Origin of the sequence: [Clostridium] citroniae WAL-17108 (assembly GCF_000233455.1) — a bacterium.
In the GTDB taxonomy this organism is placed as follows: domain Bacteria; phylum Bacillota; class Clostridia; order Lachnospirales; family Lachnospiraceae; genus Enterocloster; species Enterocloster citroniae.
The window spans coordinates 62,833-116,967 of sequence record NZ_JH376426.1 but is presented as its reverse complement, the minus strand read 5'-3'; the positions used below and the strand labels follow the sequence as shown (position 1 = coordinate 116,967).

Genomic DNA, 54,135 nt, shown 5'->3' with positions numbered 1-54,135 from the left:
GCCGTAACGTTTTTCGTAGTAAGGGATGAGATCCTTGTAAGTCCAGTCTTGCCGGAAGTCAGTGATCAGAGGAAGCTCATCAATTTTGAATTTTTGGTACTTGGGAGAATGAGAATCATCAAAAGCCCACTGTTTGAGAGGGATGTATCTGCAAATAAAGTTGATTAGCCAGCAGTTTTGGCGATAAAGGTATTGAATAATGTTAAGTAAATAAAGTATAATGTCCATGAGCAATGAAATCCTTTCTGGTATTTTGGAATTTTGGTCGAGGACATTATACCAAAAAAAGGGAGGTCATTGCTCTTTTTATTGCAAACTCCCATAAAATCAAGGTTTAAACAATAAAACAGGTAGTGAAACTTGACACTACCGGAGAAAGTTGGGAGGAAATGAAAATGAAGAGAAATATGTTAATGGGAGGTAAGGCACTGGCTCTGGCAGCGCTCCTGGTCTGCGGGACAGCCGCTTTTGGAACCGGTATGGCCCTGGCGGATACGGCCCAGGCTGAAACCACGGCCGGGACAGAGCCGGCAGCTCCCGCAGTGTCAGGACAGATTACTTCCTGTAAGATTACAGGAGATAAACAAAACATAGAGATTGCCTTTAACAGCAGCGGAGACGCAGCTGGTACGGACGGCAATGTCTACGTGTTTGAGATGCAGCCTTATGAGGAGGAGCTGGGAGGCAGAAGGGACTTTGCAGCATCGGCGGCAGCCCTGGGCAGCACTTCGGTGACCATACCGTTAAACCTGGGAACGGCTCAGGACCGCCTGTACAGCAAATTCCAGCTGGCCGTATATGACGGGACCCAATTTATATCCGTCAGCAAACCTCACTATATCACCAATCCTGAGATCGTGGCTAAGAATACCGCGGCATTTAAGGATCCCCTTTCCAAAAAAGGACTGAATATTGAGATTGACATGCTGGAGGACGCCTTTGATCTGGGTGTAAAGCATGTGACCACCAATATTGCGTTTTCCCAGATTATGGGAACAGGAATCACATATCAGTATGACGGAAAGACCTATCATTTTAACAAGGCTGTGGTGGATGCCTATGACAAGACCATCAGCGCGCTGTCCAATAAGGGTATGACCGTAACGGTTATTTTGTTAAATGACTGGAACCCCAATACGCCGGACTTGATCTATCCGGGGACCCAGAAAAGCTCCAATGCATTTTATTACATGTTCAATGCTGAGACGGAGAGCGGATTTGAGCAGACAAAGGCCATTGCCTCCTTCCTGGCAGACCATTACAGCGGGTCCAACTCCAGCTACGGCAAGGTGTCTAACTGGATCATCGGCAACGAGATCAACAACCAGCAGTGGAACTACATGGGTGCCACGGATCTGACCAGCTATGTAAAGGCATATCAGAAGGCGTTCCGGGTTATCTATACTGCGATCAAGAGCACCAATGCCAATGACAGGGTATATTTTTCCCTGGATTACAACTGGATGAACGAGATCGATGGAAAGCTGAAGTACGGCGGCAAGCAGATTGTGGACAGTTTTAACTCCATTGCAAACACCGAGGGACAGATGGACTGGGGTCTTGCATACCATCCTTATCCCTGTCCCATGACAGAACCGGAATTTTGGGATGATCCCCAGACCACGGGCCTGTTCACCAATGATTTTAATTCACCGGTGATCAACTTTGCCAATCTGAACGTGCTCACGGATTATTTTGTCCAGGAAACACTGCGCACGCCATCCGGTCATGTGCGCCACATTATTCTGACTGAGCAGGGCTTTACCTCCTACAGTCCCACCAGGGGCAACATACCTGAGATCCAGGCAGCCGCCTATGCATACTCCTATTATCTGGTGGACAGCAATCCCTATATTGACGCCTACACAGTAAGCCGCCAGGTGGATGCTCCGTCCGAGGCAAAGGACGGGCTGAAGTTCGGACTCTGGGAGTGTGATATGAACCAGCCCAATCTGATCGTGGCAACCAAACGCAAGAAGATCTGGCAGGTATTCCGGGATATTGATAAGAAGAACTCCACCCTGGAAGCCACGGAGTTTGCAAAATCCATTATCGGCATCAGCAAGTGGTCCGATGTGATTCCCAACTTTAAGTGGAGAAACCTGGAGAATTGAGTGGTTGACAAATAAAGGTCTGCGTGTAAAATATTTAGTAGAACGCTGGTGCCGCCAGGCGGCACAGGAGCGGTGGCCCTGGGGGGACACCGCTTTTTTGCAAGGAGTACCGGGTGACAGAGGCCGGTACCTGGAAAGGAATAACTATGGGTTTAATTGTACAGAAATTCGGAGGCACTTCTGTGGCTGACGCAGAAAGGCTCCGCAATGTGGCGAGGATCATCACTGACACTTACAAGGCCGGGAACCAGGTGGTCGCCGTGCTCTCCGCACAGGGGGATACCACCGATGACCTGATTGAAAAAGCAAAGGAGATCAATCCCAATGCATCCAACCGGGAGATGGACATGCTGTTGTCCACAGGGGAGCAGATATCCGTATCCCTGTGCGCCATGGCCATTGAGGCCCTGGGCTGCCCGGTCATTTCCCTTACCGGATGGCAGGCCGGAATGATGACCAATACGGTCTCCATGAATGCCCGGATCAAAAAGGTGGACACGGAGCGCATCGAGGCGGAGCTGAACCAGCGCAGGATCGTTATCGTGACCGGGTTTCAGGGCGTGAACAGGAACGAGGACATTACCACCCTGGGGCGGGGCGGATCCGACACCTCCGCGGTGGCCCTGGCAGCATCCCTGGACGCTGACCTGTGCCAGATCTATACGGATGTGGACGGCGTGTACACCGCTGATCCCAGGACGGTAAAGGGCGCAAGGAAGCTGGAGGAAGTTACCTACAACGAGATGCTGGAGCTGGCTACCCTGGGAGCACAGGTATTACATAACAGATCCGTGGAAATGGCAAAGAAATACAATATAAAGCTGGAGGTCCTGTCAAGCTTCACAGGCCATCCGGGTACAAAAATCAAGGGGGTAGCAAAACGCATGGAAAAATCATATATCAGCAGCGTTGCCAAGGACAAGGATATTTCAAGGATTGCACTGATCGGGGTGCCCAATGAGATCGGAACCTCCTTTAAGGTATTTTCGCTGCTGGCACAGCACCATATCAATGTGGATATCATCCTTCAGGGCATCGGCCATGAGGAGGGAAAGGATATTTGCTTTACCGTGGCCGGGCCGGACCTGGAGCGGGCGGCAGCCCTTCTTAAGGAGCACAGAGAGGAGATCCGCTACGGCCGTCTGGAGACCAACTCAGAGATCGCCAAGGTTTCCGTGGTGGGAGCGGGTATGATCAACAATCCCGGTGTTGCAGCCAAATTATTTGAAGCGCTCTATGACGCCAACATCAATATCAATATGATCTCCACCAGTGAGATCAAGATATCCGTTCTGGTGGACAAAAAGGATGCGGAGAAAGCAGTGCAGGTCATTCACGACAAGTTTTTTTCAATGACATAAATACCCCTGTTTGCAGGCGGTGATCACTATGTAACAAAAATGGAGTTGCAGCCTTTCCTTTTCTTTTGGAAATGCTACAACTCCTTTCTGTTACCCTGATCCGGGATTTCGTTAATATTTTCACTTTTTTATGCCGAAAGAACTTGATATTTGACAAATTTATTATTATAATTGTATGTGGCAATATTTCTGCTTTTTTTGACGTCAGGGCTAAATTCAGGTTCTGATGTTTAGGTATTGTTAAACTTATGAATGATGGAGGACTGGAAAATGAGTAATTCAGCACAAACTTCAGCAAGCAGCCGCATTGCAGCCCTGCTTGATGAGAACAGTTTTGTTGAAGTCGGCGCGTACATCACTGCCAGAAGTACGGACTTTAACATGACTGAGCAGGAGACCCCGGCTGATGGTGTGGTTACCGGTTATGGTACCATCGGTGGATGCCTGGTGTATGTATACAGCCAGGATGCGTCTGTATTAGGCGGATCCATGGGTGAAATGCATGCAAAGAAAATCTGCAACATCTATTCCATGGCAATAAAGATGGGAGCACCTGTCATTGGCCTGGTAGACTGTGCAGGGCTTCGTCTCCAGGAGGCAACTGATGCACTGGACGGCTTTGGAAAGCTGTATTTAAGCCAGACAATGGCTTCCGGCGTGATTCCACAGATAACAGCGATCTTTGGAACCTGCGGCGGGGGTATGGCGGTATCAGCAGGCATCACAGACTTCACTTTCATGGAAGAGAAGTCCGGAAAGCTGTTTGTTAATGCACCGAACGCAATTGACGGCAATTACATTGAAAAATGTGACACCTCCTCGGCTGACTTCCAGGCTAAAGAGTCTGGACTGGTTGATTTTGCAGGTGATGAGGCATCTATCATGGCTCAGATCCGCAGCCTGGTATCTATTTTACCGTCCAACAATGAGGATGATATGTCTTACGGCGAGTGTCAGGATGACTTAAACCGCATGTGCGGGAATCTGGAAGCTTGTACCGGGGATACAGGTCTGGCCCTGACCATGATTTCTGATAATAATTTTTTCATGGAAGTGAAGAAAGCATATGAACCTTCCATGGTTACCGGCTTCATCCGGCTGAATGGGACAACCGTTGGCTGTGTCGCCAACCGTACCGAAGTTTATGACAACGGAGAGAAGAAGGAAGAGTTTGAGGCTGTATTGTCCGGCAAGGGCTGTGACAAGGCAACTGATTTTATTAATTTCTGCGATGCGTTCAATATCCCTGTGCTCACCCTGGTGAACGTAAAGGGCTACAAGGCAAAGATCTGCAGCGAGAGAAGAATGGCAAAGGCAGCGGCACGCCTTACCTATGCATACGCCAATGCAAGCGTGCCCAAGGTAACTGTTGTTGTTAAGGATGCATTTGGCAGCGCATACCTGTCCATGGGCAGCAAGTCCATTGGGGCGGATGTGGTTTACGCATGGCCGGGCGCAGTCATTGGAATGATGAATCCTTCCGAGGCTGTTAAGATCATGTATGCAAAGGAGATCGCTGCATCAGATCAGGCGGCAGCCCTGATCGCAGAGAAGACAGCAGAGTACACATCCCTGCAGTCCAGCGCTGTTTCCGCAGCTAAGAGAGGATATGTAGACGATATTATCAAGGCAGAGGAGACCCGTCAGCGGGTGATCGCAGCCTTTGAAATGCTGTTCACAAAGAGAGAGGACCGTCCGTCTAAGAAGCATGGCACGGTTTAAAGAGAGGTGACAGGTATATGAGACGATTAATGAAACGAGTGGCAGCAGCGGTTCTCATGGCTGCCTGCCTGGTGAGCCTGTCAGCCTGTACTGCAAAACAGGAAGATGCTGCGGCAAAGGTTCCCGAGATCAGTACGGAGGGAACTCTTGTAGATGACGCCATGGCCCAGTCCCTGAAGCTTTCAGCGGCCCAGACCCTGGGAACATCCATGGAGCAGATGATCATCCAGAAGGCATTGACCGAGGCCCAGGGGGATCAGGAAAGCGCAAACCTGTACAATACCCAGATCGAGATCAGACATGAGCTGGGAGATGTTAAGGGAATTGACCTGGACAGCGCAAGCGTAGTGCTTTTGGCAGACGGCAGTTATACGGTGATGATTCCTGTTACCTTTACAGAGGGTTCCATGCAGTACGTGCTGAACCTGAATATGGCCACACAGGAACTTAAGACAGAGTTCACCGACCTGGGGAACGATGATGACGCCAAGGATGTAGGCAGTTTGATGGAATCGGCAACGGTTTATTCCGCGATCGGTATCGGAACCGTGTTCGCGGTACTTATCTTCATCAGCCTTTTGATCGCCTGCTTTAAGTTCATCCATCAGTGGGAGACAGGAAAGAATACAAAGAAAGACACTCCGGCACCAGTACCGGCGGTACCGGTTAATACAGCGGCACCGGCAGTAAGTGCGGATCTGTCTGATGACGCAGAACTTGTGGCAGTTATAACAGCGGCCATTGCCGCTTATGAGGGAACTTCTTCTAACGGACTGGTGGTTCGTTCCATCCGCCGGGTACAGGGTTCCAGGCGGAGATAAGGAACAGGGATTCCGTAATTATTCTTAATTTCAGGAGGAATTATATAATGAAGACATATACAATTACAGTAAATGGAAAAGCATATGCAGTAACCGTTGAAGAGGGCGCAGCAGCCGGTGCTGCACCAGTGGCCGCAACACCGGTGGCAGCTCCTGCACCGGCCGCAGCCCCTGCAGCAGCTCCTGCACCAGCGGCAGCTCCCGCAGGCGCAGCAGGCTCCGTACAGGTGGCAGCTCCCATGCCCGGCAAGGTAGTTGCAGTAAAGAGCGCTGTTGGACAGGCTGTTAAGAAGGGTGATGTTATTCTGGTTCTGGAAGCCATGAAGATGGAAAACGATATTGTGGCTCCTCAGGATGGAACCATTGCCAGCATTAATGTATCCACTGGCGATTCCGTTGAATCCGGCGCGGTTTTGGCTACTCTGAACTAATAGAAAAGATGGACCCGTAGCAATATGGGATTCATTATGGAGGGAACATTATGGATTTTGGCAATTTGATAAACAACCTGCTGAACCAGATGGCGTTTTTCCATCTGGGAGTGGGGAATTATGTGATGATCTTAGTAGCCCTGGTGTTCTTATACCTTGCGATCAGAAAAGGATTTGAACCCCTGCTGCTGATTCCGATTGCTTTCGGTATGCTGCTGGTTAATATTTATCCGGAGATCATGTACTCTCCGGAGGAGACCTCCAATGGCACCGGAGGACTTCTGTGGTACTTCTTCCAGCTGGATGAGTGGAGCATCTTGCCTTCCCTTATCTTCCTGGGCGTGGGAGCCATGACAGACTTTGGTCCGCTGATCGCAAACCCCATCAGCTTCTTGATGGGTGCTGCCGCACAGCTGGGTATTTATTCCGCCTATTTCCTGGCTATCCTGTTGGGATTCTCAGGCAAGGAATCAGCTGCCATCTCCATCATTGGAGGCGCGGACGGACCTACTTCCCTGTTCCTGTGCAGTAAGCTGGGACAGACCCAGATCATGGGGCCCATTGCAGTGGCAGCATATTCCTATATGGCGCTGGTACCCATTATCCAGCCGCCGTTTATGAAGCTGCTTACAACTGAGAAAGAGCGCAAGATCAAGATGGAACAGCTTCGTCCGGTTTCCAGACTGGAGAAGATCTTATTCCCCATCATTGTAACCATTGTGGTGTGTCTGATCCTGCCATCCACAGCTCCTCTTGTAGGCATGCTGATGCTGGGCAACCTGTTCCGTGAGAGCGGCGTTGTGAAGCAGCTGGCTGATACGGCAAGCAATGCGCTGATGTACATTGTTGTTATCCTGCTGGGAACTTCCGTAGGCGCAACCACAAGTGCTGAGGCATTTTTGAATGTTACAACCATTAAGATCGTAGCCCTGGGCCTTACCGCATTTATCTTCGGCACCATTGGCGGCGTGCTCTTAGGAAAGCTTCTGTGCAAGCTGACCGGAGGCAAGATCAACCCGCTGATCGGATCCGCAGGCGTGTCCGCGGTTCCCATGGCAGCACGTGTATCCCAGAAGGTGGGAGCTGAGGCTGATCCTACCAACTTCCTGCTGATGCACGCTATGGGACCCAACGTTGCAGGCGTTATCGGTACAGCAGTTGCGGCCGGTACGTTCATGGCAATATTTGGTGTATAGTGGCAACACATTTTGACAATGACAGCCGCTGCGCGAGGCAGGTGTGAAACCTGTCGGAGCGGCGGTGGTCTGTATCGCACGTAAGCGCCTTAAGGACAGGCGCTAATGCTCATAACGAGGAGGAATTATTACTATGGCAGAGATAGAGAAGAGGCCAGTAAAGATTGTGGAGACCGTCCTTCGTGACGCTCATCAGTCTTTGCTTGCAACCAGAATGTCTACTGAGCAGATGCTGCCCATTATTGATAAGATGGACAAGGTAGGCTACCACGCAGTTGAGTGCTGGGGCGGTGCGACATTTGACTCCTGCCTTCGTTTCCTGAAGGAAGATCCATGGGATAGACTTAGGAAACTGAGGGACGGATTTAAGAACACCAAACTGCAGATGCTGTTCCGTGGACAGAACATCCTGGGATACAATCACTATGCAGATGATGTAGTGGAATATTTTGTACAGAAGTCCATTTCCAATGGTATTGATATCATCCGTATTTTCGACTGTCTGAATGATATCCGTAACCTGGAGACAGCCGTCAAGGCAACCAATAAAGAAAAGGGACATGCACAGATCGCCCTGTGCTACACGCTGGGTGATGCATATACACTGGATTACTGGAAGGACATTGCCAAACGAATTGAGGATATGGGAGCTGACTCCCTGTGTATCAAGGATATGGCAGGTCTGCTGACACCATACGCAGCAGCAGAGTTGGTACAGGCGCTGAAGGAAGGGACAAAGCTTCCTATCGACCTGCACACCCACTACACCTCCGGCGTTGCATCCATGACCTACTTAAAGGCAGTGGAAGCAGGCTGTGAGATCATTGACTGCGCTATGTCGCCTCTGGCACTGGGAACCAGCCAGCCGGCTACCGAGGTAATGGTGGAGACCTTCCGCGGAACTCCATATGACACAGGATATGACCAGGCACTGCTGGCTGAGATCGCAGATCATTTCCAGCCCATACGTGACGAGGCGCTTAAGAGCGGCCTTCTCAATCCAAAGGTATTGGGCGTTAACATCAAGACCCTTCAGTATCAGGTTCCGGGCGGCATGCTTTCCAACCTGGTAAAGCAGCTTAAGGACGCAGGGCAGGAAGACAAATACCGCGAAGTTCTGGAGGAGATCCCCAGAGTGCGTAAGGACTTTGGCGAGCCGCCTTTGGTTACACCATCATCCCAGATCGTTGGTACACAGGCTGTTATGAACGTGATCATGGGTGAGCGCTACAAGATGGTTCCGAAGGAATCCAAGAAGATCATGTTAGGTGAGTTCGGCCAGACGGTTAAGCCGTTTAACGCCGAGGTTCAGAAGAAGATCATCGGTGACGAGACCCCTATCACCTGCAGACCTGCAGACCTGATCCCGCCGCAGCTGCCTCAGTTTGAGAAAGAATGCGCGCAGTGGAAACAGCAGGATGAGGACGTGCTCAGCTATGCACTGTTCCCGGCTGTTGCAAAGGACTTCTTCGAGTACAGAGCAGCCCAGCAGACAAAGGTGGACAGCTCCATGGCCGACAAGGAGAGCAAGGCATATCCCGTATAATATAAGCAGATATGGCTTATGGCGTGATTGATTTATAAGTGATAATAAAAAGGCATTGTCCAAACCATGCGGTCGTGGACAATGCCTTTTTTTGGCTGTATGATGCGATGGGAAGGGGGGAGAAAAATAAAACTTGCTAAAATACTAAAACCTTCGTAAGATATACCTATAAAGTTAATCATATATTGTGCTGCTGCATCATTCAGTGCTTTTATAGACTCAGCAATAGTTAGTGAAATTAAGAAGGCGGTTAAGAGGTTACATGATGAAAAAAATAAGAGATGTTGCAATTATTGGAATGGGGGCCATGGGTTCAGGATATGCCTGGCAGATCACAAAATATAATAAAGAAGCCAAGGTGTTTGGAATTGTCCGGGATTCCCAGAGATACCGAGAACAGCCTATAATGGTAAATGACCAGAAGCTTCCGGTTGAGTGCTATTCATTTGAAGAGCTTCTGAACCACCCTATGGATCTTATTATTGTGGCGGTAAAATCCTATAACCTGCCGGATGTGATAAATCATATGGCATCTATGGTGGGAGATGAAACCATTATAATATCACTGTTAAATGGACTGACCAGCGAAGAGAAACTGATTCAGGCATTTGGCGAGAACCATGTTTTGTATGCCACAGTTACGGGAGCAGATGCCAATCGTAAAGGCAGCCAAGTGAATTTTAATAAATGCGGCTGCCTGCACTTTGGCGAGAAAAAAAATGAAGTTCATTCAGAACGGGTGACAAGGCTGTCTGGCTTTCTGGATGACAGTGGTATTGTATATCACATACCAGCTGATATGGAATATAAGTTGTGGGAGAAATTCCTTATTAACGTGGGGTGCAATCAGACCAGCACTGCCTATCAGATGAATTATGGACAGATGAGGAACAGTCAGGAAGTACTGGATATCATGAGAAGTGCCCAGCGGGAAGTCGTATCATTGGCTAATTATTATGGGGTAGGCCTGAATGAACAAAATATAGTTGCATGGGAAAATGAATTGCAGAACCTGACTGCCCAGGGAAGGTCATCCATGCTTCAGGACTACTGGCAGGGACGCCCATTGGAAATGGACATACTGGGGGATACTGTACTGGATCTGGGCAGGAAAGCGGGAATAGCAACCCCGGTTAATGAGATGCTGTGCAGTAAGCTTTATCAGATGATACAGGAAAGGAATGTTGTGAACCGTGGGTTCGCAGCCACACCGGATAAGATTGCTACTCAACTGAGACTGGATATTCTGCGTCAGAAGATACGAAAAGGTGATAAGATGGCTGAAAATCAGTTGGCACAGCGTTTTTCAGCGAGCAGGAGTTCAGTGAGGACTGCATTGCAGATCCTTTCAAATGAAGGGTTGATTATTACACATAGCAACGGACGGCGTGAGGCAGTTGAGTTTACGGAGAAGCAGGTAATTGAACTGTACAATTTCCGCTGTCTTTTAGAGGAGGAGGCATTGAGACTGATGCTGAGCCAGAAAAACTCTATGTTTCCTCTGATCGCAAAAGTATTGGAGAAGATTGAAAAGACCTGTATGTCTAATGACAGCAGTATTGACTGGTATGATTTGGATGTCCAATTTCATAGAGCTCAAGTCAGATCTTCCGGTAATATGTTTGTAATCAATGCATGGGAGAGCAATGCCCAGTTGATTTATACACTAATGAGCTTTAACACGTCAGCAGGCTACGGGGAAGAGTATGCGGCCACCTTTTTTGAAAAGCACAGGAGGCTGTATGAGTTGTGGCTGTCTGATGATAAAGATAGTTACCGAGAATTGGAAAAGCATATTATGGATGCAGAGATTATTTCAAAATCCGTGCTGAACAGCGTACGGATTAAGGAATAGGATAAGCAGTGTTCAGAAATGGCAAATCTGGGCACTGTTTTTTTGCGGTATGAAACTAAGATTAGGTAGTATGGGTCCATGGGGTAAAATCTTGTTATGAAATGTCGACATTTATATATAAAGAGTTGACATATAAATTTAAATGTGATACATTTGAGTTGAGCAAATATTTATATAATCTTTACATGAAAAGGAGAAAGGTATATGAAAAAATTAGTGGCAATGGGGTTGGCATTAACAATTGCATTTGGGTTGACGGCATGCTCTGGCGGAAACTCTTCTCAGACAAAGACAGATGGTTCAGCTTCAAAGACAGAGACGACTGCGGAACCGTCAAAGGATGGCGGAAACACACAAGCGGCTGTGACGGAGGATGCAGGAACCGTGGAAGCCAAAGAGCTTAAGGTGTCCCATGTATTTGCAGAGACCCATCCGGTCCATAAGGCATACCTGCAGGCGTCAGATGAGCTGTTTGAGAAAACAGGAGGGCGCTACAAACTGACAATCTATCCCAATGGTACATATGGAAATTATACGGATAGTATCACAGCTTGTCAGATGGGGACGTTGGATATCGCATGCCTGGACAGCGCATCTGATTGGCTTGAGGCAGGAGGGGTCCTGTTTGCACCATATTGTTTTGACAGCTACGAACATTGGCAGAAGTATAAAGAGAGTGATCTGTGTACACAGATGAGAGATGAGATCAGTAAAGCGGTGGGAGGAATCAAACAGCTGAACATGTATAATTTTGGCTTCCGTAATTTGACAGCCAATAAGGAAATACGCACCCTGGCTGATTTTGACGGACTGACACTCAGATGTGTGAACTTTGAACCGTATTCTACCTTAAAGGATGTGTTTAATGTTGCCATTACATCCATCCCCATTGAGGATGTATATATGTCCCTTCAGACCGGAGTGGCGGACTGTGAGGAGAACCCGGTAACCCAGATCGTGACCATGAAATTTTATGAGGTACAAGATTACTTGATCATGACCCAGCATATGCTTGCCTGCTCATCTACTATCATCAATGAAAATTTATGGAATTCTCTTACGGAAGAGGACCAGGGTATTTTTGCAGAAGTATTTACCAATATGGGAAATAATGTGGATAAGATGACGGTTGAGAATGAGACTGCACTGATTGACGAATGTGTATCCAATGGCATGACATTAATTGATGATGTGGATACGGCACCTTTTAAGGAAAATGCGCTTAAGGTGGTTGATAACTATTCCGCATGGAAAGATTGGTATAATCAGATTCAGGATATGAAATAGGACTGGAAGGGGAGACGTCCATGGAAAAAGCAGTAAAGGGGATTTTTTGGATCAATACAAAGCTGAAACAGCTTGAAAAGGCTTGCGGGTGCATCTGTCTTGGCGTATTATTTGCCGTTATGATATCAAATGCGATGCTGCGGTATTGTTTGCGGAGCGGTTTCAACTGGTCTGATGAGCTGAATCAGTTTCTGTTTGTGTGGATGGGATTTTTAGCAGCAGCACATGCCATGGGAGATGACAGGCACCTAAATGTATCAGCCTTTATCAGCCTTTTCCCTAAATCCTTTCAGTTTATAGTAAGGCAGATAATGAATATGATCATGCTGGTCTTTTTTGTAATGTATATCCCGGCGCTTATGGATCTTCTTGGTCAGCTTGCCATATCCAGCGTGATGAGAATCCCTCTGAAGTATGTGTATGCAATCCTGCCGGTCAGCTTTGGCTTGATGAGTTTTCATATTGTATGCAACATTATTTCGGACACCCATCAGTTTTTTGCAGGAATCAGGAACAGGGGGATAGAAAATGTCTAGTATGGCGCTGTTTTTAATAAGCTTTATTATGTTTTTTATACTGGGAATGCCTATTGCATCGGCTATGATCATTTCTTCCTTTCTGTATGCACTGAACAGCGGCATGGGGCTTGCTATTATGGGAACTAAAATGTTTACAGGGCTGAATAATTTTGCCCTGGTTGCAATCCCATTGTTCATTCTTACAGCAGAAGTAATGAACCGGACATCGGTGGCAGACCGTATTTTTAAGTTTTGCAGGGATATGGTGGGATATATTCCTGGAGGTATGGGACATGTAAATATTACAACCAGCATTATTTTTGCAGGGATGTCAGGGTCGGCAGTGGCAGATGCAGGGGGGATCGGACATCTTGCCTACCAGGCCATGGTTGATGAAGGATTTGACCGGGAATTCAGCGCATCCACTACGGTTGCATCCTCCACGGTAGGACCTATTATCCCGCCAAGTATTCCGGCTGTTGTGTATGCCATGGTGGCAAACGTATCGGTAGGGCGTCTCTTATTCGGCGGGATCCTGCCGGGGCTGATCATGGGATTGATTCTTATGGCTTACGTTTATTTTTACTCCCTGCGTCATAACGGTCCCAGACTGGAGTGGCAGGGATGGAGATACTATTTGACCCATCTTCTCTATTCCTTTATCTCCTGTATCCTGCCTCTTTTAACACCGGCGATCCTGCTGGGCGGTATCTATCTGGGAGTTGTTACAACTACGGAGGCAGCGGCTTTGGCTGTGCTGTATGCACTGGTACTCGGCATTCTTGTTTACCGTACAATGAAGGTGAAGGATTTTATAGAAAGCCTGAAAAGTGTGTTTGTGACAAGCGGATCCGTACTTCTGGTTATACCGGCAGCCAAATGTTTCAGCTTTGTAATGACAGCGGAAAATCTTCAGATTAAACTATATACACTGCTCACTTCCTTTGCAGGAGACAGCAAGTTTCTGGTGGCACTCTGCATTACAATATTGTTTCTTATTCTGGGATGCCTCAGTGACCCGAATGTAAATATAATGGTGTTTGTTCCCATGATCCTTCCGATTTTGAATGCTGCAGGTTTTGATCCTGTCCATGCAGGAATCTGCATTATCGTAATCGCGATGATTGGCAATATTACGCCTCCGGTAGGGGTGGTGCTGATGACCACATGCAGTATTGAACATTTATCAATGGAGCAGGTGTGTAAAAAGCTATGGCCATTTTTAGTGGTGCTGATGATTGAAGTAGTTATACTGTGGGCATTTCCGGTTATTGTGACTGGAATCCCGAATATGCTGATGAAATAGAGGATATGCCCATGAAGTTTATAACAGTGGATATTGGGAGCACATTTATCAAAGCAGGGCTATTTGATGTGCTCCGGAACAATCAGGTTGAAACAATCAAGTATCCTACTCCTGCAAGGATGCCGGATACGGATAATACCTGCTATGTAAATGATGCCGGTGAAATCGTGAGGATCATAAAGGGGATCATTCACGATTGCTGCAATAGGTATCCGGATACGCAGGGAATTCTGTTTTCCACTCAGCAGCACGGATGTGTTGTCTGCCATCCGGAGATGGAAGATGTCTATATATCCTGGCAGGATACAAGGTGCTTAAAGAAAAACAGTAAAAGCGGAAAAACATATATACAGGAATTAAAGGAGATATTTTCCCGGGAGAGTATGGTTTCCAATGGGGTTTATATAAAACCGGCTCTGGCATTGTGCAATCTTTATGCCATGTTTGAAGAAAAGGGATTGTCCAGAACCTGTGAGACACATGTCCATACATTGGGATCATATATGATTGAGAAACTTACCGGAAGGGGGATCTGTCATATTACCAACGCGGCTCCTATGGGGTTTGCAGATATCCTGACCAACACATGGCGCCATGATATGCTGAAAAAAATCGGACTGGATTTTATATGCCTTCCTGAAATAACAAATAAGATGGAATGCTGCGGATATTATCAGGATGGTTCTGTTTCCATTGCCGTATTTCCGGATGTGGGGGATGTGCAGACAAGTGTATATGGGACAGATGCTGGAGTGGGAGATCTTATTATCAATATTGGCACCAGCGGTCAATTGATTTATATTACGGACCGGTTTGTGCCGGGGAATTATGAGATAAGGCCCTTTTATGAAAATAATTACTGCAATGTTATTTCCTGTATGCCGGGGGGGAGAAACTTTGATGTACAGATTGATTACATCCGGGATATCGGAGAAAAAATTTTTGAAAGATCCCTGGAACGAGAGGAAATATGGAAGAGACTGCATCAGATCGGACCCTGGCACACTACGGAGGGAGTGGAAGTGGACTGCGGTTTCTATGAACTGCCTGACAGGCTGGCGGATGGAAGCATCCTTCATATCGATCATTCCAACCTGAAACTTAGGAATGTTATGTGGGCAACAGCTGTGGATTTTGGCAAAAAATACAGAATGTATGCAGATTATCTGTGGGGGCAGGAAGGACAGAAGGGGAATGTTTACTTTACAGGAGGAGCCATACTTAAGAACAGGGAACTGCGGGAGGCCATACAGCAGGAACTGGGAATACAGGAAGTGATCTGCGCGCCGGATGATGAAGTGTTTAGAGGAATGCAGAAACTTGCTTTAGAATGTGTGGAAAGGATAAGTGAAAATGAAACAGGAGATCATAAAAGGGAAGGAAGTAATCGGTGCATTCCTGTCAGAAATAGCAGCGCCAAATTTGCTCCGTATAATGCAGGTGTCAGGTCTTGATTTTGTGATTGTGGACTGCGAACATGGTTATTTTGACTTTTCTCAGGTAGCGGCATTGGCGGCAGTGGGAAACGGAATTGAATTTCCTGTGATCGTCAGGGTTCCGTCAGTGTCCCGTGACTGTATACAAAAGTACCTGGATGCCGGTGTGGATGGAATATTGGTTCCCATGTTAGAGACAAAGGAACAGGCCGAGCATCTGGTAGAATATGGGAAATATGCGCCTGATGGAAAGAGAGGAATATCCACCATGCGTCCTCACAGTAATTATAATCCCGGCCGTCTAAAGGATTATACGGCAAGGGCGAATCAAAGAACCATGCTGTTTGCACAAATTGAAACCAAAAAAGGCGTGCAAAATATAAGTCAGATAACAGAGGTAAAAGGGATTGATGGTATTTTCATCGGCCCTAATGACTTGGCATGTGATTTAGGAACCATGGGGGATTTTTCCACGCAAGAAATGGAAGCATGCATTGACGCTGTTATTGAGGCATCCCAAAATGCCGGAATATCCAGCGGCATTATTACATCTAAGATAGATTTTATAGAGCAATGCCGGAATAAAGGAATGATCATGTTCAGTTGTGACAGTGAACTGGGACTTCTAAAAAAAGGAATCTTGGAAATGAAAGAAAGGGTTGGAATTTAGTTACACTCTAGTATATCTTAAAAGAAGAAAGGCGGTCCGGGTGTCATCCCATACCTGAGCAATGACACCCGGACCGCCTTTCTCCCTGTAACTCATTACTCAACGGCTGCTTGAATCCTTATCCCCGTACTCCGCCCCATCCAAACACCCGCATCTTACTGCGGCCTTCCCCACTGCAATGCCGAGTACACATCCAGCATACCTCCGCTGAGTACCCTGCCGTTTAGGGTATCCAGTTTTTTTGCTGAGGCCAGAAGGACGTTCTTGACCCCGATCAGATCCAGATCCGGTCTGGCGGAATAGATCATGGCAGCGGCTCCTGTTACCATGGGGGCTGCCATGGAGGTGCCGGTCATGAACGCGTAGGAACGGTCCGGGATCGTGCTCAGGATAAAACAGCCCGGAGCGGCAAGGTCCACATTCACAGGTCCGTAATTGGAGCTTCGGTCCAGCTTGCCGTCAAACATAAGGTTGGCCACCGTGATCACATTGTCAAAGGGAAGGCTGGCAGGATATACGGGATTCTGGTCAATGCTGTATCCCTTTTCATTTTCATCCCCATTTCCGGCAGCCACCACAAAGAGCATCTTGGAATTCTGTATGACTGCCATGAATTCCTCGGTATAGTTTTCAGAGCCAAAGCTCAGATTGCATATCTGGGCGCCGTTGGCCTCCGCATAGCGGATGGCGGCTATGACACTTTCCGGGCTTCCCTTGCCGCTTTCACCGCCCAGGGCTTTTAAAGACATGATCTTTACATACTGGCCGTCATTGATCCCCGCAATACCGCCGTTGCCGCGGGACGCAGCAATGGTGCCCGCAGCGTGGGTGCCGTGATTGTCTTCCTTTCCCACATAGAGCTGATTGGTATTGTCAAGGAAATTCCATCCGTTCACGTCATCGATGTAACCATTTCCGTCATTGTCAATGCCATCGCCGGGTATCTCATCCTCGTTGACCCACATGGAATCCTTAAGGTCGGGATGAGTGGTATCGATGCCTGTATCTATGACAGCTACGACAACGGGGCGCTTTGCCTCAAGCTGGTCATAGAATTCCCAGGCCGGCTGGATGTTGATATCGATCCCCTTGACCGCATCAGTGGTCAAGGCTTTAAAGTTGCTGGGACCCAGGGGAGGCAGGGAAATGCTGTCCACCCCGTTTTCGTCCGTGTTTATAATGGGGTCCACGGTTTTAATGTCCAGCTTGCGCTCAATTCTCTGCACCTGGCCGTCATTGCGTAATGCCCATTGGTAGGAGGCATAGTCGTCTTTTACAGAGAGGTTGTTAAGGCCGGGACCCACTGCAAAGGTGGAAAATGCCTCCGGTGAATCCACGGCCCCGGTGGTGTGAAACGAGGCCGTGTTAAGAGAAGCCGTACTATAAGGGGTAGCCGCAAGCGCTGTACCCAGGGCAAGCGAAAGGGCCATTGCCGCTAATTGATTCATAATATAATTACTCCTTTTCGATATGGATCTGATTTCAGTCATACTGGAATGAAAGTTCAAACTCACTCAAGTATAACACAGAAGATACCACATGAATTTGAAGATTTTATGAAAATTATGGCAAATTTATTACAATTATCCCCCCGGCGGTCTGCTATTCCTCATCCAGCTTCCATATATCCCTGTTATATTCCAAAATTGTGCGGTCGGAGGAGAAGAATCCGGCCTGACTGATATTTACAAGCATTTTTTTTGCCCACTGGGTGCGGTTTTCATAATCGCTGTATGCCTGTTCCTTGGTTTTGCAGTAGGCATCAAAATCAGGGAAGGTCATAAACCAGTCTTTGTTCAGCAATTCATTGGAAAGGCGGGTCAGATTTTCCTTGCATCCGACAGCGAGCATGGCCGGTCCTGTGATAAAGTCAACCGCTTCCCTGATGGCGGGATTGGATTCATAGTAGTCCCTGGAGCAGTAGCTTCCGTCCTTATACCGGTCAATGACTGTCTGGCTGGAATCGCCGAAAATATAAATATTGTCATCCCCCACCAGCTGATGGATCTCCACATTGGCGCCGTCATCCGTGCCCAGGGTAACGGCTCCGTTGAGCATGAACTTCATATTGCCCGTGCCGCTGGCCTCCTTGGAAGCAAGGGAGATCTGCTCGGAAATGTCGCAGGCCGGGATCAGTTTTTCCGCCAGGGTTACATTGTAATTGCTCACCATCACCACCTGGAGGCAGGGCTTTACATCAGGATCATTGTCAATGATCTGCTGCAGACAGAGGATCATATGGATGATATCCTTTGCAATGACATAGGCAGGAGCTGCCTTGGCCCCGAAAATGGCAGTGATGGGAGTGGTTGGCTTCTTTCCCTGTTTGATCTCCAGATATTTATGGATCAGGTACAGGGCGTTCATCTGCTGGCGCTTATACTCATGAAGGCGTTTGATCTGAATGTCAAAGATGGACTGCGGATTTACATCCAACCCCTGGGTTTCCTTAAGATAAACGGCCAGATCCTCCTTTTTGCTGTCCTTAATGGACAAAAGGCGGTGTAGTGTTTTGATATTGCCTGTAAATGCAGGATCATTCAGGTTCTGAAGCTCCATGGCATCCTTTTTAAAACCTTCCCCGATCAATCCGCTGATAAAAGCGGACAGCTGCGGATTGCAGTGGAGGAGCCATCTGCGGAAGGTGATCCCATTGGTTTTATTATTGAACTTGCCGGGGTATATCTCATAAAAGTTATGGAGTTCATTTTCCTTTAAAATATCGGTGTGAAGGGCTGCCACGCCGTTGACGCTGAAGCCGTAGTGGATATCGATATGGGCCATGTGGACCCGGTCACCTCTGTCAATGATGGCCACTGACTGGTCGTCAAATTTCCTTCTCACCTTGTCGTCCAGGATTTCCATAATGGGGATGAGCTGGGGAACCGTATCCTTAAAGTATTCCATGGGCCATGTTTCCAGGGCTTCTGCCAGGATGGTGTGGTTGGTATAGACGCAGGTCCTGCTTACCACCTGGATGGCATCGTCCATTTCCATGCCATGCTCTGAGGTGAGAAGACGGATCAGCTCGGGGATGACCATGGTAGGATGGGTGTCATTGATCTGGATCACCGCATAATCGGGCAGATCGTAGAGGGTGGAGCCTTTTTCAAGGGCTTCTGCCAGGATCAGCCGGGCGGCATTGCTGACCATAAAATACTGCTGGCAGATGCGCAGCACCTGTCCGGCCCTGTCGCTGTCATCCGGGTACAGGAACAGGGTCAGGTTCTTCTCAACATTGGTCTTGTCAAAGGAAATGCCCTCGGTTACCAGGGATTCATCCACGGTTTCCACATCAAAGAGATGAAGGGTGTTGGTCCTGTTTCCATAACCGGTAACCTGGATGTCATACATTCTGGAGGTAAGGGTAAAACCCTTGTAAGGAACCTGGTAGGTCACATTAGTTTTGGTAAGCCATGAGGTATTCTCAATCCAGGGATTAGGCTCTTCGTCCTGGAGATTGCTGCAAAACAGCTGTTTAAACAGACCGAAGTGATAGTTTAGCCCAATCCCGTCCCCGTTTAAGCCAAGGGTTGCAATGGAGTCCAGGAAACAGGCTGCCAGACGGCCCAGGCCGCCGTTGCCCAATGAAGGTTCCGGTTCCATGTCCTCCATATGGCTTAAGGACTTTCCGTGCTTTGCCAGGATGTCCTTTACATTGTCGTAAATCCCAAGGTTGATCAAATTGTTGGAAAGAAGCTTTCCAATGAGAAATTCAGCGGAAATATAATAGAGTTTCTTCTTTCCCCTGGCAGCGGCGCGCTCCTTTGCCATGCCCTTTACCAGGAGCAGCAGCCCGGTGTACAATTCTTGGTCCGTGCACAGGGACAGGTCCTTTTTACATAAGGCGGTAAGCATTTCTTCCAATGATTTTTGATTCATGGTATTCCTTCCTTTCAAAACAATCAATCTGTTTATAGAGTGATCTCGAATCCCCAAGGGGACAGTACTTGTACGTTTGTCTGTATTATAGTTTTATAATATAAGAAAATCTTGCAGAATCATGTTAATATATAGTACAATACTATCAAAATTATGGTTTGGGGAGGAAAATATGCTGGATGGTCATGGAACCGGTCATTATTATGATTACCGTGAAGTCAAGGAACATGCGGGAAGGGAATTTCCCTTTAATATTTATCCCTGTTCCATTCCCCTTGATTTTAAGCAGGTACAGGTCCACTGGCATGAGGAACTGGAGATCATTTCCGTAAAAAAAGGCCGGGGAGTGGTGACCGTGGATATGGAGCCCCTGAGGGTACAGGCCGGGGAGGCAGTGGTGATATTCCCGGGACAGCTTCACGGGATCAGCCAGTCCGGCCAGGAGGTGATGGAATATGAGAATATTATATTCCGTTTATCCATGCTCATGACAACACAGGAGGATGTATGCACGGCGGATTTCCTTCAGCCATTGTCCCAGGGGCAGGCATACAGTCCGATTCATATCAGGGAAGGAATGGATATCTATCAGCATGTGATGGACGGTATCCATTATATGGATATTCTCTGCAAAGATAAGGCATATGGCTACCAACTGGGTGTAAAAGGCGTTCTGTTTCTGCTTCTGGGCCTGCTGTCAGAGGACAATATTCCGGCAGGAGGGGAGAGGCTGAGAAAATCAAGGGAGAAAATGAAGCTGATCCTGGAATATATTGAGAACCATTACGGTGAGAAGATTACCGTGGAAGACGGGGCTGCCCTGTGTTTTTACAGTACGTCCCACTTTATGAAATACTTTAAAAAGTATATGGGAATGCCTTTTATCCAGTATCTCAATGACTACAGGCTGGAAAAGGCGGCCGGATTTCTGCGCTCCACGGCCATGTCGGTGACGGACGTGGCCCAGCGGTGCGGATTTGACAATATTTCTTATTTTAACAGGCTGTTCAGGATAAAGTACCATCGGACTCCGGGAGAGTACAGGAGAGGGGAATAGGAAAAGGGGAATGTTGTATTAACTGTTTCTGTCCGGTATAATGGTAAATGAACAGGAACAAACTATAAAAATAATACGGCGGGAGGCAATTGGGATGATCTTATATTTTTCAGGAACAGGAAACAGCGAATATGTTGCAAAGAGGATTGGCAGGGAGACCGGCGATGACAGTTTGGACCTGTTGGGCAAGATCCGAAGCCGCGATCATTGGGAGATGCGCTCGGACCGTCCATGGGTCGTGGTGGCACCCACCTATGCCTGGAGAATACCGCGTATTGTGCAGGAATGGCTGGAGAACACGCCTCTTGCCGGAAACAGGGACATTTACTTTGTAATGACCTGCGGAGGAGACATTGGAAATGCAGGCAGATATCTGAAAAAACTGTGCGCTGTAAAAAAAATGGATTACCGGGGGTGCGCTGCAATTGTCATGCCGGAAAACTACATTGCCATGTTTTCCGTCCCCACACAGGAGGAAGCGCAGAGGATCATCCGCCAGGCGGAAGGGGTTATAGATGAAGCCGCCCGCCGGATCAAGGGCGGGGAGATATTTTCACAGCCCGGCCTGGGCTTTAAGGATAAGATGAACAGCGGGATTGTGAATGATATCTTCTATCCTCTGTTTGTCCATGCGAAAAAGTTTTATGCGGATGACTCCTGTATTTCCTGTGGAAAATGCGTTAGGGTCTGTCCGCTTAACAATATCCGCCTTGAAAAGGGAAGGCCTTTGTGGGGAAAGAACTGTACCCACTGCATGGCATGTATCTGCCGCTGCCCCAGTGAGGCCATTGAGTACGGAACGCACAGCAGGGGAAAGCGGCGGTATGTCTGTCCGGCGTCAGTTCCCCCTTTAAAGCCTTAAAAGGATTAACTTGTATCCCGCTGTCAATTGTGGTAAAATTAAGCGACATTTTCCGGGAACAGGCAGAGCAGGACAAGGTGCTGCCCGGATCAAAGGAGATAAATAAGATGCGGGAATGTGGTATGCTGCTCCCGATTGCCAGTCTGCCTTCGCGGTACGGCATTGGAGCATTTTCTAAGGAAGGGTATGAGTTCGTTAATATATTAAAAGCCGCGGGACAGAAGTACTGGCAGATACTGCCTCTGGGACCCACCGGGTTCGGGGATTCGCCTTACCAGTCTTTTTCTGCTTTTGCCGGTAACCCATATTTTATCGATCTGGAAAAGCTCACTGCAGAGGGGCTTCTCACAGAAGAAGAGTGCAGGGAAGTGGATTTTGGCGGCAATGAAAGGGATATTGACTACAAAAAGCTGTATGACGGCCGTTTCCCTTTACTGAGAAAGGCGTATGAGAGGTGGAAATCCGGTCTGGAATGGGGGAGCGCGGTCCATGATCTGGCCGCCCGTACGCTGGGGGAGGAGACAAGGGAATACTGTCTTTACATGGCCATAAAGAATCACTTTGGATCTAAAAGCTGGAATTTGTGGGATGAAGATATCCGGCTCAGAAAAGGGGAAGCGGTTGCCCGGTACAGGGAGCAGCTGTCAGATGAGATCGGATTTTATGAATTCCAGCAGATCAAGTTTGAGGAGCAGTGGACTTCCCTGAAGCAGTATGCTAATGAGCAGGGCATACGCATCATTGGAGACATCCCCATCTATGTGGCATTTGACGGGGCTGACAGCTGGTCCCATCCGGAACTGTTCCAGTTTGATGAAAAGGGGACTCCTGTGGCAGTGGCCGGCTGTCCGCCGGACGGGTTTTCCGCCACCGGACAGCTTTGGGGAAATCCCCTGTATGATTGGGGATATCACAGGCGCACGGAGTATAATTGGTGGATGAAGCGCATGGAATACAGTTTTTATCTGTATGATGTGGTGCGGGTGGATCATTTCCGTGGATTTGACGAGTACTATTCCATACCATATGGGGATAAAACAGCGGAGTACGGACACTGGGAAAAAGGACCGGGAATCGAGATATTCCGCAAAATGCAGACCTGCTTTGGGAAAGAGGACCTTCCCATCATAGCCGAGGACCTGGGATTTCTGACTCCTACCGTATTACAGCTGGTAAGGGACAGCGGTTTTCCGGGAATGAAGGTGCTGGAGTTTGCATTTGACCAGACAGAGGACAGCGCATACCTGCCTCATAAATATGGGGAAAACTGCGTGGTCTATACAGGCACCCATGACAATGACACGCTGGTCAGCTGGTTTGCAGGCATGAATGACCATGACAGGGCGTTTGCCAGGGAATACATAGGCAATGAGCATACACCTGAGGACCAGGTGCACTGGGATTTTATACGGCTGGCCATGTCCAGCGTGGCAAAGCTGGCGGTAATCCCTGTTCAGGACTATCTGGGGCTTGGAACTGAGGCCAGAACCAATGAACCCTCCACCCTGGGCAAGAACTGGAGGTGGAGGATGCGCTCCGGTGATCTGGAGGACGGACTGATCCGAAAATGCAGGCGCATGGCAGACATATACGGCCGGCTGTGATCAGAGTTCTGAAACAGAGCTCTGAAACAGAGCTCTAAAACAGAAATCAAAGTTTGGAAAAGGGAATAAAGGGGCTGGGGGAAGCGGGATGCTCTCCCAGCATTTTTTCCATCCAGATCATGTCCCACCACTGGTCCAGCTTGTAGCCGCACCGGGTGAAATGGCCCACGGTTTTGTAACCCAGCTTTTCATGAAAGGAAATGCTGCCAGGGTTGGGGTAGGAGATGCATGCATTGACATTCAGCACATTCTGTTTTTCCAGTGCCTGCTCCAGGGCTTTATAGAGGGTGGTTCCGGCTCCGGTGCCTCTTGCGTTCTCCGAGACATAGACAGAAGTCTCCACAGCCCAGTCATAGGCGGCTCTCTCTTTAAATGCGGAGGCATAGGCGTATCCGATGATCTCCCGGTTTCTCTCTGCAACCAGATAGGGGTAGCGGTCAAGGGTGTGGGCGATCCGTGTCTGAAACTCTTCCGGACTGGGCACTGTGTACTCAAAGGTGACGGCGGTTTTCTCCACATAGGGGGCGTAGATGGAGAGCAGGGCCGGTGCATCACTGACTGATGCGGTCCTGATGGTAAGGGGGCTTGTCATGGTTTTTCTCCTTGTTTGTCCAATGTATTTTTCTCCTATTCTAGCACCTATTTGACATTTTTTCCACGTTCTGTTCATGATTTTTAACAGCTTGTCCGGTAAAATTGACATATATAATATAATCATTCCGTAAAAGACATTACAATAACTGCAAGCGGGGCCATTTGATATGGAGAATAAGATAAATGAAGAAACGGTAAAAAAGGATATTGCCCGTCTGAAATTCAGTATGCAGGAAAATAATATCATCCATAATTCCTATCAGAGGGAAAAACGTGAACTGGAGTGTATCCGTCAGGGCGATATGGAGGGGATGGAGAAATGCATCACGGAGCCATACGGAGGAAAGCTGGGAACCCTGTCAAGGGATGTGCTGCGTTCCGATAAAAATGTGGCAATGTGCGCGATGGCCATTTACGCCAGAGCAGCCATTGACGGCGGTATTATTTCCGATGAAGCTTTTTCAGCGGGGGATTCCTGGGCGATCAGGATCGATGAGGCGAAGAGCCGGGAAGAGGTAGCGCTCTATGTTCAGGATATGGCCAGGTTTTTTACACGTATGGTATATGAGCACGCACAGGTACAGAGGGAGAAGAAGGAGCAGGAGAATAAACTGGTTGCGCAGTGTAAGTACCATATCTTCCAGCATATGCATGAACGCTTGACTGTAAAGACCATTGCAAAAGCCCTGTATGTGAACCCGGATTACCTGTCTCATCTGTTTGTGCGGTGCGAGGGGGTCAAGATCAGCCGGTATATTTTGGAGGAAAAGGTAAAGCTGGCTAAAAATCTTTTGATGTATTCACCCTATGACTGCAAATCCATTAGCAATTACCTGGGGTTTTCCAGCCAGAGCCATTTTGGTAAGATCTTTAAGGAGTATACGGGTATATCCCCCAATGAGTATAAGCTGTTGTATGGAAAGGATACCTTTTAAGCAGAAATCGATTAAAATATAAGAAATATGATAGAGAGCCAAGAAAAATGATATATCTTGGCTCTCTTTTCTTTTATACTCTAATACGAATCAGGCAAGCAATAAAAGGTATTTAAGGAGACATTGAATGCAAAAAGACTTTTTTAAAAGTCCGGAACAGGTGCGGGAATGGAACGAGGCCCAGGTCCCCCTTTGGTTTTGGAATGACAGACTTAAAAGGGACGAGCTTGTGCGCCAGATGTCCATAATGAGTGAAAAGGGGATCACATGCAGCGCGCCCCATGCGAGAAGCGGATTTGAGGGCGGCTATCTGGATGATGCATGGATGGAGCACATAAAAACCGTGATCGAATATAAAACCAGGCACAGCGAGACCATGTGGCTGTATGATGAATTTAACTGGCCGGCCGGAATTGCCAACGGCCAAGTAACGAGGCACGAGGCATTCCGCGAAAAATATTTATCCATCCAGATGTTTCATGTGGGGTCCGGAGTCAGATTCCGCAGACAGCCTGAGGATATCTGCCGGACAGGGAAAACAGCACCGGATGATCCGGTCAGGGATAGGGAGGGCAGACGAAGTATCAACAACCTCTTCTGCTATGATGCAAAGACAATGGAACCATTGGATATCAGGCAGTTCCAGCCCGATGACAAAAGCGGATGCCTGTTCAACCTGTCTGAAAATGACTTTGAGATCTGCAGGGACCGGGACACCATTGTGTTTGAGGCCAGAATACAGACAGAGCTCTATCAGGGGGAGGGGATGCTTACTCCGGATTACCTTAACAAAGAAGCTACAGAGTATTTTCTGGAAACCACGTATGAAGCATATTATAAACGCTTTCCTGACGCATTTGGAAGTGTGATCACAGCCAGCTTTAACGATGAAACACGTTTCTGCCATGCCTTTCCATGGACGGACAGGCTGCTGGAATTGTTTGAGGAGAGGTTTGGATACCGTTTGGAGGAACGGCTGCCGGATTTGGTACTGCCGGGCTGCGAGGCGGGCAGGACGCGCTGTGATTATTTTCAGCTCATCAGCGATCTGTACAGAGAACATTACCACAGGACGATCCGCGAATGGTGTGAAGCCCATAACATTGATTACTGTCCCCATCTGCTGGGAGAGGAGACTATGGCAGGGCAGGTTCGGTTCAGCGGGGATTTCATGCGTCAGTTCAGGGAGTTTGGAAGACCGGGCGTGGATCATCTTGGAAAGGGGATCGGCAGCCTGAATATCAAATTCGCAGCCTCGGCCGCAGAGGTATATGGAAAATCAGGCCTTGTATGCGAGGCATTTGCTGCAAGCGGATGGGAGCTTACCTTTGAAGAGTATATACGCATGATATCCTGGCTGTATTCCCAGGGCGTAATGACCATTACAAACCATGGATTTTTTTATTCCATCCGTGGCTTCAGAAAGGATGACTGGCCTCCGTCCCAGTTCTTCCAATGGCAGGAATGGGAGCACATGGACCAGGCCAACCGGATGTGCCGCAGAATATACGGCATGACGGAGGACTGCCGGAGAAAAACAGACGTACTGATCTATCATCCCACGGAATCTTACTGGATGCATTATATTGCGGATCAGGGATTCAGACATGGATACCATATGGGACCTGTGATCGAGGATGAAAGGGCAGCTGCCATTGACCGGGAAGAGCAGTGCCTGCTGCATAAACTTCAGGAGAAAAACAGGGACTTTACCATGGTTCCATCAGATGCGGCAGAATTATTTGATGTGAAGGATAAAATGCTGGTCAACCGGATAACAGGTCAATCCTATCAAGCATTTATCCTGCCCATGTGCGAGGTGCTGCCGCAGGAGATGGCACGGCTGCTGGAAACATTTGCAGGCCGGGGCGGCCGGATCGCGGTTGTGGAAAGTGTTCCGGCTTATGGAGGAAACAGGAAGGAAGATGAAACTGTCAAAAGGTGTGTAAACCACATAATGGAGTCTTCTCAAACCGAATTCTTTGAGGCAATGGACGGGGATCAGATCTGTAAATGGCTGGATCAGGCATGTCCGCGGGCACTGAAGATCGTGGCCGGGCCGGCAGAGTGCAGAAAGAACATCCGCCATTATCCAGACTGGATCAGCGATCCGTATATCCATACAGGAGAGGACATGGACGGCATATCCTGGTGCCTGTTTGAGGGAAATGAACGTAAATATTATTTTATTAATTATACAAAGGAAATACAGAACCTGGTGGTGGATGTAAAGGCAGGGAAGCATCCGGAGATCTGGGATCCGTTTACCGGCCGGATCGAACCGGCTGATGTTGTTTCAGAAGCAGAGAGTGAATGGGGGCATGGCTTCCGGATCAACATGGAGCTTCCACAGGGTTACGGGATATTTTTAGTCACATCCGGGTAAGGCCGGATTTTATCCTGCGCTAAAACGTTTGACACTATGTGTACTCTCGGAGTCTCCGGGAGTACACACTATAAGTGAGGAGGGACATGCAACATGGATTTGAAAGTGTACTGTGAATATATGCGCGATCCCATAGGACTTGATATGCAGAACCCCAGATTCAGCTGGAGCTACGAAGGGGATGGAACAGGGAGATCACAGAGGGCGTACCGCATCCTGGTAGGGGAGACAGAAGAACAGCTGGAGCGGGGCGAAGGGACTTTATGGGACAGTGGTATGGTTGAAAGCAGCGAGTCATCCTGTGTCTGGTATCAGGGGAAAAATTTGCAGAGCGCTAAAACGTTTGACATAAAAGTGACCGCACTGCTGGATGACGGCCAGGCGGTGGAGAGCCGGATTACCAGCTTTACCACCGGGCTGGCCAATGGGGAACCGTGGGAAGCCCTCTGGATCGGGGGGCCTGCTGTGGAGCGAAGCTGCTTTTGGTACAGGAAGGAGTTTACCTTGGAAAAGCCGGTCCGCCATGCCATGGCTTTTGTGGCATCCCCATGCTATTACGTGCTTACGATAAATGGGAAAAAAGCAGATACATCTGTATTGAATAATGCGTGGACGGATTGTAAAAAGACAGTTCTGTATGCCAGCTATATTATTACGGATAAACTGTCTTTGGGGGACAATGCGTTTGGAATTGAATGCGGAAATGGATGGCACAACCTTCGGGAGAGCGAGGACGGGGTGGGCTGGGGTGAGAACCTGTTTTCAGCAGAGTTTCTCCTTGAATACGGGGACGGCACCCGGGAATGGATCTTCAGTGACCTGAATGGCTGGTACTATACCACGTCAGGCCCCATGGTGAAGAACAGTATCTATCATGGAGAGCAATATGATGCAGGGCTTGAACGGCCGGGATGGGATTGCCCGGGATATACCATGGACCAAAGCTGGCGGGAAGTGGTGGAGCACGAACCAATGCCGGGGATCATCCGGTCACAGATCCTGGAGCCGATCCGTGTTGTTAAGGAACTGCCGGTCAGAGCGGTTTATGAGGCAGGAGACGGAAGCTATACTCTGGATTTTGGACAGAATTTTGCTGGCTGGGTCAGGATCAGGATCAGTGGAAAAGCAGGGACCCGGATCATGCTGAAATACGCGGAGCTGATCCATGAGGACTACAGCGTCAATCCCATCAGCCTACGGCGTGCCAGGGCTACGGACATCTATACGTTAAAAGGCGGGGAAGAGGAGATTTATGAACCCAGATTTACCTATCACGGATTCCGGTATGTTCAGATCTATGGACTGGAGGAACGGCCCGGGGCCGATAGGTTCACCGGATGTGTAGTAAGATCAGATGTGTGCCGGGTGGGAGCATTTTCCTGTGATAACAAACTTCTGAACCAGCTTTACAGCAATATTGTATGGACTGAAGGGAGCAATCTTCACGGACTGCCCACAGATTGCCCTCAGCGGGACGAACGTCTGGGATGGCTGAATGACATGACGGTGAGAAATGAATGCGCCCTGTACAATTACAGGCTGCCTCAGCTGTATGAGAAATGGCTTCAGGATATCAGGGATGCCCAGGGAGAACGCACCGGCGCCATCACGGACACGGCGCCGTTCATCCGGTATGGCCTGAGACCGGCTGACCCTGTCAGCACATCCTTTCTTCTTATTCCGTGGAATACCTATCTTCATTATGGAGATGTCAGGATCATTGAACAGAACTATGAGGCAATGAGGCGGTGGGTGGGGTATCTTAAGCGCAATTCCAACGGATATGTCCTGAGGTATTCGCAGATGGGGGACTGGGCGGCGCCCGTATCAGGAACGGACCTTGGGAGCATTGGCTCCGGAGCAGTATCCACGATCACCCCCACGGTGCTCATGGGAACGGGGTATTTCTATTATGACTGCGTCCTGATGGCGAAGATGGCCCGCGTACTTGGACTGGGGGAAGATGAAACGTTTTATCTGGAAGAAGCAGGGAAGATCAGGGAAGCGTTCCAGGCCAGGTTTTATCATAAGGATAAAAAATACTATGCTAATAACAGCCAGGCAGGAAATACATTTCCCATGTATCTTGGACTGGTGCCTGAAGCGGACAGGAAAGCAGTGCTGCATCAGATCAAGGATGATATTTTAAAGCATCACATGCACCTTACCACCGGAAACCTGTGCAGCAGATATATTATAGAGGTGCTGTTTCAGAATGGAGAAGAGGATCTGGCCTATGAACTTCTGACACAGACAGAGTACCCAAGCTGGGGCTATATGATCGAAAACGGAGCCACTACCATCTGGGAGAGATGGGAGAAGGTGGATGCGCCAGGACCGCTGGCCGGTATGGCTTCCCATAACCACCCGATGAATGGGGCGGTGGGAGTATGCTTTCACAAGTATCTGGGAGGAGTCCGGGCAGATGAATCACATCCGGGTTTTGAGCATGTGGTGATAAAACCGGTTATCCCGAAACAGCTGCGCTGCGTGGAATGCAGCCTGGATTCCATCCGCGGAAGGATCAGCAGCGGTTGGGAGAAGACCGAGGAAGGGCTGGATCTGCATGTCAGGATCCCGGTTAACTGCAGGGCATCCATATATCTGCCCGTCAAGGGGACTGGACAGAAGACCATGCACATTGAATCCAATGGGGAGGTGCTGATTCATGGGGACCAAGCCATGGAATTACCGGGAATTCAGCTTCGGGATATCGCATCTGGCCAATGGGTAATTGTTGAAGCAGGATCAGGGACCTATGATTTCAGAATCAGCGGGCTGGGAGAGGAAGGAAAATGAGACAGGCTTTAGTGAATGAAGATTATAAGATATGGTTTGAACATATTACCATGGCATTTCCGGGAGTACTGGCATTGGATGACGTGAGCTTCGGCATAAAAAAGGGTACGGTTCACATCATGATGGGGGAAAACGGGGCGGGAAAATCCACCCTTATGAAGATATTAAACGGTTCCTACATTCAGACGGACGGAAAGGTAATGATCAGCGGAAAAGAAGCACGGTTTAAGAGCGCGTTGGACGCGGAGGCCAACGGAGTAGCCATGATCTATCAGGAATTGCAGTATCTGCCGGATTTTACTGTGGAAAAATACCTGATGATGTGCCGGGAGCCGAGAAAACTTGGATTTATTAACTGGAGGGCAGTGACAAAAGAGGCGGAAAAAATCTTAAAAGACGAGGATCTGCAGTATGATCCAAAAGAAACCATGAGAAATCTGACCGTCTCTGATATCCAGCTTTTAGAGATCACCAGAGCTATAAAGGCTAATAAGGTGGACATCCTGATCATGGATGAACCGACCTCGGCGCTGTCCAATGCCGAGGTGGACCGCCTGTTTGCCAACATACAGAAATTAAAGGAACGGGGGATCACTATCATTTATATTTCCCACAAGATGGATGAAATCTTCCGCATCGCCGACTACATTACGGTCATGAGGGACGGAAAACATATCGAGACAGCGCCTGCAGCGGACTTTACCAATGAGAGCCTGGTGAAGATGATGGTGGGACGGGAACTCAGCAATACATATCCTAAGGAACATGTAGAGCCGGGCAATGTGGTCCTGGAAGTGGAGGGACTCACATCATCCTATAATAAGCTGAAAGATGTAAGCTTTAAGGTCCGAAAAGGAGAGATCCTGGGGCTGGGCGGCTTGATGGGAGCGGGCCGCACAGAAACTGTGCGGTGTATCTTTGGGCTGGATCCGTTTGAGGCCGGACGCGTGAAGGTGGATGGAAGGGAAGTACACATCCGGAATGTAGAGGACGCGGTCCGCAGCGGTATTGCCATGGCATCCGAGGACAGAAGACGGTTTGGCCTGATCATGTGCCGTGATATACGGGAGAATATTTCCATTTCAAGTTTAAAGAAAGTATCTGCCCTTCATTTTTTAAATAAGAAAAAAGAAAAGAATATGGTCGCCGCATTCTTTGGGCAGCTGAAGATCAAAGCACCCGGGGATGAGATGATCGTGCAGAACCTAAGTGGGGGGAACCAGCAAAAGGTGGTTCTGGCAAAATGGCTCATGTCGGATCCCAAGGTACTGATCCTGGACGAGCCTACCAGGGGAATTGACGTAGGCGCCAAATACGAGATCTATAAGCTGATGGTGGAGCTTGCAAAACAGGGAATTGCGATTGTCATGATCTCCTCCGAATTACCGGAATTCATTGGAATGTGCGACAGGGCTTACGTGATGTATGGGGGAAGGATCACCGGCGAGCTTACCAGGGAAGAAATGACACAGGAAAATATTGTAATGTTATCAACAGGAGGGGAACATGAAACAAATTAATATGGATCAGGGTATGAACACCCTGATGAAAAAATATGGCAACTATCTGATTTTCATCATACTGATCATTGTGTGCAGCATGTTAAGCCCTGCATTCCTGACCGTAAAAAACGTGACAAGCGTGCTCCGGCAGATCAGCATTACAGGAATCCTGGCATTTGCAGAAATGCTTCTCATCATTAGCGGTTATATTGACCTGTCCCTGGGTGCGGTGGTTGCGTTCTCCGGCATGGTATCGGTTAATGCATACCTGTCCACGGGCTCCTATCTGATGACATTCCTGACGGCCATAACCGTGGCGGTGATCTGCTGTTCCTGCAGCGGTTTTCTGGTTGCTAAGATTAAGCTTCCCGCGTTTATTGCAACCATGGCCATGGACAGCATTGCCCGCGGTGCCTGCTATATGTATACCAACGGACAGCCTATTTATAAGATTGGGGATTATGGGAAGATCTCATCCGGATACATAGGGCCGGTTCCCATACCGGTGGTGTTTCTTATGGTCATTGCAGTCATTGTGTGGATCCTTTTGAGCAAGACTACCTTTGGGCGGAATATCTATGCCATTGGCGGAAATCAGGATGCTGCCAATGCATCCGGTATCAATGTTAAGCGCACCACTATCCTGGTTTATGCAGTGGCAGGCATATTGACCGGGGTGGCGGCCGTGCTGCAGATTGCCCGTGTGAATTCCGGCCTGCCTGACACGGCCATGAATTACCATGGGGATGCGATCGCTTCCACTGTAATCGGAGGCACCAGTTTTACGGGAGGGATCGGCACTGCTCCCGGAACCTTTATCGGCTCCGTCATTATGGGTATTATCAGCAATATATTGAACCTGACAGGAGTGCAGTCCTATTGGCTGACCCATTTCACAGCTGGCTGTGTAATTCCACGACCAAAGCTTTGGAGAAGAAGTATCAGGATGTGGAGTATAAGGTAGTGGATCTGATGGCAGACCCGGCAAATACACAATCGATCTTTGACCAGTGTGAGGTGGAAGGCTACAATGCGCTGATCCTGGATAAGGTAAGCAACAGTCAGGATACGGACCAGTGGGCACAGGCATTTAAGGAAAAGGGGATCAGCGTGGTTATCACAAATAACTGCGATATTAAGGACGGTGTGTCCTCCAGCTCAGGAGCCTCACATTATCTTCTGGGACATGCCGCAGGGGAGGCGGCCGCCGCCGGTCTGCCTCAGAATGCAAAATGCCTTGCAATTCTCTCCACGCCTGGAGATTCAGCCAGTGAAGACCGCTGGAAGGGGTATCAGGATGCCTTAAAGGAGGCCGGACGCGATGACGTGGAGATATTGGATGTAAAGAATAATGAGACATGGGCTAAGGAAAAGGCTATGAAGATCATGGAAGACTGGCTTCAGATCTATCCGGAAATAGACGCGGTTCTGGCCATGAACGATGGTATGGCTCTGGGATGCGTGGAAGCCTGCAAAGCGGACGGCAAGGATGTGCAGACCATGCAGTTTTATGGGATTGACGGGCTGGCAGATTCATGCATGTCGATTGCGGACGGCGAGATGACGGCTTCTGTTCTCCAGGATGCGGCGGATATGGGGGCCAATGCGGCCAGACTTGCGGTGGATATGGCAGAGGGGAAGATCACGGAGCCGGAGGAGTACCTGATTCAGCCGATCATTGTGGATTCGGAAAATGTAAGTGATATCATTGAAATGCACAAGGCCAACGGATTTATCCAGTGACAGGAGGCAGCGGATGAGGGCTACCATAAAAGATATTGCAAGGGAGACCCATTTATCTCCCTCCACGGTTTCACTTGTACTGAATAACAAGCCTCACCGGCTGTCCGAGGAAACCAGAAAGCGGGTGCTAGAGACAGCGAAACGGCTGGACTACAGGCCCAACAGGATGGCAGCCAGCCTTGTGACCAATCGGACCAGAACAATCGGTATTGTGGTGGCTGATATAAAGAATGCATACTTTGCGGAGCTGGCAAGCGGAGCAGAGGCAAAGTGTACCGATATGGGCTATAGCCTGATCATCTGCAACACCAATGACCAGCGGGAAAAGGATTTTGATTATATTAATTTGATGATAGACCGCGGAGTGGATGGCATCATTATCTCCTTTTCAGCCGGCGTGGAGGAGGAAACCGCTCAAAAGGTGACCGCCTATGTCAGAAAATTCGGTATCCGGGCAGTGGCAATTGATTATATGACGGATTTCAGTCATGTGATGAATGTAAGGCTGGATAATAAGCTGGGCGGTTACCTGGCCACAAAACATCTCATTGATTTGGGACACCGCAGGGTCGGTTGCATCACGGGCCCCATTAACAATGATACCTGCACGGCAAACCTGCGCCTTCTCGGCTATAAAAGTGCGCTCCGGGAAGCCGGCATCAGGGGGACAGCGGAATGGATCGCTTACGGGGACTTCCATATTGATTCTGGGTACCGTCAGGCTGGACGCCTGGTAAAGCAGGGGGTGACCGGAATTTTTGCTTCTAATGATCTGATCGCCTATGGTGTTTATAAATGGGCAAGGGAGCAGGCGGTTGATATACCGGAGCGGATATCGGTGGTGGGGTATGACGATATTGCGTACTCGGACTTTTTCAGCCCCGGTCTGACAACGGTCCATCAGCCGGCCTTTGATATGGGATACAAGGCGGCTGAGAAGATCATTGAAAACCTGATGTACCCAGATAAAAAGATAGAGAGGACCACGATCTATGAACCAAGGCTTGTGGTCAGAGAGAGCACAAAAATCTTAGGACAAAAACCTTAGAACCAACTCAAATATCATATAGTATTGACAAACATCCCGCCGCAGGTTATATTATATAACGTGAGTATGGGAATGAGGTTCTCCCTTAGTGAATACTAAAACCGCTTATCAAGCTGATGACTTCTGCGTAAATTTACGCAGAAACCATCGGCTTTTCTGCGTTTTAAGGAGGAAATAAAATGCTTTTAAGTATTGCGTATGTATTAATGGTGGGCATGGCCGCAGGGTGGCTTTGCAGAAAGCTGCACCTGCCAAGTCTGGCTGGAATGATCCTTACGGGGATTGTCCTGGGGCCCTATGTCCTGGACCTGATCGATGGGTCCATACTGGGGATTTCGGCTGAACTCAGGAAGATTGCCCTGATCATCATTCTGATGCGGGCCGGCCTGTCCCTGGATGTGGATGACCTTAAACGGGTGGGGCGCCCTGCCATATTGATGTGTTTTGTGCCCGCATGTTTTGAGATCGTTGGCATGGTGGCGCTGGCGCCGCGGCTGCTGGGAATTTCCATGCTGGAGGCAGCCATCATGGGATCGGTGGTGGCGGCGGTGTCCCCTGCCGTGGTCGTGCCAAAGATGATCAGGCTGATGGAGGAGGGATACGGCACTGAAAACAGCATTCCTCAGCTGATACTGGCAGGCGCTTCCGTGGATGATGTGTTTGTGATCGTGCTGTTTTCCGCTTTCACGGGCCTGGCCCAGGGCGCGCAGGTATCTGCAGCCAGCTTTGTGCAGATCCCCCTTTCCATCTTGGCGGGCATACTCATCGGAGCGGCTGTGGGGATCCTGCTGGCCGTTTATTTTAAGAAAATGCATATCAGGGACACGGTCAAGGTCATTATCCTGCTGTGTATTTCCTTTGTGCTGGTATCCCTTGAGGACTCATTAAAGGGCGTTTTCAGCTTTTCTTCCCTTATTTCCGTGATGTGTATGGGGATCGCCCTTCAGAAAAAACGGGAACCGGTTGCAAGGCGCCTGTCACTTAAATTTAATAAGCTGTGGGTTGGGGCGGAGATCCTGCTGTTTGTGCTGGTGGGTGCAACTGTGGATATAAGCTACGCCGCTGCTGCTGGGGGCACGGCTGTTCTTCTGATCCTGGGCGTGCTGGTATTTCGCATGGCAGGGGTAATGTGCTGTCTTGTGGGAACAAAGCTGAATCTGAAGGAGCGGATGTTCTGCATGGCGGCGTATATGCCAAAGGCCACGGTACAGGCCGCCATCGGCGGAGTGCCTCTGTCCATGGGGCTGGCCTGCGGAAATATTGTGCTCACCGTGGCTGTGCTGGCAATCCTGATCACAGCGCCGCTGGGAGCCTTTCTTGTGGATCTCACGTACCGGAGATGGCTGACACAGGAATATTAAAGAATTCTTATGTATTTTTGCCTTTTGTATTCCTGTTATTTTTACCCGCTTTCTGGTAAAATGATTTATATAAGCCATTGCGCTCAGCAGAACATGTATTGAAGTGCTCATAACCAGGAGGTGGAGTTTATGACCGTAAAGAGATTAATATGGGGAATAACGGCAGGTCTTTGGATGGCGTCCATAGCAGCAGGAACGGCCATGGGAGAGGAAGCCGTTCCCGCGGGCAAAGGGCCGGTGTCAGGGACTGCTGCCCCAGGAGTCAGGAAAGAGGAGACAAAAGAGATAGGACCGGCGGACGGCACGGTGGCAGCAGGGGTGAAAAAGGCTGACAGCGGCTGGGTGGAAGAGAACGGAACCATGCGCTACACGGACAGCAAGGGCAATTATGTGACTAATGACTGGAAGACCAGGGACGGGGTGTCCTACTATCTGGGCAGTGAAGGAACCGTGGAGAAAAACACCTGGATTGCCAACACGTACTATGTGGACGGCGAGGGGGCCATGGTCAGAAATTCCTGGATCCATACTGACGGTAAGGATGGTCTGAAGGAGGCGGGCTGGTATTTCCTGGGCCGGGACGGCAAGGCTGAGGAGGACGGCTGGAAGAATATAGAGGATGGCAGGTACTGCTTTGACAGCGATGGGAGAATGCGCACGGGTTGGTATTACGAGGGTAACAACATCTATTATCTGGGGGATAAAGATGACGGAGCCATGCGAAGGGGCTGGCAGTGTCTGGAGTTTGACGAAGATCAGCTGCCCCGGGAAGGCGACAGCTCCAAGGAGTACAAAAAGGCCGGAGAAAATGCAAGGTGGTTCTATTTCCAGTCCAATGGAAAGGCAAAGCGCTCCACATCCAAGGAGTACAATCCTGCGACCATAGATGGGAAGAAGTATTACTTTGATGAGAATGGGGTCATGCTTACGGGATGGCATGCGGTTAAAAGCTCAGCCCAGTCAGGGGACGCTGTGGGGATCAGCCGTTTTATCTACCTGGGCGGACCGGATGAGGGATATATGACAAAAGGACAGTGGAAGCAGCTTTCTGAGCATCCCGGAAACTCCTCGGATCAAACTGTGCTGAAAGAACTGGATTCCGGCAAAGGGCCAAAGGAAGGGGATAAAGAGTGGTATTACTTTGAGAATGACGGTACACCTGCCTATCTGAAGACCACGGCCACGACCATGAACGGCGCCATTACCAAGGTCAATGGGGAAAGCTATTTCCTGGATCAGTATGGATGCCGTCAGACCGGGCTTGTGAGAGTGATCTCAGGGAATCTGGTACTGAACGGGTATTTTGGCGACAAAGATTCCGATGGCCGGATGCGCACGGGCCGGATTGATGGGGTCGAGGACGGATCGGGAGAAATGCAGACATTTTATTTTGCCACATCCGGCTCCGCAAAAGGCTCCGGATACACAGGGGAAAAGGATGGATTCCTGTACTCAGAGGGACTTCTGGTGAAAGCAGGGGATGACATGGATTACCAGGCGTTTCAGGTAGATGGGAAAATATACCTGGTGAACGCTGCCGGCAAGATACAGACCAATGAAAAGGCATATAAGGTGGATGATCAGTACACATACCGTGTGGATTCCGGAACTGTTTACAGTGCGGACAGCAGCGGGAACAAAGGAAAGAAGCTGGAAAAGGGTGAAAAACTTCCGGAATTTAAGTGTGAGAAGGAGTATAAGCTGAAGTAGGCACCAGGCCGGACCCAGGCCTGAAATATAGTCTGGAATATGTCTGGAAATATGGCCTGGAAATATGGCCGCAACCGCTGTTAACCGCGGGCTGCGGCCTCTTTTGCTGAAAGGAAACCTATTTGTTGTCCGGATTTACGAGATGAATCTGGTTGAAAAAAGAAAACTGGTTTGATATACTGAAATGGCGGGAAGAATCGTGATATTAAAAGGGATCCGGATATCCCATAATATGAGGAGACCCCGGTCCAAATTCAACCGGGGCAATTATGAAAAATCTATGTGCAATTTTACTATTAAACTTGTTTGAAATTATATAACTCTTATGAAAATAGTATAAAAAATAAATGTGAACGAAATGTGAATCCCATGTAAACAGATTATGAAAGATTCCGGAATACCACAAAATTACCATAGACTTGAAGAACAGAGGGAGAGAGAAGAGGAAGAAAGATGGAACATGATTTAAAGAGAAAGACCACAGTGATCGGCCACAGGAACCCGGATACGGATTCCATCTGTTCGGCCATCTGCTATGCCAACTTAAAGAATAAGCTGACAGGAGAGGAGTATGTGCCTGCCAGGGCGGGCCATGTGAACGGGGAAACCCAGTTTGTGCTGGACTACTTTGGGGTGGAGGAGCCCAAACTGGTGGAGGATGTAAGGACCCAGGTCAAGGATATTGAGATCCGCAAGACCAGGGGGGTGGCGGACAACATTTCCCTGAAAAAGGCGTGGAAGATCATGCAGGAGAATAACGTGGTGACCATTCCCTCGGTACGTCCGGACGGAACCCTGGAGGGGCTGATCACGGTGGGCGATATTACAAAGACCTACATGAATATTTACGACAGCAGCATTTTGTCCAAAGCCAATACCCAGTATTCCAATATTATTGAGACTCTGGAGGCGGACCTGCTGGTGGGGGACGCGGATGTGTATTTTGATAAGGGTAAGGTGCTGATCGCTGCAGCCAACCCTGATCTGATGGAATTCTACATTGAACCCCACGACCTGGTGATCCTGGGAAACAGGTACGAGTCCCAGCTGTGCGCCATTGAGATGGGCGCGGCCGCAATTATCGTGTGCGAGGGCGCGGGCGTTTCCATGACCATTAAGAAGATCGCACAGGACAGGGGATGCACGGTGATCGCCACCACCTATGATACTTATACGGCAGCACGTCTGATCAATCAAAGCATGCCCATCAGTTACTTTATGACAAGGGAACATCTGATCACATTTAACAGTGATGATTATACGGATGAGATACGGGAGGTGATGGCCAGCAAGCGTCACCGCGATTTCCCCATTCTTGACAAGGAAGGCAGATACCTGGGAATGATCTCACGCCGGAACCTGCTGGGCGCAAAGGGCAAGCAGGTGATCCTGGTGGATCACAATGAGAAGAGCCAGGCAGTGGCAGGGATCGAGAGCGCGGAGATCCAGGAGATCATCGACCACCACAGGCTGGGCACGGTCCAGACCATGGCTCCTGTATTTTTCCGTAACCAGCCTCTTGGCTGTACGGCCACCATTATCTATCAGATGTACCAGGAAGCCGGTGTGGACATAGAGAAAAAGATTGCAGGGCTTTTGTGCAGCGCCATTGTGTCCGATACCCTTTTGTTCCGTTCACCCACCTGTACGCCGGTGGATGAGATGGCGGCCAGATCCCTGGCAGCCATTGCAGGACTGGACATAGAGAAATACGCAATGGAAATGTTTGGGGCGGGCAGCAACCTGAAAGATAAGTCCGATGAAGAGATTTTTTACCAGGACTTTAAGCGATTTACCGCAGGCAAGGTGATGATCGGCGTGGGCCAGATCACTTCCCTGAACGGGGGAGAGCTGGAAGGGCTGAAACACCGTATGCCGGAATTTATGGAAAAGGCCAGGGAGGGAAGCGGACTGGATATGGTATTCTTTATGCTGACCAACATATTGACAGAGTCCACGGATCTGATCTGCCAGGGCCAGGGCGCCGTACAGCTTGCGGCCAAGGCATTTCATCTGGATTTGGAGGAGGCAACACAAAAGGAGGAACCCATCCTTAACCTTCCCGGAGTGGTGTCACGTAAAAAGCAGTTGATTCCGGAGCTGATGCTGGCGGAACAGGATTAGGAGAGAATATATGGCAAAAGAGTATTGGAAGCCGGGCAACATGCTGTACCCTGTACCGGCGGTAATGGTAAGCTGCGGACGTGAGGAGGAGACGCCCAATATTGTGACAGTGGCATGGGCGGGAACCATCTGCTCCGATCCGGCCATGGTGTCCATCTCTGTGAGAAAAGAACGTTTTTCCCATGATATTATCAAGGATACCGGGGAGTTTGTCATCAACCTGGTGAATAAGAAGCTGGTGCGCGCCACGGATTACTGCGGCGTCAAATCCGGCCGGGATGTGGATAAATTCGCGGAGACCAGGCTGACGCCCCAGAAATCCCGGTATGTAAAGGCTCCGGGGATTGAGGAGAGTCCGGTGAACATTGAGTGCAAGGTAGTGGAAATAAAAGAACTGGGAAGCCATGACATGTTTATCGCCAAGGTGATGGGGGTGACCATTGATAACCAGTATATGGACGACAGGGGGAAATTCAATCTGAATGCCTCCGGGCTTGTGAGTTATTCCCACGGCGAATATTTTGAGCTGGGGAAAAAGCTGGGCAGCTTCGGGTATTCGGTGAAAAAGACCATTAAAAAACGGAAGACGTCCGCTGCTCCTGCAAAAAAGGGCAGGAATACGTCCAAGAAGAAATAGACCAGGAGGATACTGCAGTGAAACCAAATATAACCATGATAGGGATGCCCTCTTCCGGTAAGAGCACCATAGGCGTGCTGCTGGCCAAAAGGCTGGGATTTTCCTTTGTGGATGTGGATATTGTAATCCAGGAAAAGGAGGGCCGGCTGCTGAAGGAAATCATAGCAGAGGAAGGCATGGATGGATTCCTGAAGGTGGAGGAACGCATCAATGCAGGGCTGGATGTACAGCTTTCCGTCATTGCACCGGGGGGCAGCGTAATCTACGGTGAGGAAGCCATGAAGCATCTGAAGGAGATCAGCGAGGTGGTTTACCTGAAGATGAGTTATGAGGAGATGGAGAACCGTATCGGCAACGTGGTGGACCGGGGCGTGGCCCTAAAGCCGGGCTTTACCCTGAGGGACCTTTACAATGAAAGGGTGCCCTATTATGAAAAATATGCGGATATCACCATAGATGAGGAAGGCAAGACTCCCGGAGAAACCGTGGATGAGCTGAGACTTATGATCGAATCCATGATGGACCGCAATATGGTCCAGCGCATTGTGGAAGAACAGAAGAGAAAGCTGGAGGAGAAGGACAGGAAGCTTCAGGAATATGAGGCTGAGATCGCTTCCCTTAAGGAGCAGCTGGCGCAGATGCAGGCTTGAACTATAATGCGGCCCGTCCTACAGAAGAAAACTCTGTAGGCGGGCCGCATTTTGTTGATGGGGTAAAAGTTGATACAGCAAAGGTTGCCGCAGCAAAAATCGTCACAGCATTTCCATATAAGCCAGCACCGTATCTGCGAGATCCAGGCCGATCCAGACCATGATCCCGAGCAGCACCAGTGCGATCGCCAGGAATACCAGTTTATATACCAGATAGGCTTTGGCGAAATCCCGCAGCTGGTTTTCTTTTTTTCCAAAAGCCAGATGCAGCAGGTAGATCCATCCGGCAATGGGGATATTCATGCACATAAAGGTGAAGAACCAGGCGCTGCAGGGCATGGAATAAGGGTTTGTTTCCTTGGGACAGGCAGGAGCGGAGGCGGTGCGCTTATGTTTTATTTTTTCCCATATCTTATTTGTCATAGTCCGGTCTTCCTCCTGGTCCATAGTATTCCAGATTGTTCCACTTAAACTTCTCCCTGTCCAGGGCTGACTGCAGCTGGTTCTGCTGCATCTGAGCCTGATGGTCTGCCTGGATCTGAGCCTGCTCCTGGGCGGCCCGCTCCTGTTCCTGGGCCGCATTCCATTCATCCTCGGTGGGCAGTGTGGAGATCCTCTGGATCGCTGCCTGGAGCCGGTCCGCAAATGACTGCTGTTCCGGGTCGCCGGACACCAGGGGGAGCTTGGTAATGGCATCCTGTACCAGGGACTGTGCGTTGTCCTGCTGGTATTCAAGTTCCTCCACAAGACGCAGAGCCTGAAGGAATTCGTTCTTTTTTGTATCCTTTTCTGTCTGTATGCGCCGCTGCTCGGCGTCCTTCATGGCCTGTTCCTGGGCACGGGCCTCGTCAGCCGCCTTCTGCTTTTCATACAGGGCAATGGTGTCCGACATCTGGGAAATGATCCCCTCAAAATAATCGTAACGGCTTTCGACCTGATCCAGCATACGGGCGCGCAGATCCCCGTCATCCAGAAGGGGAAGGCGGGAAGTGATGCTCTGGTAAAGACTCCTGACCGCGTAGGTATCCTCCACCGTGCTGATCTCACGGGCGGTAAAATCCTCCACGTCAGCTTCCAGCTGAGCGGTGAGCGCCCTCTGCTCCTTGTCATGAAGGCTCTGCTGGGACCGCAGCTCTGCTGTGGTGCTGAAATAATCCTCGATTCCTGTTTTGGTATCGGCCCGCCGCTCCACGGTCTCGGGCTGCTCCCAGTCCCATGGCTCCAGGCCGGAGTGGATCTGATTCATAATATTTTTCCAGATTCTCCCGGCATAGGTGGCGCCGTAGATGCCCGGCATGTCCCTGGGAATGTCGTACCCCACCCAGATAGCGGTGGTGTAGTAACGGGTATAACCGCAGAACCAGGTATCCTTGCTGCTGTTGGTGGTGCCTGTCTTGCCGGCGGCAGGCATACCGTTGTCCAGGGCCAGGCCATGGCCCGTGCCGTAGCTCTCGTTCAGGGTGCCCTTCAGGATGTCCGTGAGCATAAAAGCGGAATCATCGCGGTACACCTGACTGGCGGAAGGCTTCATATCTTTGGAAAGTTCACCGTCATGTTCGTGGAGGATCTTTGTGATACAGGTCCGGTCATTGTACACGCCGTTATTGGCCAGCGTACTGTATCCCTTGGCCATGTCTACCACCCGCACGCCGTTGGTAAAGCCGCCGATGCTCAAGGAGGGCACTCCGTTATCCACATAGGTCAGTTTCTGGAATTCCATCCTGCCAAGGTAGTCCAGGCCGTAGTTTACGCCAATGTCCTCCAGTATCTGCCAGGCCACCGTGTTCAGGCTTCGGTTCAGGGCTTCCCTCACGGTCACATTTCCGTAGTAGTGTTCGCCGCTGTTGGAGGGGCCGTCTTCCCATTTGTGGTCGTCCATGATCCTGGTGGGGTAGTATTCGCCCGTGTCAAAAGCAGGGCCGTAATCAATCAGGGGTTTGATCGTGCTTCCCGGCTGCCTGGCGCTCAGGTAGGCCCGGTTAAACTGGTCCTCTGTGCCCCGGCCCCCCACAATGGCAACCACATAATTGCTGCGGTTGTCCACCACCACGCCGGCGCCCTGGAGGGCGAATTTGCCGTTTTCCTGGAGTTCGGTGTAGGAGGAAAGACCCTGGTCAATGTCAGACTGGAGCATTTCCTGAAGGCTGCTGTCAAGGGAGGTATAGATCTGAAAGCCGCCTGCCCGGATCAGGTCCGACTTTTCCGTGTACGCGCTTTTATACCGGTTTGTATATTCCGTGTAGTCTTCCTTGTCCTCAAATGTGTACCGGAAATCAAATCCATCTTTTTTCATCAGTTCCAGGGCCGCGCAGTGGATAGCATAGCTGCTCTGGTAATTCTCGTCCGTGCCCTCGGATTCCTGCTGCACCACGATCAATGGGCGGGCAGCGGCTGACTGGTAATCTTCATCCGAGAGCTCACCGATCTCGTGCATGCTCTTTAGGACATCGTTTCGCTTTTCAAGGGATGCTTCAGGATGTGCCACCGGGTCATAGGCGGAGGGACTGTTGCTGATGCCCACAAGGACAGCGGCCTCATCCACCCTCAGGTCAGCTGCATGCTTGCCGAAATAGTACCGGCTGGCAGCCTCCACCCCATAACACTGATGGCCATAGAAATTGGTATTGCAGTAGAACTCCATGATATCTGCTTTGGAGTATTCCTTTTCGATTTCCGGGGCCAGCAGTATTTCCACGATCTTGCGCGTGAATGTCTGCTCCCGGGTCAGATATGTATTCTTGATCACCTGCTGGGTGATGGTGCTGCCTCCCTGGGTCACGGTCCCGCCGTGTTTTATAAGGGCCAGCCCTGCACGGAAGGTGGCGATCCAGTCCACGCCGGTATGGCTCTTAAAACGCCTGTCCTCCTGAGCAATATACGCATTCTGGATATTCATGCTGATGTGGGAGATGTCCACATACTGGTAATGGCCTGCATTGATCAGGCCGATCTGCCTGTTGTCCTTGTCATAGATGACAGTGTCGCTGAGCATGGAGAAATCCGTTCTCTCCATCTGGGCCAGCTTGTCGTAAGCAATTACCCTGCACTGGTCCAGTTCCGGTTTCACCTTAGCATAGATAAGGATCCCTGCCAGGGCCCCGCAGATCAGCCCTGCGGTAAGTACTGCCAGGAAGGCATGAAAAAGCCATCCGAATATACCCAGTATGGCCACTGCGGTATTGCGGATGCCAAGGAGAACCTTAACAAGGACCTGCTTTTGTGAGTCTTTCATAATTCCTGTGTATCCTCTCTGCGCCTGAGAAGGGCGCTGTCGTTCATCTTTCCTGCGCTGGAAACATCTGCCAGCCCGTTAAGCCATAGATATTATAAGCCAGAATGAGGAAAAAGGGTAGGGAAAAGTGGGGAAATACCTCTTTTGGTTGGTTAAAATGTTCCTGGCGGATATGGATTGGGCTTAATTTTTCCGCAGCACAAACTCCAGGGTATGGGCCGGTATGTCCATGCTCTTTTCCTGCATCTGGGTAAAGGCGGTAAGGATACGCCCGATCTGGTCCTGATCAGCAGGGATCAGGTTGTTATCCAGGGTAATGGTCAGCACGGTCAGTACGATCTGGGCAGTCTCCTCCGGGTACTCACAGTGTATGGTACCCTCCTCCATGCCCTGGCGGATGATATCAGTCAGTATGGGCTTCAGCCTGGTGATGATAATGCGGGCAAACTTCTGGTGGATGAATGCGCTTTCCTGCTGTTCGTTAAAGGTACCGATGGCTTCCTGGCGCCTCAGCTCCGTGGAGGAGTCCAGACAGGCATGGTATATGAGTTCCATTTTCTTAAAGGCATCCATGTGGGAGGATGCAGCCAATTCCTTGCCTGCGTCCAGCACACGGGAATAGGAACGCTCGATCACCGCATCTATGATGTCATTTTTGGAGGAAAAATAGTAATAAATACTTCCCTTTCCAATCCCTGCTTTTTGGGCAATATCGCTTACGGAAATGGCCTGGGCATTGGAGGAACCCATAAGTTCCTGCATGGCATCCAGAATCTGTTCCCGTTTATTATGGTTTTGCATAAAAAATCCTCTGTATTTTCTTTAGAATACTTTCCAGTATAGCAGAATACAAAGGAAAACACCATACTTGACTGGCGGTCGAAAACGTGATATGTTTAGCTTACCACAGATTCGACCGCTAGTCGAAGATGGGAATGCCAAAAGGGCAGAGGAGAGACCATATGACGTATGAAACATTATTTGAAACAGTCAGGGAAATTTTCATGAAAGCGGATGTGAGCGGGATAGGGGAGCATCTGGCCTTTCAGTTTGATATTACAGGCGAGGGCCAGGGGACTTTTTATGCCGAGGTAAAAGAGGGAAAGCTGTACGTGGAGCCATATGAGTATTATGACAGGGATGCAATTTTTATCTGCTCAGCAGATACGCTGCTAAAGCTGGCAGCCGGAAAATTGGATCCTGTTTTTGCATTTACAACAGGAAAGCTGAAGGTGGAAGGAAGCCTTGAAAAGGCGCTGATGCTTCAGAAGTTTGTCTAGGACATGGAAAGGAGTACATATGGGAAGAATGGGCATGTTCATGGGCCTGGCCGCGGCAGGCGCCGCAGGGGAATATGGGATTGCCAGATACTTTTTCCACCGGACCGTGATGCGCGGCAATGCAAAGCGTGAGCGGACCCAGAAAATGGCGGGAACCGACTGGGATGCATACATTCCCGGAATCAGGGCCAGCAAGGAATGGCTGGCCGGGCAGGAGAAGGAGGACGTGTTTATCACATCTGCTGACGGGTTGAGGCTCCACGGGACATTCTTTCCCTGTGAAGGCTCCAAGCGGGCTGTGGTATGTTTCCACGGATATACCAGTGAAGGGCTGAATGATTTTTCCAGCATTGCCAGATTCTATCTGGAAAAAGGATTCAATCTGATGGTGGCGGATGAGAGGGCCCATGGAAAAAGTGAGGGAACCTACATTGGGTTTGGCTGCCTGGACCGCCATGACGCTTTGGGGTGGATCCGGTACGTGGTATCCCGCCTGGGACAGGATTGTGGACTGATGCTTCACGGCATTTCCATGGGAGGCGCCACCGTGCTGATGACCACAGGACTAACCCTTCCTCCCCAGGTCAGGGCCGCGGTTTCAGACTGTGCCTTTACCTCTGCCTGGGAGGTGTTCAGCCATGTGCTGAGATCCATGTACCACATGCCTGCATTTCCCGTGATGCAGATCGCGGACCGCATGGCAAGGGAGGAGGCCGGATACGGCCTGAATGAGTGCAATGCCAGGGATGAGGTGAAGAGGGCAAAGATACCCATTCTTTTCATACATGGAGACAAGGACACATTTGTGCCCTGTTCCATGGTTTATGATCTTTACAATGCATGCAGGTCCCCCAAGTCACTTTTGGTGGTTTCCGGGGCCAGCCATGCGGAAGCTTATTATAAGGATACGGAGAGCTATGAAAACGCGGTGGATCAGCTGATCCGCCGGTATCTGGATCATTGAGGAATAAGAAAGGGGAAAACATGAAAACCAGAAAAGGCTATAAAGTGTACCCGCTGACATCTGCACAGAAACTGCATTTTTACTGTCTTAAGTACTGTCCTAAAAAACAGGTGCTGAATATCGGATCCAGCCTGACCATTGAGAGCGACCTGGACTGGGATGTGCTCCGGGAGTGTATCAGGGAAGCCATTGCCAGATGCGAATCCATGCGCCTTAGGTTTGCCAGGGATAAAGACGGAACTATTTACCAATATGTGGTAAAAGAGGAGACCAGGGAGATCGAACACTTCGACTTCACAGGCTGGAAGGAAGAGGATGCAGAGAATATGCTGCGCCGGTGGACGGAGGTCCCCTTTGAGCGTTATGATTCCACCATGCACCACATTGTGATGATCAAGATGCCGGACGGATATCAGGGCCTTTACATATGTGTGGACCATATGACCATGGATGCCCAGTCCCTGATCGTGTTCTTTAAGGACGTGATTGAGCTGTATTGCAGCCGTCTGTACGAGGAAATCCATTATCCCAAGGAAATGTCCTCCTATATCAGGCAGCTGGAAAAGGATCTGGCTTACGAGGCAGGCAGCCGGTCCAGCGAAAAGGACAGGGAGTTTTTTGAGAAAATGATCGCTTCCTCCGAGCCCATATTTACGGACATATGCGGTCCGGAAAAACTGCTGAAGGAGAGAAGATCCACCCGCAACAGAAATCTCCGGGCAGCCACCAACACCTCCGACAATGTGGAAGCAAATATCACCAATTTCCATCTGGAAGGGGAGCCCTCCGGGAAGCTTTTGGATTTCTGTGAGAGCAGAGGCGTTTCCATGACCTGTCTGCTGCTTATGGGGCTGCGTACCTACCTTCAGAAGGAAAATGACCAGGAGGACGTGTCCATTACCACTACCATTGCAAGGCGGGCCACGCTGCTGGAAAAGCGCTGCGGCGGTAGCCGGATCCACTGCTTTCCCTTCAGGACCATTGTGCCAAAAGAAGATACATTCATGGAAGGCCTTTTGAAAATACGGGATGCCCAGAACCAGTATTTCCGGCATGCAAACTACAGTCCATCGGAGTATTTTAATTACCGCCATAACTATTACAAGCTGAGGGACGGACAGACCTATGAGCCCTTAAGCCTGACCTACCAGCCCCTTGCCATGAAATACGATGGACCGGGACTGGATAAGCTGGGGGATATCAAGTATAAGACAGCCCGTTATTCCAACGGAGTTGCGGCCCATACCCTGTATCTCACCGTGAGCCACAGGGCTTCGGACAATGGTCTGGACTTTGGGTTTGAATACCAGACCGGGGTAGTGACGCCGGAAAAACTGGAATATATTTACTATTATCTGTGCAGGATCATATTCAGGGGAGTGGAGGATCCGGACCGCACAGTGGGCCAAGTAATCGATATGGTTTAGGATACAATACTGAAAGGAGAGAAGAACAATGTTTGAGGAATTAAAGGAATTGATCTGTGAGTATGTGGATGTGGAACCCTCGGCGATCTGCGAGGAATCCCGCTTTATTGAGGACTTAGGGTTTAACTCCTATGACTTTATGAGCATGGTGGGAGAGATCGAGGACCGGTTTGATGTGGAAGTGGAGGAGCGGGAAGTGGTGAATGTAAAGACTGTAAAAGACGCAGTGGAATACATCCGGTCGCTTCAGGACTGATGGCAGACAGAAAAGGGAGGACGCTATGCCGGTAGAAACATTGAGAGATATCATCCGCCATGGGGCAGAGGCTTATGGGGCGGAGGCTGCATTTCGGTATAAGGTAAAAAAGGAGATCGTGGACCGGTCCTACCAGGACGTGAACCGGGATTCCATGTCCGTGAGCCGCATGGTGGAGTCCATGGGCATGGGTGGAAAACACATTGCCCTGATCGGCACCACTACGTACCAGTGGATCGTGGGTTATTTTGGGATCGTGGGCAGCGGCAGCGTTGCGGTGCCCATAGATGCCCAGCTTCCCGCCGATGCAGTGTGCGGGCTTTTGGACCGGGCGGACGTGGAAATGCTGATATTTGATGAGATACGCCGGGACGTGGCGGAGGCGGTGAGGGAGAAATGCCCCCGCGTCCGTCAGATCATTTCCATGCAGGCAGCTGAGCCCGGAGACGGGATCCAGTCCCTTTCCATGCAGATGGCGATCCACACCGGGGAATATGAGACAGCCATTGACCCTGACCAGGTCTGCACCATCCTGTTTACTTCAGGAACCACGGGAAAGAGCAAGGGAGTCATGCTCAGCCACAGGAACCTGGTGGATAATGCAGTGTGCCTGGATATGAAGATTCCTGCAGGAACGGTCTCCATGACCCTGCTTCCCATCAATCATGTGTACTGCCTGACCATGGATATCATCAAGGGACTTTACATCGGACTTGTCATCTGTATCAATGATTCCATCATGCATGTACAGAAGAATATGAAGCTGTTTAAACCTGAGATCGTGCTTCTGGTTCCGCTGGTGATCGAATCCATTTACGGAAAGCTTCGGGATGCGGGTAATCTGATGCCAAAGAAAATGGTGGCCAAGGCCGCATTTGGCGGAAATCTGAAGACTATATGCAGCGGCGGCGCCTATCTGGACCCGGACTATGTGGAACGGTTTAAGGAGTACGGGATCACCATTCTCCAGGGATACGGCATGACGGAGTGTTCCCCTGTCATCAGCACAAACCTGGAATGGGATCATAAGACCGGCTCCGTGGGCAAGCTCCTTCCCAACTGCGAGGCCAAGATCGTGGATGAGGAGATCTGGGTCAGGGGCACCAGCGTGATGCAGGGCTATTATAAGATGCAGGAGGAGACGGACCAGGCACTGGAGGACGGATGGCTTAAGACCGGTGATCTGGGGTATGTGGATGAGGACAATTTCCTCTATATCACAGGCCGCAGAAAGAACCTGATCATTCTGTCAAACGGGGAAAATGTATCTCCCGAGGAACTGGAAAACCAGCTGAGCCGCTCAGACCTGGTGAAGGAAGTCCTGGTAAGGGAAAAGGACAAGGTGATCGAGGCGGAGATATTCCCTGATTATGAGTATGCCAGAAAGAGGCATGTGAAGGATATAGAAGGAGGGCTTCGGGAGCTTATAGACGAGTTTAATAAGGATATGCCGGTGTATAAAAGGATCTACAGCCTGATCGTAAGGGAGGCGGAGTTTGAGAAGACGCCGTCTAAGAAGATAAAGCGGTTTTAACAATTAAATAATCCAGCAAAATCACAGGAGGATTTCCCCATTGCCAGTTTTTTGTCCGGGAAATCCTCCTGATTTTGTATTTTTAGAGAAACAACCTCCGCATAATTGTGCATTTTATACAAAAACTATCGTTGTAAATTGTGCGAAAGGGCAGATGGATTTCAAAGTTTATGAAAGAACTTTCAGAACATACCGATACTATTGAAAATAAAAACAAACCTGCTATACTAAAGCTACAAGAACTTAACAAAACCTTAACAGGAGGAAACAGACATGAATGGTAGGGTTGAACACCTAGAGGGAAGACTGATTGTTTCCTGCCAGGCACTGCCCGGGGAACCGCTTCATTCTTCTTTTATCATGGGCCGCATGGCTCTGGCAGCAAAGGAAGGCGGGGCGGCGGGGATTCGGGCCAACACCAAAGAGGACATCGCTGAGATCCAAAAACAGGTGGACCTGCCTGTGATCGGAATCGTAAAACGGGATTATGAGGACAGCAAAGTATACATCACCCCCACCATGAAAGAAATTGAGGAACTGATGGAGGTAAAGCCTGAGATTATTGCGCTGGATGCAACTTCGGATTTGAGGCCGGGGGCAAAAAGCCTGGATGAGTTTTACCGGGAGGTCAGGGCTGCCTATCCGGACCAGCTGTTGATGGCAGACTGCTCCACGGTGGAGGAAGCACTTCATGCGGACCAACTGGGATTTGACTTTATTGGGACAACACTGGTGGGATACACGGAGCAGAGCCGGGGACTGAAGATCGAGTCGGATGATTTTTCCATCATACGTGAGATTGTGGCAAAGGTAAAGCACAGGGTCATTGCAGAGGGGAATATCAACACACCGGAAAAAGCAAGACGGGTGATCGAACTGGGAGTATTCAGCGTGGTAGTGGGGTCCATTATTACAAGGCCGCAGCTGATCACCAGGTCATTTGCCCAGGCAATTGAAGCAGAGGGTTAATAGGCGGACAGAAGACGCCTGATTGGGAAAGGAGAAAAAATTATGGCAAACTTAGAAAAGTACAGAGGTATCATTCCGGCATTTTACGCATGTTATGATGAGGAGGGCAATGTAAGCCCGGAGCGTGTAAGGGCGCTGACCGAGTATCATATTAAAAAAGGCGTAAAGGGCGTTTATGTAAATGGGTCTTCAGGGGAGTGCATTTACCAGAGCGTGGAGGACCGGAAGACCACGCTGGAAAATGTAATGGCGGTTGCCAAGGGCAAGCTTACAGTGATCGCCCATGTTGCCTGCAACAACACAAAGGACAGCGTGGAGCTGGCAAAACATGCGGAGAGCCTGGGCGTGGATGCCATTGCAGCTATTCCTCCCATCTACTTCCGCCTCCCGGAATATGCCATTGCAGCATATTGGAACACCATGAGCGAGGCTGCTCCCAACACGGATTTCATCATCTACAACATCCCCCAGCTGGCAGGGGTTGCTCTGACTCAGGGACTGTTTGCACAGATGCGCCAAAATCCTAGGGTCATTGGTGTTAAGAACTCCTCCATGCCGGTGCAGGATATCCAGATGTTCAAGGCGGCTGCAGGCAAGGATTACATCATATTCAACGGTCCGGACGAGCAGTTTATCAGCGGCCGCGTCATTGGCGCGGAAGCCGGGATCGGCGGAACCTACGGCGTAATGCCGGAGCTTTTCCTTAAGATGGATGAGCTGGTAAAGGCAGGAAAGCTGGAGGAAGCAAAGGAAGTCCAGTATGCGGCCAATGAGGTTATCTACAAAATGTGCTCCTGCCACGGCAACATGTACGGAGTCATTAAGGAAATGCTGCGGATCAACGAGAACCTGGACCTGGGCGGGGTAAGGGAACCTCTTCCACAGCTTGTTGAGGAAGATCTTCCCATTGCACGGGAAGCAGCGCGTATGGTAAGAGAGGCTGTGGGCAAATACTGTTAATGCAGCGGCATCACAAAAGGGAAAACATCACCGCCCCTTTCAGGAGGGATGAAAGGGGCCGGGAATGACATGGCAGATAGAAAAGGAGTTTAAATATGCAGGGGTTCACAACAATTGATTTGATCATTCTTATTGTATATCTTGCAGCAGTATTATTTGCCGGCCTCTTTTTCTCCAAAAAGGAGATGAAGGGAAAGGAATTCTTTAAGGGGGACGGAACCATCCCGTGGTGGGTTACCTCCGTGTCCATTTTCGCAACATTATTAAGCCCGATCTCATTCCTGTCCCTGGCAGGAAATTCATATGCAGGAACATGGATCATGTGGTTTGCACAGCTTGGAATGCTGGTGGCCATCCCCATCACCATCCGGTTTTTCCTGCCCATATACAGCAAGCTGGATATTGATACAGCTTACCACTACCTGGAGATCCGTTTCGGAAGCAAGGGCCTGCGCGTCCTGGGCGCCGTCATGTTTATCGTGTACCAGGTAGGCCGTATGTCCATCATCATGTATCTGCCGTCCATGGTATTGTCCAACCTGACAGGCATCAATGTAAATGTATTGATCATTGCCATGGGCGTGATCGCCATCATTTACTCCTATACAGGCGGCCTTAAATCCGTGCTCTGGACCGACTTTATCCAGGGCAGCGTGCTCCTGGTGGGTGTTACCTTTGCACTCTTTTACCTGGCCCACGGGATTGACGGCGGTTTCGGCTCCATCTTTTCCACCATGGGACAGGGCAAGTTCCTGGCACCTGACCAGCCCATTTTTAATCCCAACATTTTAAAGGACAGCGTGTTCCTGCTGATCGTGGGCGCTGGATTTAACACCTGTTCCTCCTATGTATCCAGCTAGGATATTGTACAGCGTTTCACCACCACCACGGACACAAAGAAACTGAACAAAATGATGCTGACCAACGGAGCGCTGTCCATTTTTATTGCAACCGTATTTTACCTGATCGGCACGGGACTGTATGTATTCTACAGCCAGAATGCCCTCCCGCCGGCAGCGCAGCAGGATCAGATCTTTGCTTCCTATATCGCATATGAGCTGCCCGTAGGCATTACAGGACTTCTGCTGGCAGCCATCTATGCGGCGTCCCAGTCCACCCTGTCTACCGGACTTAACTCCGTGGCAACCAGCTGGACACTGGATATCCAGGAGCGTCTGTCCAAAAAGGAAATGAGCTTTGCCCTTCAGACAAGGATTGCCCAGTACGTATCCCTGGGCGTGGGCGTTGTGGCCATCCTGGTATCCATGATCCTTGCCAACGGCGAGATCAAGTCGGCATATGAGTGGTTTAACGGATTTATGGGCCTTGTGCTGGGTGTTTTGGGAGGAACCTTTGTACTGGGAACCTTTACCAAAGTGGCCAATGCAAAAGGCGCTTACGTGGCGTTCTTTGTGGCAGCCATCACCATGGTCTGCATCAAATACATGGCACCGGCAGGCGCGGTATCCATCTGGTCCTACTCCATTATCTCCATTGCCATTTCCCTGGTTGTGGGTCTTCCGGTAAGTATCATCACCAGAAAGATGGACGGGGATACATCCAAACCGGCGGCGGACGCAACCATTTATCATAATTGATCTGATACATGAAATGACAAGGGCAGAACAGGAGGATAACCTATGATCTTTGGAAATATAACCCAGGAAGGAACCTATGGATTCCTGCCGCAGGCAGTAAGAGAATGCTTTGAGTACGCCTTGGCCCATGATCTCCTCGGATTTGAAAAGGGCAGCCATCCCATAGACGGAGAGCGCCTGTTTGTAAATGTAGTGGAATATGAAACCACTGTACCGGAAAAGCGTTTCTGGGAAGCTCACAGAAAATACCTGGATGTACATTTAATGCTTGACGGACAGGAGCAGATTGATTTAAACTTTATAGAGAACATGGAGCAGAAGGATTTTGTGCAAAAGGATGATTTCCTTCCTCTGGAGGGAGAACCCAACAGCCACGCAGTGCTGCGCCCCGGAGATTTCCTGATCTGCTACCCCCATGACGGACACCGCACCGCAGTGGCGGTGGATGGCCCAAAGCAGATCAAGAAGGCCATTTTTAAAGTAAGGATCGATAACTGATTCAGTACAAGGAACTAATATAGGCAAGCAGTACAGGTAAGTAATACAGGTAAGTAATATAGGGAAGATGTAAAAGGCAAACCATTGCAAAGGGCAGGTTTGCCTTTTGCGGCAGAATAAAACAAGGAAGAAAAAGGAGAAGAGTAAGGATGAAACAATACGTGTGCATTGACATTGGCGGTACAGAGATCAAGTACGGCGTTTTGGATGAAAATGAACTGTTCCTGACCAAGGATAAGATGCCTACCGAGGCATTTAAG

Annotated in this window: 43 protein-coding genes, 2 pseudogenes and 1 riboswitch (1 of these 46 only partly in view); of the genes and pseudogenes, 38 read left to right on the top strand and 7 right to left on the bottom strand. The window is 49.6% G+C overall.

Annotated elements, in window-relative coordinates:
* Positions 1 to 228 (bottom strand): annotated as a pseudogene (locus HMPREF9469_RS33865) (transposase); the annotation flags it as partial.
* Between the two features lie 167 nt (positions 229 to 395).
* On the opposite strand from HMPREF9469_RS33865, the gene HMPREF9469_RS20890 reads away from it, so the two are divergent.
* The 13 genes from HMPREF9469_RS20890 (at position 396) to HMPREF9469_RS20830 (ending at position 16,263) form a co-directional block, all read left to right on the top strand.
* Entirely contained in the window at positions 396 to 2,114 is a 1,719-nt protein-coding gene (locus tag HMPREF9469_RS20890) for a DUF5722 domain-containing protein (protein WP_007866383.1), read from the top strand.
* 146 nt (positions 2,115 to 2,260) lie between these two features.
* Positions 2,261 to 3,475: an aspartate kinase gene (locus HMPREF9469_RS20885; RefSeq protein WP_040417036.1), complete on the top strand. Its 1,215-nt coding sequence runs from the start codon at positions 2,261 to 2,263 to the stop codon at positions 3,473 to 3,475.
* Positions 3,476 to 3,745: 270 nt separating this feature from the next.
* On the top strand, positions 3,746 to 5,197 hold the full coding sequence (locus tag HMPREF9469_RS20880) for an acyl-CoA carboxylase subunit beta (protein WP_007866378.1): 1,452 nt from the start codon (positions 3,746 to 3,748) through the stop codon (positions 5,195 to 5,197).
* Between the two features lie 17 nt (positions 5,198 to 5,214).
* Positions 5,215 to 6,018 (top strand): OadG family transporter subunit, encoded by an 804-nt coding sequence (locus HMPREF9469_RS20875; RefSeq protein WP_007866377.1) that lies wholly within the window; start codon positions 5,215 to 5,217, stop codon positions 6,016 to 6,018.
* Positions 6,019 to 6,065: 47 nt separating this feature from the next.
* Positions 6,066 to 6,449, top strand: a complete 384-nt coding sequence (locus HMPREF9469_RS20870; RefSeq protein ID WP_007866376.1) for a biotin/lipoyl-containing protein — start codon at positions 6,066 to 6,068, stop codon at positions 6,447 to 6,449.
* A gap of 50 nt (positions 6,450 to 6,499) precedes the next feature.
* Positions 6,500 to 7,645: a sodium ion-translocating decarboxylase subunit beta gene (locus tag HMPREF9469_RS20865; protein WP_007866374.1), complete on the top strand. Its 1,146-nt coding sequence runs from the start codon at positions 6,500 to 6,502 to the stop codon at positions 7,643 to 7,645.
* 133 nt (positions 7,646 to 7,778) lie between these two features.
* Positions 7,779 to 9,191, top strand: coding sequence for an oxaloacetate decarboxylase subunit alpha (locus HMPREF9469_RS20860; protein WP_007866373.1), 1,413 nt, complete (start codon positions 7,779 to 7,781; stop codon positions 9,189 to 9,191).
* Positions 9,192 to 9,456: 265 nt separating this feature from the next.
* Positions 9,457 to 11,046 carry a 2-dehydropantoate 2-reductase gene (locus HMPREF9469_RS30770; RefSeq protein ID WP_007866370.1) on the top strand — a complete coding sequence of 530 codons (1,590 nt, stop codon included), beginning with the start codon at positions 9,457 to 9,459 and terminating at the stop codon, positions 11,044 to 11,046.
* A gap of 204 nt (positions 11,047 to 11,250) precedes the next feature.
* On the top strand, positions 11,251 to 12,333 hold the full coding sequence (locus tag HMPREF9469_RS20850; RefSeq protein ID WP_007866367.1) for a TRAP transporter substrate-binding protein: 1,083 nt from the start codon (positions 11,251 to 11,253) through the stop codon (positions 12,331 to 12,333).
* A 20-nt stretch (positions 12,334 to 12,353) separates the two neighbouring features.
* On the top strand, positions 12,354 to 12,869 hold the full coding sequence (locus HMPREF9469_RS20845) for a TRAP transporter small permease (RefSeq protein ID WP_007866365.1): 516 nt from the start codon (positions 12,354 to 12,356) through the stop codon (positions 12,867 to 12,869).
* Positions 12,862 to 14,157, top strand: a complete 1,296-nt coding sequence (locus tag HMPREF9469_RS20840) for a TRAP transporter large permease (protein ID WP_007866363.1) — start codon at positions 12,862 to 12,864, stop codon at positions 14,155 to 14,157. The genes HMPREF9469_RS20845 and HMPREF9469_RS20840 overlap by 8 nt, the downstream gene beginning before the upstream one ends.
* 11 nt (positions 14,158 to 14,168) lie before the next feature.
* On the top strand, positions 14,169 to 15,611 hold the full coding sequence (locus tag HMPREF9469_RS20835; RefSeq protein ID WP_007866360.1) for a sedoheptulokinase: 1,443 nt from the start codon (positions 14,169 to 14,171) through the stop codon (positions 15,609 to 15,611).
* Positions 15,580 to 16,263, top strand: coding sequence for an HpcH/HpaI aldolase family protein (locus tag HMPREF9469_RS20830; RefSeq protein WP_166461762.1), 684 nt, complete (start codon positions 15,580 to 15,582; stop codon positions 16,261 to 16,263). Before HMPREF9469_RS20835 ends, HMPREF9469_RS20830 begins: the two co-directional genes overlap by 32 nt.
* Before the next feature lie 155 nt (positions 16,264 to 16,418).
* Here the strand turns inward: HMPREF9469_RS20830 and HMPREF9469_RS20825 are convergent, their stop codons facing one another.
* Both HMPREF9469_RS20825 and HMPREF9469_RS20820 read right to left on the bottom strand, forming a co-directional pair.
* Positions 16,419 to 17,711, bottom strand: a complete 1,293-nt coding sequence (locus HMPREF9469_RS20825; protein WP_007866355.1) for a S8 family peptidase — start codon at positions 17,709 to 17,711, stop codon at positions 16,419 to 16,421.
* A 154-nt stretch (positions 17,712 to 17,865) separates the two neighbouring features.
* Complete coding sequence (locus HMPREF9469_RS20820) at positions 17,866 to 20,145, bottom strand: glycogen/starch/alpha-glucan phosphorylase (protein WP_007866354.1); 2,280 nt, start codon at positions 20,143 to 20,145, stop codon at positions 17,866 to 17,868.
* Positions 20,146 to 20,317: 172 nt separating this feature from the next.
* Here HMPREF9469_RS20820 and HMPREF9469_RS20815 point away from each other — a divergent pair, with 172 nt between their 5' ends.
* The 3 genes from HMPREF9469_RS20815 (at position 20,318) to malQ (ending at position 23,668) form a co-directional block, all read left to right on the top strand.
* Positions 20,318 to 21,202, top strand: a complete 885-nt coding sequence (locus HMPREF9469_RS20815; protein ID WP_007866349.1) for an AraC family transcriptional regulator — start codon at positions 20,318 to 20,320, stop codon at positions 21,200 to 21,202.
* Positions 21,203 to 21,296: 94 nt separating this feature from the next.
* Positions 21,297 to 22,064 carry an EFR1 family ferrodoxin gene (locus HMPREF9469_RS20810; RefSeq protein ID WP_007866346.1) on the top strand — a complete coding sequence of 256 codons (768 nt, stop codon included), beginning with the start codon at positions 21,297 to 21,299 and terminating at the stop codon, positions 22,062 to 22,064.
* Positions 22,065 to 22,171: 107 nt separating this feature from the next.
* Positions 22,172 to 23,668, top strand: a complete 1,497-nt coding sequence (gene malQ / locus HMPREF9469_RS20805) for a 4-alpha-glucanotransferase (RefSeq protein WP_007866344.1) — start codon at positions 22,172 to 22,174, stop codon at positions 23,666 to 23,668.
* 46 nt (positions 23,669 to 23,714) lie between these two features.
* On the opposite strand, the gene HMPREF9469_RS20800 is transcribed toward malQ, so the two are convergent.
* On the bottom strand, positions 23,715 to 24,260 hold the full coding sequence (locus tag HMPREF9469_RS20800) for a GNAT family N-acetyltransferase (RefSeq protein ID WP_007866343.1): 546 nt from the start codon (positions 24,258 to 24,260) through the stop codon (positions 23,715 to 23,717).
* A gap of 169 nt (positions 24,261 to 24,429) precedes the next feature.
* On the opposite strand from HMPREF9469_RS20800, the gene HMPREF9469_RS20795 reads away from it, so the two are divergent.
* The 12 genes from HMPREF9469_RS20795 to HMPREF9469_RS20740 all read left to right on the top strand — a co-directional run bounded on the left by HMPREF9469_RS20795 (position 24,430) and on the right by HMPREF9469_RS20740 (position 41,157).
* Entirely contained in the window at positions 24,430 to 25,197 is a 768-nt protein-coding gene (locus HMPREF9469_RS20795) for a helix-turn-helix domain-containing protein (protein ID WP_007866340.1), read from the top strand.
* A gap of 127 nt (positions 25,198 to 25,324) precedes the next feature.
* Entirely contained in the window at positions 25,325 to 27,583 is a 2,259-nt protein-coding gene (locus HMPREF9469_RS20790) for a glycosyl hydrolase (protein ID WP_007866338.1), read from the top strand.
* Between the two features lie 93 nt (positions 27,584 to 27,676).
* Positions 27,677 to 30,382 (top strand): alpha-L-rhamnosidase, encoded by a 2,706-nt coding sequence (locus tag HMPREF9469_RS20785; RefSeq protein WP_007866337.1) that lies wholly within the window; start codon positions 27,677 to 27,679, stop codon positions 30,380 to 30,382.
* Positions 30,379 to 31,902, top strand: coding sequence for a sugar ABC transporter ATP-binding protein (locus tag HMPREF9469_RS20780; protein ID WP_007866336.1), 1,524 nt, complete (start codon positions 30,379 to 30,381; stop codon positions 31,900 to 31,902). Before HMPREF9469_RS20785 ends, HMPREF9469_RS20780 begins: the two co-directional genes overlap by 4 nt.
* Positions 31,889 to 32,848: an ABC transporter permease gene (locus tag HMPREF9469_RS20775; RefSeq protein ID WP_007866334.1), complete on the top strand. Its 960-nt coding sequence runs from the start codon at positions 31,889 to 31,891 to the stop codon at positions 32,846 to 32,848. Before HMPREF9469_RS20780 ends, HMPREF9469_RS20775 begins: the two co-directional genes overlap by 14 nt.
* Positions 32,764 to 33,627, top strand: a complete 864-nt coding sequence (locus HMPREF9469_RS20770; protein ID WP_157140325.1) for a sugar ABC transporter substrate-binding protein — start codon at positions 32,764 to 32,766, stop codon at positions 33,625 to 33,627. Before HMPREF9469_RS20775 ends, HMPREF9469_RS20770 begins: the two co-directional genes overlap by 85 nt.
* A 13-nt stretch (positions 33,628 to 33,640) precedes the next feature.
* On the top strand, positions 33,641 to 34,675 hold the full coding sequence (locus HMPREF9469_RS20765) for a LacI family DNA-binding transcriptional regulator (RefSeq protein ID WP_007866332.1): 1,035 nt from the start codon (positions 33,641 to 33,643) through the stop codon (positions 34,673 to 34,675).
* A gap of 59 nt (positions 34,676 to 34,734) precedes the next feature.
* A riboswitch (Fluoride riboswitch) is annotated at positions 34,735 to 34,808 on the top strand.
* Between the two features lie 46 nt (positions 34,809 to 34,854).
* A complete protein-coding gene (locus HMPREF9469_RS20760) occupies positions 34,855 to 36,036 on the top strand; it encodes a cation:proton antiporter (RefSeq protein ID WP_007866331.1) in 1,182 nt (393 codons plus the stop codon).
* Between the two features lie 129 nt (positions 36,037 to 36,165).
* A complete protein-coding gene (locus tag HMPREF9469_RS20755) occupies positions 36,166 to 37,746 on the top strand; it encodes an N-acetylmuramoyl-L-alanine amidase family protein (protein WP_007866330.1) in 1,581 nt (526 codons plus the stop codon).
* A gap of 453 nt (positions 37,747 to 38,199) precedes the next feature.
* Positions 38,200 to 39,870: a putative manganese-dependent inorganic diphosphatase gene (locus HMPREF9469_RS20750; RefSeq protein ID WP_007866329.1), complete on the top strand. Its 1,671-nt coding sequence runs from the start codon at positions 38,200 to 38,202 to the stop codon at positions 39,868 to 39,870.
* A 10-nt stretch (positions 39,871 to 39,880) separates the two neighbouring features.
* Positions 39,881 to 40,507, top strand: coding sequence for a flavin reductase family protein (locus tag HMPREF9469_RS20745; protein WP_007866326.1), 627 nt, complete (start codon positions 39,881 to 39,883; stop codon positions 40,505 to 40,507).
* A gap of 17 nt (positions 40,508 to 40,524) precedes the next feature.
* A complete protein-coding gene (locus HMPREF9469_RS20740; protein WP_007866324.1) occupies positions 40,525 to 41,157 on the top strand; it encodes a shikimate kinase in 633 nt (210 codons plus the stop codon).
* 102 nt (positions 41,158 to 41,259) lie between these two features.
* On the opposite strand, the gene HMPREF9469_RS20735 is transcribed toward HMPREF9469_RS20740, so the two are convergent.
* The 3 genes from HMPREF9469_RS20735 to HMPREF9469_RS20725 all read right to left on the bottom strand — a co-directional run bounded on the left by HMPREF9469_RS20735 (position 41,260) and on the right by HMPREF9469_RS20725 (position 45,190).
* Positions 41,260 to 41,580 (bottom strand): hypothetical protein, encoded by a 321-nt coding sequence (locus HMPREF9469_RS20735; RefSeq protein ID WP_007866321.1) that lies wholly within the window; start codon positions 41,578 to 41,580, stop codon positions 41,260 to 41,262.
* Positions 41,570 to 44,389: a transglycosylase domain-containing protein gene (locus HMPREF9469_RS20730; RefSeq protein ID WP_007866318.1), complete on the bottom strand. Its 2,820-nt coding sequence runs from the start codon at positions 44,387 to 44,389 to the stop codon at positions 41,570 to 41,572. Before HMPREF9469_RS20730 ends, HMPREF9469_RS20735 begins: the two co-directional genes overlap by 11 nt.
* Positions 44,390 to 44,572: 183 nt before the next feature.
* A complete protein-coding gene (locus HMPREF9469_RS20725; protein WP_007866316.1) occupies positions 44,573 to 45,190 on the bottom strand; it encodes a TetR/AcrR family transcriptional regulator in 618 nt (205 codons plus the stop codon).
* 161 nt (positions 45,191 to 45,351) lie between these two features.
* Between HMPREF9469_RS20725 and HMPREF9469_RS20720 the strand changes: the two genes are divergently transcribed.
* The 10 genes and pseudogenes from HMPREF9469_RS20720 to HMPREF9469_RS20675 all read left to right on the top strand — a co-directional run.
* Entirely contained in the window at positions 45,352 to 45,669 is a 318-nt protein-coding gene (locus HMPREF9469_RS20720; protein ID WP_007866314.1) for an SCP2 sterol-binding domain-containing protein, read from the top strand.
* 19 nt (positions 45,670 to 45,688) lie between these two features.
* Positions 45,689 to 46,633 carry an alpha/beta hydrolase gene (locus HMPREF9469_RS20715; RefSeq protein WP_007866313.1) on the top strand — a complete coding sequence of 315 codons (945 nt, stop codon included), beginning with the start codon at positions 45,689 to 45,691 and terminating at the stop codon, positions 46,631 to 46,633.
* Between the two features lie 20 nt (positions 46,634 to 46,653).
* Positions 46,654 to 48,060: a condensation domain-containing protein gene (locus HMPREF9469_RS20710; protein WP_007866310.1), complete on the top strand. Its 1,407-nt coding sequence runs from the start codon at positions 46,654 to 46,656 to the stop codon at positions 48,058 to 48,060.
* 28 nt (positions 48,061 to 48,088) lie between these two features.
* Positions 48,089 to 48,316, top strand: coding sequence for an acyl carrier protein (locus HMPREF9469_RS20705; protein WP_007866308.1), 228 nt, complete (start codon positions 48,089 to 48,091; stop codon positions 48,314 to 48,316).
* A gap of 25 nt (positions 48,317 to 48,341) precedes the next feature.
* Positions 48,342 to 49,850, top strand: coding sequence for an AMP-binding protein (locus tag HMPREF9469_RS20700; protein WP_007866306.1), 1,509 nt, complete (start codon positions 48,342 to 48,344; stop codon positions 49,848 to 49,850).
* Positions 49,851 to 50,123: 273 nt separating this feature from the next.
* Complete coding sequence (locus tag HMPREF9469_RS20695; RefSeq protein WP_007866304.1) at positions 50,124 to 50,819, top strand: N-acetylmannosamine-6-phosphate 2-epimerase; 696 nt, start codon at positions 50,124 to 50,126, stop codon at positions 50,817 to 50,819.
* Between the two features lie 42 nt (positions 50,820 to 50,861).
* Positions 50,862 to 51,779, top strand: a complete 918-nt coding sequence (locus tag HMPREF9469_RS20690; RefSeq protein WP_007866302.1) for a dihydrodipicolinate synthase family protein — start codon at positions 50,862 to 50,864, stop codon at positions 51,777 to 51,779.
* Between the two features lie 95 nt (positions 51,780 to 51,874).
* Positions 51,875 to 53,377 (top strand): annotated as a pseudogene (locus tag HMPREF9469_RS20685) (sodium:solute symporter family protein).
* A gap of 42 nt (positions 53,378 to 53,419) precedes the next feature.
* Positions 53,420 to 53,875, top strand: a complete 456-nt coding sequence (locus tag HMPREF9469_RS20680; protein ID WP_007866294.1) for a NanQ anomerase/TabA/YiaL family protein — start codon at positions 53,420 to 53,422, stop codon at positions 53,873 to 53,875.
* Positions 53,876 to 54,024: 149 nt separating this feature from the next.
* Positions 54,025 to 54,135, top strand: the 5' end (the start) of a protein-coding gene (locus HMPREF9469_RS20675; protein WP_007866286.1) for an ROK family protein. 774 nt of this gene lie beyond the right edge of the window; only the first 111 of its 885 coding nucleotides appear in the window; the start codon lies at positions 54,025 to 54,027; its stop codon lies off the right edge, out of view.

What these genes read in the sequence shown, in the direction of transcription:
- HMPREF9469_RS20890 (WP_007866383.1), top strand. Translation starts at nt 396, where the DNA reads ATGAAGAGAAATATGTTAATGGGAGGTAAGGCACTGGCTCTGGCAGCG.
- HMPREF9469_RS20885 (WP_040417036.1), top strand. Translation starts at nt 2,261, where the DNA reads ATGGGTTTAATTGTACAGAAATTCGGAGGCACTTCTGTGGCTGACGCA.
- HMPREF9469_RS20880 (WP_007866378.1), top strand. Translation starts at nt 3,746, where the DNA reads ATGAGTAATTCAGCACAAACTTCAGCAAGCAGCCGCATTGCAGCCCTG.
- HMPREF9469_RS20875 (WP_007866377.1), top strand. Translation starts at nt 5,215, where the DNA reads ATGAGACGATTAATGAAACGAGTGGCAGCAGCGGTTCTCATGGCTGCC.
- HMPREF9469_RS20870 (WP_007866376.1), top strand. Translation starts at nt 6,066, where the DNA reads ATGAAGACATATACAATTACAGTAAATGGAAAAGCATATGCAGTAACC.
- HMPREF9469_RS20865 (WP_007866374.1), top strand. Translation starts at nt 6,500, where the DNA reads ATGGATTTTGGCAATTTGATAAACAACCTGCTGAACCAGATGGCGTTT.
- HMPREF9469_RS20860 (WP_007866373.1), top strand. Translation starts at nt 7,779, where the DNA reads ATGGCAGAGATAGAGAAGAGGCCAGTAAAGATTGTGGAGACCGTCCTT.
- HMPREF9469_RS30770 (WP_007866370.1), top strand. Translation starts at nt 9,457, where the DNA reads ATGAAAAAAATAAGAGATGTTGCAATTATTGGAATGGGGGCCATGGGT.
- HMPREF9469_RS20850 (WP_007866367.1), top strand. Translation starts at nt 11,251, where the DNA reads ATGAAAAAATTAGTGGCAATGGGGTTGGCATTAACAATTGCATTTGGG.
- HMPREF9469_RS20845 (WP_007866365.1), top strand. Translation starts at nt 12,354, where the DNA reads ATGGAAAAAGCAGTAAAGGGGATTTTTTGGATCAATACAAAGCTGAAA.
- HMPREF9469_RS20840 (WP_007866363.1), top strand. Translation starts at nt 12,862, where the DNA reads ATGTCTAGTATGGCGCTGTTTTTAATAAGCTTTATTATGTTTTTTATA.
- HMPREF9469_RS20835 (WP_007866360.1), top strand. Translation starts at nt 14,169, where the DNA reads ATGAAGTTTATAACAGTGGATATTGGGAGCACATTTATCAAAGCAGGG.
- HMPREF9469_RS20825 (WP_007866355.1), bottom strand. Translation starts at nt 17,711, where the DNA reads ATGAATCAATTAGCGGCAATGGCCCTTTCGCTTGCCCTGGGTACAGCG.
- HMPREF9469_RS20820 (WP_007866354.1), bottom strand. Translation starts at nt 20,145, where the DNA reads ATGAATCAAAAATCATTGGAAGAAATGCTTACCGCCTTATGTAAAAAG.
- HMPREF9469_RS20815 (WP_007866349.1), top strand. Translation starts at nt 20,318, where the DNA reads ATGCTGGATGGTCATGGAACCGGTCATTATTATGATTACCGTGAAGTC.
- HMPREF9469_RS20810 (WP_007866346.1), top strand. Translation starts at nt 21,297, where the DNA reads ATGATCTTATATTTTTCAGGAACAGGAAACAGCGAATATGTTGCAAAG.
- malQ (WP_007866344.1), top strand. Translation starts at nt 22,172, where the DNA reads ATGCGGGAATGTGGTATGCTGCTCCCGATTGCCAGTCTGCCTTCGCGG.
- HMPREF9469_RS20800 (WP_007866343.1), bottom strand. Translation starts at nt 24,260, where the DNA reads ATGACAAGCCCCCTTACCATCAGGACCGCATCAGTCAGTGATGCACCG.
- HMPREF9469_RS20795 (WP_007866340.1), top strand. Translation starts at nt 24,430, where the DNA reads ATGGAGAATAAGATAAATGAAGAAACGGTAAAAAAGGATATTGCCCGT.
- HMPREF9469_RS20790 (WP_007866338.1), top strand. Translation starts at nt 25,325, where the DNA reads ATGCAAAAAGACTTTTTTAAAAGTCCGGAACAGGTGCGGGAATGGAAC.
- HMPREF9469_RS20785 (WP_007866337.1), top strand. Translation starts at nt 27,677, where the DNA reads ATGGATTTGAAAGTGTACTGTGAATATATGCGCGATCCCATAGGACTT.
- HMPREF9469_RS20780 (WP_007866336.1), top strand. Translation starts at nt 30,379, where the DNA reads ATGAGACAGGCTTTAGTGAATGAAGATTATAAGATATGGTTTGAACAT.
- HMPREF9469_RS20775 (WP_007866334.1), top strand. Translation starts at nt 31,889, where the DNA reads ATGAAACAAATTAATATGGATCAGGGTATGAACACCCTGATGAAAAAA.
- HMPREF9469_RS20765 (WP_007866332.1), top strand. Translation starts at nt 33,641, where the DNA reads ATGAGGGCTACCATAAAAGATATTGCAAGGGAGACCCATTTATCTCCC.
- HMPREF9469_RS20760 (WP_007866331.1), top strand. Translation starts at nt 34,855, where the DNA reads ATGCTTTTAAGTATTGCGTATGTATTAATGGTGGGCATGGCCGCAGGG.
- HMPREF9469_RS20755 (WP_007866330.1), top strand. Translation starts at nt 36,166, where the DNA reads ATGACCGTAAAGAGATTAATATGGGGAATAACGGCAGGTCTTTGGATG.
- HMPREF9469_RS20750 (WP_007866329.1), top strand. Translation starts at nt 38,200, where the DNA reads ATGGAACATGATTTAAAGAGAAAGACCACAGTGATCGGCCACAGGAAC.
- HMPREF9469_RS20745 (WP_007866326.1), top strand. Translation starts at nt 39,881, where the DNA reads ATGGCAAAAGAGTATTGGAAGCCGGGCAACATGCTGTACCCTGTACCG.
- HMPREF9469_RS20735 (WP_007866321.1), bottom strand. Translation starts at nt 41,580, where the DNA reads ATGACAAATAAGATATGGGAAAAAATAAAACATAAGCGCACCGCCTCC.
- HMPREF9469_RS20730 (WP_007866318.1), bottom strand. Translation starts at nt 44,389, where the DNA reads ATGAAAGACTCACAAAAGCAGGTCCTTGTTAAGGTTCTCCTTGGCATC.
- HMPREF9469_RS20725 (WP_007866316.1), bottom strand. Translation starts at nt 45,190, where the DNA reads ATGCAAAACCATAATAAACGGGAACAGATTCTGGATGCCATGCAGGAA.
- HMPREF9469_RS20720 (WP_007866314.1), top strand. Translation starts at nt 45,352, where the DNA reads ATGACGTATGAAACATTATTTGAAACAGTCAGGGAAATTTTCATGAAA.
- HMPREF9469_RS20715 (WP_007866313.1), top strand. Translation starts at nt 45,689, where the DNA reads ATGGGAAGAATGGGCATGTTCATGGGCCTGGCCGCGGCAGGCGCCGCA.
- HMPREF9469_RS20710 (WP_007866310.1), top strand. Translation starts at nt 46,654, where the DNA reads ATGAAAACCAGAAAAGGCTATAAAGTGTACCCGCTGACATCTGCACAG.
- HMPREF9469_RS20705 (WP_007866308.1), top strand. Translation starts at nt 48,089, where the DNA reads ATGTTTGAGGAATTAAAGGAATTGATCTGTGAGTATGTGGATGTGGAA.
- HMPREF9469_RS20700 (WP_007866306.1), top strand. Translation starts at nt 48,342, where the DNA reads ATGCCGGTAGAAACATTGAGAGATATCATCCGCCATGGGGCAGAGGCT.
- HMPREF9469_RS20695 (WP_007866304.1), top strand. Translation starts at nt 50,124, where the DNA reads ATGAATGGTAGGGTTGAACACCTAGAGGGAAGACTGATTGTTTCCTGC.
- HMPREF9469_RS20690 (WP_007866302.1), top strand. Translation starts at nt 50,862, where the DNA reads ATGGCAAACTTAGAAAAGTACAGAGGTATCATTCCGGCATTTTACGCA.
- HMPREF9469_RS20680 (WP_007866294.1), top strand. Translation starts at nt 53,420, where the DNA reads ATGATCTTTGGAAATATAACCCAGGAAGGAACCTATGGATTCCTGCCG.